Genomic DNA, 57,671 nt, shown 5'->3' with positions numbered 1-57,671 from the left:
GGTCTTTTATCGCGAGCTCGGGGTGGCGAACAGAACGGTCCAGTCCCTCTACAATGTTCCGATGTCGGTGCTTGAGGCTTGTGAGGAATCCAGCAAGAAGCTGTATGACCACTATGTCGGGGGCTCCGCAGAAGAGTTTCTACGTTGGTACGACCATGATTCGATTGTTCGTGCAAGGGCTGACCGACTGCCGAACGTGATGGTTTCCACCATCGGCTTCTATCCGGGCGGTGCCGAAATTCTTCCGATTCGACTGGCAAACGAGTTTAAACGCCAAGGTATTTCCGTCTCCTTGTTTAGCGCCGGGATACCAAAACGTGAAGATGGTGTTCGCAAGATGCTGAGAAACGACGTGCCGGTGATCGAGACGTCGAATATCGAATCAGTGAAAGAGATCATTCATGATTTCGGAATTGAAGCACTTAATAGCCACCAGTGGTACGTTCAGAAGTATCCGGTCGATGTCCCGGATGTTTTTTCCGAGCTTGGCGCCCATGTGGCTGCTCTGCACGGGATGATTGAACATGGCAATGGAGTGACTGATGAACAGTTGCGCATTGCTGACAAAGGTGTCAGTACATGGGTCTACACCGCTGAGAAAAATCTTGTTCCTTTCTCGGACATCTCACTGTACGACAAGTCTTCTCCCCGTTTCGTCAAGGTTCCTAACGGGTTGCAGCCGCCGGAAATCGTTCCAATCTCGCGCGTGCAGATGGGTATACCGGAAGATGCTTTTGTATTGTGTTGTGTCAGTCGGGCAATTCCCGATAAAGGCTGGGGCGAAGCTATCCAGGCGGTAGAACTTGCGCGATCACTTTCCGGTCGGGACATCCGTATTATATTGGTCGGTAATGGCCTGGTGTACGATGAATACTGTCAAGCAGGTGCGCCGGACTTCGTTTACCTGGCTGGCTTTAGTGATAACTCCGTAGGCCATTATGCTGCCGCGGACATGGGCATCATGTTATCGACCTTCAGGTCAGAGAGTTTCCCTCTGACCATTGTCGATTGTCTGTTCGCCGGCAAGCCATATATTGCCACAGACGTAGGCGACATCAAAAACATGTTGACGATAGAGAGCGGCGTTGCCGGGGAGATTATCGGGTTGGAAGATTGGGTCGTCCCAATCGAGAGTGCGGCCCGCGTGATTGCAGCGTTCGCGACAGATGAACGGAAATACAAGGAAGCCGTCGGCCTGGTGAAAGACGTTTCCAGTCGATATCGAATTGACGCCGTTGCCTCTCAATATCTTCGTTTGTTCGAGCGTGACATTCAGCAGCGCAGGGCGGAGCCGGCGAAGGCCGAAGCCGCTGGCCTGACTGTCCAAGACCTGTAGCCGGAGTTGCTGTAAGCAGGACAGCTAGCGTTAAGGGGAGGGCTCACAAGGCAGGTCCGGCTGATTACCAGGCCTGCGCTGAGAGCAAGACGGGCGTCTCCGGCAATTTGGTAAGCCGCCTCTCTTGACGTATCATTAGCCGTCACAGTGTGTTCCGTTAAACAATAAAGTGTAGGTCGTTGCAATGGTTGCCAAGGATGGGGCAGGTCACGCCCGCCTTGTCTGCTGCTGCACAAGGCGGCAGTTTCAACCATATCAAGCGCTGGAGGGCAACGTTGAATAATTCCGAGAACACTTCCCCTAATCCCGTTAAGCGGTCCCTGGTTTTGGGGGGGCGTGGTTTCATAGGCACCCACTTGATAGACGCATTGCTCGATCAGGGCCATTTTGTGCGCTGTTTCGATCGTCCCAATGTGGCGCCGTTGGGTGAATCCCACTTCAATCATCCTAATTTCGAGCTTTGCGAAGGAGACTTCACCAGCGAGGCCGAAGTCGCCAAGGCATTGGAAGGTTGCGATGTTTGCTATCACCTGGTGTCTACGACCCTCCCCAAGTCTTCAAATGCGGATCCCGTCTTCGATGTGGAGAGCAATGTCGTTGCGACCATCCGCCTGCTAAACCTCGCGGTGAAGTCCGGGCTGAGGAAGATTGTTTTTATTTCCTCCGGCGGCACGGTGTATGGAGACCCTACGCAAGTACCTATTCCAGAAACCCATGCTACTGACCCGGCCTGTTCCTATGGAATTGCCAAGTTGGCGATCGAGAAGTATTTGGCGCTTTTCCATCGCTTATACGGCCTTGATTATACTGTTCTACGTCTTGCAAACCCCTTTGGTGAGGGGCAGCGCACCTATGCTAGCCAAGGCGCGGTTGCCGTATTCCTTGGCAAAGTCCTGCGTGGCGAGACGGTTGAGATTTGGGGCGATGGCACGGTTGTACGCGACTACATTCATGTCTCTGATGTGGTGAAAGCGTTGTTAGCATCGTCAGCGCAATCCGGTGAAGAGCATGTGTTCAATATCGGTTCAGGGCGCGGACATAGTCTCAATGAGGTTCTTGACGCGATCGAGAGGGTCACGGGGCGAAATGCCAGTCGTGAGTACTTGTCGGGTCGAGGATTTGATGTGCCTGTCAGTGTCCTGGATATCGAACGCGCCAAACAGTCTTTGGGGTGGGCCCCTTTCGTGAGTTTCGATGAGGGGTTGGAGCGCTTTGCTGCTTGGTTATTGGATAATCCGGAATAAGCACGTTGATTTAACGATGTAAACACTCCATAAGCCCGCTTCTTGGAAGGTGAGCTTATGGGGCGGTTACGATCTCTGGGAAGGCTTCAAAAGCGGGGGGGCATAAGGCGTCAAATCGATCTGTAAAGGGTTGCCATCCGGCCGGGTTGTGATGAAAGAAATGCCCTTCCAGAATATTACGTATAAGAACGCCGATTTGTTGGATATGTTTGCACCCGCGAACATCATCAATCAAATCGGCGTTCTTGTTTCTGTATTTCCTTTCATCCATGAAAGACCAATTGACGCGACTGTAGCTGATTTGTCGGTGATTGGCAGGTGCGTCTTATGGTGTAGAACTCAATGGACTAATTGTTTCTCTTTCAATAGTTTTCGTGTGATGGTGTTAACCTGCTTAACCCACCAGTCATCAAAGCGAGAGAGTGGTACTGCTAATGCAATTGAAGTGGTGGCGGTGACAATAAATACGATAATTAAGCTTTGTGTGTTGCTGATTCCGTGATTTGCAAGTTTGATATATACGTAGCTTGATAGTGAGCAGATCACAAGGGTATGGACAAGATAGAGTGGAAAACTGATTTTTCCAATACCCCTTAAAAATTTCCCGTTCAGGTTTTTAAAAACCTTTTGATTGCTCATGGTTGCGAAAATTATGCAGGCGGAACCAAGTGTGTGGAGCAAGGTTTGGGTGTGAGCTTTCATAATATCTGGGATGACTGAAGCCCAAACGTATGACTTTTCCGGGATCATGTATCCGAGCAAGTATAGCCCGAAAATAATTAATGCTATGGAGGCGAGGAAGGGGATTTCATTTTTGTTTTTGGTCAGATAAACAGAAAGAAATGTACCGGCAACAAAGGGGAATATGAAGTCGTTATAGAACAGTGCTGATATTGAAATAATTATGAAGGCGTAAATAAGGTAGCGGTATTCGAGTATTACTGAAATAAAGCATGCAAGCATAAAGACAATCATGCTGCCGTAAAATTCGGGTTTCATAGTCCAAAGGTTTGTATTGTAGCTAGCTACTCCTGTGAAAAAAGTTGTTATTCCTTGTGTTAGAGCTCCCCAGAAGCTCGGTTCAAACCCTGGCGTCCATCCGTAAGCAAATGTCGCAAGCCATGGGCTCAAGCTAAGTTGTGAAGCGTCGTGGAAATAGTAAAAACCAAGCTTGAATAAGCAGTAACTTGCGACAGTGGTAATCGTTACTGTGGCGGCCAGTCTAGGAAATCTTTTAAGAAATGCCAGAAGCAGTTTTTGTGGGTTTTCATGATTAAAATAGGACCAGCATAAAACAAACCCGGAAAGGGTGAAGAAAAAACCGACAGCTGCTGTGCCGTTAAAAAGAGCAAAATATGGCTGCCCTATTAAACTGTCTTTGTTTCGTGCGTCCCCTAATAATCCAGTTGTATATGGGGAAAACCCTAAAAAAAAATGGTGAACAAGCACAATAAATGCAGCTATTCCCCTATAGGCTTCTAGGGGGAATAGTCTATTGCTTCCAGTTTCCAGTTTTGCTGACATGTCAGGCCTTGAATATTTATCGTTTGATCTATGAGTGCGGGATAATAGGCATATTTATTTGTTTTGGCTAGCCTTGGCCAATAGCTTTGGGGGAGTTGCCCAGCGGTGGCGTCATCTCTCTCCGCGCTGGGGGAGTTTTCACACGGTCGCCGAATTTGTTGACGAGCACGTCAGCGCAGGTAGGTGAATAACGTCACCATAATGACCCGTTCAATCGGAGTTGCGAGGCTATCGATAGTTTTTTTGGGGGGGATTGGATGCAGATAAACATTTTCGGCTGTTGCGTCGGGTTACATCATGAGGTGTAGCTGGCAAGAGGCGTTGTTGCTTTGGCTTCTACGCTGCAATGGCTAAACGGCTACTTTCATAAAAAACCAATGTTCATCCTAACTTGATAAAGTGGTTTTTTATGAGTTCACCGGTTTATTAACTTATTGAGGGTTGCAGGCGCGAACGAAAATATTAGTGGCCAAAATAAGCTCGGGTAACTGTTTCGGGGTCCGAGTCCATTTTTATTTTGCCGTGCTCCAGCCAAATGACCCGATTGCATGTATGCAGCACCAGGTCACGGGAGTGGCTGGCTATCACCAAAATGCTGGTGGCTTGGACCAGTTCGTTCATCCGAGCTTCTGCTTTGTGCTTGAAGCCTTCGTCTCCTACCGACAGCCATTCGTCCATGATCAATATTTCAGGTCTGATGGTCGTCGATACCGCAAAGGCCAGGCGCAAGTGCATGCCGGAAGAGTACGTGCGTACCGGCAGGTCAATGAAGTCACCCAGTTCTGAAAACTCAATGATTTCGTCGAGTTTTTCTGCAATATCGCTTTTTGTCATCCCAAGCAGGATGCCGCGCATGAAGATGTTTTCCCTGCCGGATGCCTCCGGGTCTATCCCTAATGAAATATCAATGAGGGAAGCGACTTCGCCGCTGATACTGGCGGTGCCAGCGGAGGGGGCGTATACACCGCTCAGCAGTCTGAGTAATGTGCTTTTGCCAGCGCCGTTATGACCGAGTAACCCAACCCGGTCTCCGTCATTGAGGGAGAAAGTAAGGTCCTCCAGTGCTCTGACGATCACTCGGCCTTGGTCGTTGGCACTGAGTTTGCCGCCTGTAGCGACTTGAATCAGTTGCTTTTTCAGAGAGCGAGAACTTGCGTTGTAGATAGGGAAATCAACGCATGCGTTATGAAATTCAATACAAGCCATAATAGTTTTCTTCTTAGAGCCAATAAGCAATGCGACGTTTATAGAGGCCATAGATGATGATCGCTATGCACCAGCCAAACAGAGCCATGCCCCCGGCCACGCACCAGCTAACAGTGCTCACATCCTGTCCGAGCAAGGGGGCCCTGACGATTTGTATGAGGTGATAGATGGGGTTCAAATCCAGTAAATAAGTGCCGGCTCGTCCTGGTAGCAGGCTTGGAAGCCACATGATTGGCGTCAAGTAAAAGGCAATTTGCAAGGCGCTCGCAATGATCTGCGGGAGATCGCGATATCGAGCGCATAAAAGGCTCAATATCAAGCAGATCCATGCCAGATTGAGAATAAGCAGTGCAAAGCCCGGGACACTCAACAGTGCTCCAAGACCCAATGGCTTCTGAACAGCCAGCAGTACAAGCGGGAAAATGACGATGTTGTGCGCGAGGATCAAAGTATTGCGCCATATTGTGCGTAAAATATGCACGAATAATGGGATGGGGAGTTGTTTGATAATGCTTTCTGCGGCGATGAGGCTGGTGCAGCCCTCTAACACGCAGGTAGAAATAAAACTCCAGAGAATCATACCTGCTGCAAGAAATGGCAGAAAGTCTTTCATGGGGGAGTTAAATATTTGGCCAAATACGAGGCCAATGGTACCAATCATAACGCCCATGCTGATGGTTAGCCAAAACGGTCCGACAGCAGAGCGTCTATACCGTTGACGTACATCCTGCCATCCGAGCATGCCTACCAGAGAATAGCGCTTTACAGCTGTCGCTATATCTGCCATGGCGGCGGTAATTGAGTTGTTTAGCATTCGAAACACCGGGTTGTCAAAACAGTCAATGATTGTAATCTTGTAGGAGGGGGGGGTGTCACTTTTTCCATCCCGTCTGGTTTCCAGTTTTTTACGATCGCGGGATGTACTCCACGTAGAGTGCCTCCCCCTGTTGCAAGGAGGGAGCATAAAGCCTGCAGCTATTTCGTATGGCGCGCGCTCGCTATCATGCCAAGCTTGAGCTATTCGCTCAAAAAATAAGTGCTTGTGTCGAGCGGGTCAGGTGTGCTAGCGATCATAAATAGAATCTCTGTCAGATGATTCGCACTTTCTCTATCATCCCATCATCCCACGGTCAGATGTGAACTCCCAAGAAATTTCCCTCACTCCAGAAACGCATTTTGGGTTAAGTCACGGCGTCTGATCGTCAGCGCTCCAATAAATCGCCTGCTCGGAAGCGGGCGGAGCGATTAGCCAATGGTTGCCGACGAGCAGTTTCGCGGCAGCAACGTTTCGTGGTTTTCAAGCGAGTTTCGCCTCCGTGCGCTGTCTGTCGGGCAGGCCGGTCAGAGGGGTGAATTATAGCGGCGCTTTCAGTTAAATGCTCCTTCCTGGACCCTGCCATGTGCAAGTATTGGGCGATCTCGTCCTCATTGAGGTTACAATGCTGACCAACGACCGCGTAAAAAGGAGGGGGGCTGCGTGCTCGAAAGTTTGAATGGATAAAGTACGGAGAGTTTTGCTGGGTTTGCCTCGTAGGCAAAAAAGACTGATACAGGTCGCCACCGATGTGGTTTTGGTGTGGGTCGCTTTGTGGCTGGCTTTTATCGTCCGCCTCGGCATCGACGACATGTACAATCCGCTAAAGTCGCATTTCTGGCTGTTCGTCAGTGCCTCGATTATTGCCATTCCCCTTTTCGTACGCTTTGGCATGTACCGCGCCGTCATGCGCTACTTCGGCAATGACGCGCTGATTGCCATCGTCAAGGCAGTCAGTCTGTCCTCGCTGATCCTCGCCGTGGTCGTCTACTGGTACAGCAATCACGAAGTCGTGGTGCCGCGCTCCATCATCTTCAATTATTGGTGGCTAAGCCTGGTAATCATTGGCGGCCTGCGTCTGTGCATGCGTCAGTATTTCATGGGCGATTGGTTCACCGCTGCGCAGCATGTACCGTTTGTCAATCGAGACGATGGTTTGACCAAGGTCGCCATTTACGGTGCTGGCGTCGCGGGCAACCAGTTGGTTGCAGCGTTGCGCATGGGGCGCGTGATGCGTCCTGTGGCGTTTATCGATGACGACTCCTCTATCGCGGATCGTTCGATTGCTGGGTTGCAGGTCTTTAAGCCCAAGCATATTCAGCAGATGATCGACGTGACTGGTGCTCAGGAAATCCTTCTGGCGTTGCCGTCTTCGACTCGTGCGCGGCGTAGGGAGATTCTCAATTTTCTGGAGGACTTCCCGCTTCATGTGCGCAGTGTTCCGAATTTCACTGATCTGGCCAGTGGTCGGGTCAAGGTGGATGACATTCAGGAAGTCGACATTGCTGACCTGTTGGGGCGGGATTCGGTGCCGGCGCAGCCTGATTTGTTGGCTCGATGCGTCAAGGGCAAGACGGTTTTGGTGACGGGGGCGGGCGGTTCGATCGGTTCCGAACTCTGCCGTCAGATTTTCTCCCTGGGGCCAACCACGCTGCTGTTGTTCGATCATAGCGAATTCAATCTCTACAGTATTTTGTCTGAGCTCGAGCATCGCATTGCTCGTGAGTCGTTGTCTGTCCGATTGTTGCCGATACTGGGGTCGATTCGTCATCCACATAAACTTTTGGATGTAATGAAGACCTGGAGCGTGGACACGGTTTATCACGCGGCGGCCTATAAGCACGTGCCGATGGTTGAGCACAACATTGCCGAAGGTGTGCTGAACAATGTGATCGGGACGCTCAATACCGCTCAGGCTGCATTGGAGGCAGGTGTTGCAAACTTTGTGCTGATCTCGACCGATAAGGCTGTACGCCCGACCAATGTCATGGGTAGCACCAAACGGCTGGCCGAGTTGACCTTGCAGGCCCTCAGTCGTGAGTTGGCACCGGTGTTGTTCGGGGACAAGTCCAATGTGTCCCGGGTCAACAAGACCCGTTTCACCATGGTGCGGTTCGGTAATGTGTTGGGCTCGTCTGGCTCGGTAATTCCGCGCTTTCACAGCCAAATCAAATCAGGCGGGCCCTTGACGGTTACCCATCCGAAGATTACCCGTTACTTCATGACCATTCCCGAGGCGGCACAACTGGTAATACAGGCCGGCTCCATGGGGCAGGGGGGGGACGTGTTTGTGCTGGACATGGGCGAGCCGGTCAAGATCATTGAGCTGGCGGAGAAGATGATTCACCTGTCTGGCTTGAGCATTCGCTCGGAGAAAAATCCGCAAGGCGATATTGCCATCGAGTTCACTGGACTGCGTCCTGGGGAAAAGCTTTACGAAGAGTTGCTGATCGGCGACAACGTGTCCGCTACCCGGCACCCGATGATCATGAGTGCCAAAGAGGACCATTTGCCTTGGGAAGTGCTCAAGCGCAACTTGATGGAGTTGCTGTCTGCCGTTGAGCGGGATGATTATTCGCGGGTTCGCCAACTTCTGCGTGACACTGTCAGTGGTTACGCGCCGGACGGTGAAATCGTGGACTTGATTTACCAGCAGCGTCGCCTCGAGCCCTGATCCTTGCGCACTCTGTAGTGGACACATTTTTTGCAAAACTTCCCCATCACCCACGTTTGGGAGGCTGCTTCGGAAAAGCTGTTCTTCTGGCGTTTGGGTGCGCAGCCACATAGGCACCGGATTGTATGGTCGAGAGCAGGGGGGAGGCGGCGTTTCTGTTCGCTACGGTGATATTGGGTCGGCCGTATTGGGGCCGGTTAAGCGCAAGCTTGGGTAATCAATAAGATTTTTACGTCTCAAACGGTAACATATACACTGTTTGCACGTTGAGTGTGGTGGCTTCAACAGCGCCGCCGTTGCCAACGCATCGCGAAACTAGACTGCACTCAAACGGATGTCGGGCAGTTTTTAATCCTGCTGATATCGAGCACCGTCACCGGAAGGATGTTGAGTCTGGCCACTCAGCGATGAGTAAAGTTCGTTGGCGGCGATCCTCACCTACCACTTATGGACGACGGGTGAGAAATACTAGGCGCGCCCCTTCCACTCGGACATCGCAAGCGCGACGGCGTCCGGAAGATATATAGCATCGTTCATTCCGACCTTGTAAAGCGTCGCATGCGCGGGCTATCCAACTATAGGTTGCATGCGTCGTTTGTGGCTCTCATGTAGAGAGGACTGCAAGCTGGCTGCTCAACAATAATGCGCGTCAACAGGAACTGCGAGATGATTTTATCGAGAATCAAGAGGTTGGTGGGGCTGTTTATGCCGGGTGTGGCCAGCAGCCAGAGAACGGTCGATTTCACATTGTTGGAGCTGTCCGGTTTATTTGACCGGGAATGGTATCTAACAACGAACGCTGACATCGCCGCGAGCGTCACTGATCCACTTGCGCATTATTTCGAACACGGATGGAAGGAAGGGCGTCAACCGAGCGCGTTCTTCGACGGAGCCTGGTATCTCGGTCGCAATCCCGATGTTGCGCAGGCGGACATCAATCCATTGCTGCATTACGTCCGTTCTGGGCAGGCTGAAGGACGCGCACCAAACGCCTTTTTTGACTCTGACTGGTATGAAAGATTCATCGTCCGGACTGAAGAGGACGCGGGATGCACGCCATTCGCGTTTTTCTGGTCGCGTGACGCAGCCATGCATCCGCCATTGCCTGAACTCCAGCCGCTTTATGCGTGTCGGAGCAACCTGGTGAAGGACGGCCGTGACCAGTACATGCGACTCGTTGCAGCGGCCCAGCCATGGTGGGCGCGATTTGGTCGCGACAAATTTGCGATTTTAGTGGAGCTGTTCTCGCCTTACGAAGACGATCCTGGAATCTGTACGGAAAGCGACGACGCTATTGAGCGTCTGATCGCCTTTCTGTCGGCCGCGTGGGAAATGGAAATCGCCCCTGGCCCCCTATTCAGCGTGGAGCATTACCGACGTATCATCCAGGACCGCGGTCTAGTGCTGCAGGACGGGGAGACCCTCTTGCAGCATTTCCTTCGCGAGGGTATTGATAAGCAAATCATCCCCACACCCTATTTCGACGAGATTTACTATCGGGCGCAATATCCATCTGTTGCGGCCGACATGTGGGCGTTCGAACATTTCGTCAGTCAGGGTGTATTCGAAGGGTGGCGCGCATCGAGTCAGCCGCGGTTGGTCGTAGTTCAGCCAACCACCTCCTCCATGCAGGATGGCACAGCACGTCTTAACAATTGGAAGTATTTCCTGTCGTCCTGCGGTAATGGCGGCGATCTCGGTGAACTGTATCGCGGTGTGCCCCACTACACGCAGGTCATCGAAGACATCCTTCGTTCCACAGCATTCGCGAAGACGATAAGTCGCGCTTTAGAGATCGAGCCCGCCATCGGTGACGTATCGGACATCTGTAATGTGCAGGTAGCGCCATTCCACGACGCTCGCAACATAGCTCGTCGTGCGCTGCGCGCGCTGTTCGCGCGCGATCACTACGATATGATCGTCTGCGTGCCTTGGATTCGCACGGGAGGCGCTGATCTCGTTGCATGCCAGATTTGCGAAGCAGTGTCCTTGGCGTTTCCTGGCAAGTCGGTTTTATTGCTCCGTACCGATCAATCGCACTTCGACCGCCCGGAATGGGTCTCTGCTGGTGTCGACGTTGTCGACGCATCAGGCATATTCCGAGATATTCCACCCCACCAAGCGCAAACTCTGCTATACGGCCTGTTCATGGGGCTCGCGCCGTCCTGGATCATCAACATCAACAGCCGGTTGTGCTGGGACGTGATGGCACGCTTCGGAGCACGGTTGTCCGAAAGCATCGATCTTTATTCATACCTCTTCTGCTGGGACCAGACGGCAAGCGGCTTTCGCGCCGGCTATCCGAGTATATTTTTCCCGGAAACGATGGGCCATCTGCGAGCAGTGTTCACCGATACGATCTATATGAAGAGCGAACTGGCGAAGATCTACAACCTGCCTGCGTCACTCTCAGAGCGGATTGTTCCACTATTCTCGCCGCCGCGTGGGGATATCGGCGGGCAAACGGCGACCGAAGAAAGTATCAAGACCGAGAGTAAACGCCTACGCCGAAGGGTACTGTGGGCCGGCCGTCTCGATCGGCAGAAGCGATTCGATCTTGTGCAGGAGATCGCGCACAGGATGCCTGAGGTCGAATTCCTGTGCTGGGGAACGCCGCTGCTCAATTCTCCGCCGGATTACAGCCGCTCTCCGGCCAACCTGATTCTGCATGAAGGCTTTTCATCCTACGACGAATTACCGCTGTACGATGCGGATCTCTGGCTGTTCACGTCGGACTGGGAAGGCATGCCGACGATAATCATCGAGCTCGCGCTACGCGGCGTCAGTATAGTCGCGAGCGCTGTGGGCGGGGTTCCCGAGCTGATCGACGAGCAGACTGGGTGGCCGGTTGACGGCGTTCGCAGTGTCGATGATTATGTTGGCGCAATTCATGCTGCGCTTGAAGCACCTCACGAACGAATTGTCCGGGCGCAGCGTCTGCGAGAACGGGCACATAGTCGGCACAGCATGCAGGCCTATGCGAAGCAAGTGTCGGATGTTTTGAATGAAAAGGTGGGTGCGTGATGGAAGTTTCCGCAATTATGACGGCCCATAGAGAAGGAGTGCTTAGCGGCCCGTCGATCTCGAGCTTCCGCGAGGCGATCGATCATGCAAGAGATCAAGGCATTACTGTCGAACCAATCGTTGTGCTCGATCGTCCCGATGCGTTGACATGCACCATGTTCGCCGAAGCGGATCGCTGGGGAGCGAAGGTCGTCGTGACCGATTTTGGCGACCCGGGACTCGCTCGAAATCATGGGATCAGCCTGGCTTCGGGGCGCTACGCGACGTTTCTGGATGCGGACGACCTGTGGAGCTTCAACTGGCTCGTCGCTGCTCACCGTTTCTGTACGGAGATAGGTAGACCAGTTATCGCGCATTCGCAATTGAGCATCATGTTCGGGCGTGAGCGGCTGTTCTGGTTGCATGTCGATTCGGATCACCCGGAGTTCGAACGGGATTATCTACAGATAGGCAATTATTGGGAGGCGTTGTCGTTCGCGCCGCGCGAGATCTATGCGGATTTCCCGTTCCACCAGAACGAACTGGCGTCGGGGTATGGGCACGAGGATTGGCACTGGAACTGTACGACCCTTTCAAAAGGCTTTCCGCATAAGCCCGTACCGGACACAGTGCATATGATACGCCGCCGACTTGGAACACAAGGCGCGCGCGCTTATAACAGCGACGTCGTACCGTGGCCGACCGAACTCGTGCGTTTTTCGCGTTGACGGCGGGTTTGGCGATCCCCACCGGTAAGCCCGCTGCAGCTGTGCAGATGAAAGCTATGCTTGCCGAGATCGATGCTTACTAGCGTTAAATCGATCATGACGATGCCTCCGAAGATAAAACACCCTGCGAAAGCGTAGCTCTCGCAGGGTTTGGGGGTGACCATCTTTAGTCCCCCTTTGTCTCAAGGTATTGGGCTTCCCTAAATCCATCGACGGCTTGGTCGCTCTGGTCGAGCCGGATATCAAGGTCGCAGTGTTCGGTAATCCCCCTTTTTTTAATCTGTTCCGCCTCTGTATCACCACGTGCTGGAGGTGCTGGGACAGTGAATATAGCCAGTTCAGTAGCAGTAACTGGGGGGGGGGGCTGGCGCTCCTGGCATTGTAATCGTATGGGAACACGCATGATGAAACGTACGCAAACATCGCCAATGGTGTCGTGCAATACCTGTTGCCTACGGATGGTGACATCACTGAGATGTTTCATCCGGATATGATCTGGGTGGCCGTTACGGATGCCGCCCCAGTCCCGGCAGTTAGATGGACTGCTGTGGAAGCAGATGGCATATGGAGATTTGCTGCGCCATTTCTTCCCGTACCGACAGACGCCGAGCTGAGAGCCGCCGCACTAGTGCGTGTGATGCTCTGCTGGCGCAGGCCAACGAGGCTGCTGCGGGCATGGCTGACGCCTTTTTGGCTGACCTTATCAGCGGTGCTGATAAAGCCATGTTCAAGGCCTATGCCGCGTACAAACTTGCCCTGAATAAGATTGATCAGCAACCAGGTTACCCAGCCACCGTTGACTGGCCGATAGCCCCAGCAAACTGAATCTAGGATAGACGCGAGACGGAGCGAGTGAGGATAAGGTAGCATCCCGGCCGTCAACAATTTATCGCCAGGATATTAGCCTTAATGGACAGTAAGGGTATGATCGACAGCCTGACTTCGCTCCGTTTTTTCGCGGCGTTTGCCATCGTCTTGCATCACGCAAAAGGATTGGTTTTTTCCAATGAGTTCATGCAAGGAGTTCCTCTTTTTTCTGGTGTGACTTTTTTCTTTGTTTTATCAGGCTTTATCCTAAGCTATGTATACTCCGGGAAAATTGAGTCTATCGGACTTTATAAATTCTATACTTCGCGGTTTTCAAAAATATGGCCTCCACATATTTTTACGTTTATCTTGGCTCTGGTCTTATTCCCTACGTATCATTGGCCGAATGGCTCAAATGAAGGGTGGTTGGTAGCGTTTCTAAACGCAACACTTCTCCAATCTGTTGTTCCTGTCCCGGCATACTATTTTTCATTAAATAGCATCTCTTGGAGTATTTCTGCAGAGCTGTTTTTTTATGCGGCGTTTCCATTTCTGCTATCAGGCCTTAATAAAAATTGGCATTTTAAGCTGGCGGCTTTGCTTCTGCTGGGTGGTGTGTCTCTTTATATTTTTGATTTGAGCGGCAGCAATTATTTTTCTCCTGATAAATGGACGGAATTTTCAGGGCACGGCCTGGCATATATTAGTCCGCTATTCAGGGTTCAAGAGTTTTTCATGGGCATGTTGCTATTTAGAGTGTTTGATTATATTAAAGGGTGGAGGGGGTTCGGATTAGCTCTGTGCACCGCGCTTGAGGTTTTGTCCGTAGCCTGTGTTGTGTTTTTGATACAGCGTATTGTGGATCTTTCATATTCGCTTTCTGGATCTGGGAATGATGCTTCAGGTGAGTTTTGGTCGCACTGTGCAATAGGCCTATTTTTCGGTTTGGTGATTGTGTGCTTTGCCATAAACAAATGCTTGATATCAAAAATTCTAAAACAACGCCTTTTTGTGGTTTTGGGTGAAATAAGTTTTTCCATGTATCTTATTCATCAGGTTGTGTTGAGGTTCTATGATGCGAACAGGGCTATGTTTGAGCCTTTGCCAAGTGATGCGATATTTCCTGTGCTTGTAACTGTTACCTTTGTATTTGCATATGGCATGTGGCGATTTGTTGAGTTGCCGGCGCAGTCGCGACTTAAGAGTCTGTTTTTTGAGCTGGGCCGCAAGCAAGAGAGTCGAAGCCCAACCGCATTAACCTGATCGAATAATTAAAATAAACCCGCTCCGGCGGGTTTTTTATGCCCGGAGAAAAGTATGCCCATCACCGAAAAAGATCGAGACATTCTCGCCCGCACTTTGTGGGGGGGGGGGGCGCGTGGAGAAAGTCTTGCCGGCCAGATCGCAGTGGCTTGGACCGGTCGCGGTAGGAATGGCAGTCACCTGCCATTCCTACCGCGACCTTTGTTTTTAAAGGTGCCCTTCACGTGTGTTAATAGGTGATGCCCGGAACCACGGTGGTGACGATGTCTTTGCCATGGTGGTGGCAGGCTTCAGCCAACAGACGGGCAAGGATCCGCTCCTGCTCCGCGGCAGTAAGCTTCAGGCTCTTTAACGTCGACTTCCAACAGTCGGCATCCGCGAGCAGCTTGCTCAAAATTGTTGGTGCCCCCCAGAATGACCCACTCACCGGGTACGGAAGGTGGTGTGACGCTGGCGCGTCGAATCCAAGAGACTGACATAGGCTTGAAATGATTTCGGCATTGGCGGTAACGTCATGAATGTTAGGGTCTTCAGGGAAAACCAGTCCCAGATCCATATCGGATGATTCGCCGCTCAGACGACCTGCGATGATCCCCAATGCATCATACTTGCCGCCTATCATGTTTTCGATCAGGTACTGCTGATAGGTTTCCCGGTCGCTGAAATCGATGTCGATCGGGTCGGTACTCAGGTTGATGTGCGCGATCGCTGTGTAATCCTGGTAAGGAATGGTCGCCAGGTGTTTGAGAGTCGCAAGTAATGGCTGATCTTCACTCACCAGTATATTCAGTACAGAGTATCGCTCCTTCTGAAGGCGTTCCTTCATGGTGATAGCTGCCAGCTCGTCCGGAGCAAGAATGACGACATTAATCTGGGCTGACTTTTTCACGAGAAGCTTGACGATTTGCTCGATAGAGTCTGCAGAGCGCAGGCTTATAAATATCAACGACTTACTATCGGTGGAGGTGGAGGTGGAGGAATGATCTTTCCACGAAAGGTTCTTCCAATTCCATGGTCCCTCGGGGCGGCCGGCACTCAGAAAGTGCGCCAATGGATCCTGAGCTCCTATCGCCGATGCATTCATATCCTGGTAAACGCGGGGATCAAAGCCTGGGAATAACTTGCGTCGCAACACGCCGCGCGTCCACGAGCGTACGTATCGGCGAATAGCTTCCGTAGCCGTTGATAGCCGCACACCTGCCGGTGGGTAGTAGTCTAAATCAACAACCCCGGCTTGTTGTATCGTGGTTGCGTCAACATGCTCCTGACGGGACAGAGCTGCATTATCCTCTGTAAGGGCAAGTAATTGTTCGACGTAACGGGACATATTGAATTCGCGTGCAGCCAGAGATCGGGCCTGCTCTCCGACCTTGTCCCGAGCTTCTTGCGACGAGGCCAATCGAATGAGTTTGTTGGCCATGCTGTGGGGGTCTAGATAAGGCGCGACACACTCTTCCTGGAGGCCATTGCGCTTAAGGATGTCTGCAATACCTGTTGTCTTGTCGAAACATAAAACCGGTAGGCCCAAGACCATGGCGTCAATGGCAACGTTGGGCAATGGGTCCAAACGGGAGGTCAAAAGCATCATGTCGCTCAGGGCGTAGACATGCTCGATGGCGTCTGTTTCGGAAATGATCTTGAATTGCTCCGTGATTCCGGCACGTTGAATCTGATCCTGAAGGTACATAGAGTAATGAACATCTTGCTCCGGATTGTAGTTATTACCGATCCAGACAAAACGGCACTTATGACCTATAGGTGAATTTATTACGCGGGTCGCGCACTCGATAAATAGGTCCACACCCTTGCGGATTTGTACCCAGCCGGCGCCTAATATAACGATCGTGTCATCTTCAGGTCCACCCGGGCGCATAATTTTTTGCAGCATCGCCTTCTCTGCTTCAATATGATCTGGATCATGTGCGTCGCCCGGAATAATGCTTTTGCCTTGCGCCAATACAGGAAGTTGACACGAAGCTAGTTCTGGCAATACCTGTGTTGCGCTGTCAAGTGTAATATCGGCAGAAAAAACGGTTTGACTTGCCCACAACAATGCATTTTGCATGGCCGTGCGCGGTCGACTATATTCAGCGAACTCGTGGATTAAACTTATTGTTGGGATATAGCGATCAGCCAAGGGCTTGAGTGCTACATAGGATCCCAAACTATTCACAATTGCAAATTGAAATGAGTATGTATCGAGGAATTTGCCTATTACCCAATCGGCGTATGTCTGGTTTTGGTAAAGATTCACCGGGCCGGCAACTATTGCTCCAGTCTCTATAAAAGACTTTTCCAATGGTCCGCCACCCAGCAGCAGGGTTACTACGTTGAATTGCGAGGTGAGGTGTTCAACGATATTCAGGCTAAGAATAGGGGCGCCGGTTCTCGAAGCCTCATGACTGATTAGCAGAATGGTAGGCTTATCATTATGCAGCGACTCGACGGGTCGACTCAAAGTGACAGATGGAATACTGCCAAGCAGGCCTTCGGCCCGCCCGTGATCCAGGAAGTGCCGTTCCGGATCAGCGAGCGAGGCGAGAACTGGATACATGGCTCGATAGAAGTCGGCGTTGAATGGCTCTGTCGGTTCATGGAGCAGTCCGCCATTTTCGCCTGCATAGTCGCGAGAAGCCTGCGATATCGGCTTTGGAGCACCTATGCGGCCTTCCTGGATGCCGTGGCAAAGATAGTGTACGACTGCGGGAATGCCGGTCGCTTTAACATCGGGATAAGTTTCGAGGTAGTAGTTTTCGTCAAAAGCTTCTCCATTGGGAAGAATTATCGACGGAAGCCTTTTTTTTATGTCCGTTAAACTGATCAGGCGCCAGAATCGTGAGTTAAATAAGCGCTCCCACGAGTTGGACAGTGTTTGAATATACTCTTGTTTCAGCCCCGCCTCAGAGGCTTTCCATTTTTCCAGATTAATTTCCAGTTTTTTGTTCTGGGAGCTTAGATCCGCCAGTTCAGATTTGAGGCGGGCATTTTCATCGGAAAGTTTAATGATGGTGGTTTGTTCTTGGTCTACTTGTTCGTTATTTTTCATGGTCGTCTTCGACGGTAAGTTGCTGTGGATGTTGTGGCGCCGTGTGCCACTACATTCTCGGTATTTAGCGCTTTGATCTGCGTTTTTAAAGAAATGCTTTCCAGGTTGGCATTGGCGAGTATTTTTGGTTCAGTCTGGCTGTTGAGCCGTACGCTTTCGAGGTGCTGAGCGTGACGGGAGCTAGAGTCTGGATACTCATTGATGTATTTCGATATCTCATCTTCGGTCGGCGCTGGCAGGTCAAGCGCCGAGGCAGAGTCTAGCCGGCTTAACAGCTTGTTATTGACAGCAGTGACGTCTCTGTCTTTCCAAAAACTGGCCGTATGGTCCATATCCATCGGATGGAGGGGGGCACCAAGCTCAACGCCCATGGTACTGAGTGCACGCGCAAGTGCGATGTTTCCGCTGCGATGCATGCTCAGAACCATGGTTGTTTTCTTGGCAGTCAAATGGCTATCGTCCTTGGAAAAAATTCAGCGCTGGTAAACAGGGTGAATGCAGGAACTGAGTGCAACACGGTCATTGAATGGATGTAGGCGGCATTATGCTGCATGGCATGACGCCTTGCATCACCTCACCCATGACCTGAGTGGGCATTTGAAGTCGAAGCTTTTTAGTGGCCCCCTCGTTCATTGCTAGGCAATGTCGTTCGTGTCTCCCGGTTGCGAACCGACAAGTGCGTGCCTTTGGGTCGGTACTGGAGGATTAGAGCGTTGATACCACCATCGACTTTTGCGATACATGGAAAGCCTAAGGCCTATCTTCTTCTCGTCCTAACTCATTGAATTATAAATGTAAAATTGCATTGTAATAGCTCTCGGACAGTGCGAGCTTGCAATGCCCCGATTGATGCTCAGCGATGAGCACTGGTCGAAGCGGCGGGAAATTCTGCTGCACAAGACCAGCTACAACAAGCGTGATCTACGGATAACGGTCGAAGGCATGTTGTATTGCATGCGCACAGGCTGTCCCTGGAGTGACTTGCCCGAAGCATTCGGCGGCTGGAGCAGGGTCTACAAACAAGCGGCTCAATGTGGTTCAAACGCTTGTGACTGATCCTGATATGGAGTGGGTTTAAATCGATGGCAGCTATGTCAAAGCCCACCAGCACAGTGCAGGAGCTGCAAGCGGTCTGAAGAGGTTGATACGAACGTATTACCCGAAGGCAGGCGGTGGTCGCAAACCCTATCCGTTGGAGAGCATGCTGCGCATTCATCTGTTGCAGAACGGGTTCTCGATCAGCGAGTTACGCGGTCTCGTGGGGCGTCAAGCGCTACCTCTAACACCCCATAGACCAATTCACATTAAAATTGCCCGCTTATGGGCATGCATTGTTGAAGGTGCCATGGGCGCCGCCCAAGGCGGCTAATTGCCGGAGCCCGGGCCGTGTGGTCCGGGCTCCTCTACGTGCGATTTCAGCGAAATGACCAGCGCTTGTGGCCGAAGTAGCTGGTAAACACCGGCACAGCCACGCCGACTGCGTGCGCTATTTCATGCTTGAAGGACTCCATGCCCATTGCAGGCAGGATGTACGATGCCAGGCCAATACTGATGATCCATGTCTGTACGACCGCAACCAGGTTGACCAGTACAAAGAACATTGCCGAGTGATGGATGGGCTGTTGGCTTTCGGTAAAGACAAACATTCGTGCCAGTACAAAGGCGGTGATCATGCCGGTCAGGTAGGCGAGCCCGATCGAGACTGAAAAGCTCAGCCATTGGTTATAAAGAATCCTCGAGAAGAAGTTGACAGCAGCTGCACTACCCCCCGTCACCAGAAAGGCAAGGAACTGTCGATTAAGCAGCTGTTTCACTTAACTGCATCCCTTGCCATGTTTCTACCGAAATCGATGCTCTCGGAAATACCGCGATCCTCGGGATAGTAGTAGGAGGTATCGGCTACCCACAAGCCTTGCACTGGCAGCGAAACCGGCGGCAGCCGGTCCAGATAGCCCGGGTCGCAAATGGGCTGCGCATGCCGATAGCGGCTGGCGCGGATATCGATGAAGTCCTCATCGTTCAGCGTCGGGTTGATCTTCTTTAAGTAGCGACGCACCTTGTCGAGGAAAGCCTGGTCCGGTTCGGCGAACTTAGGATGTTCACCAGGCATGTAGAACGGCACATAGACAATGTGTTCGTTCATTGGGCGCAGGTTGGTGTATTCGACAAGTCCGGGGATATCCATCTCGGGGTCGTTGGTATTGAGCCAGAAGTTCTCGGTCAGAGGCTTGCGCAGCTTGGCGATCACGCAGACCACCGCAACGTTCTTGAGGGCTGCGAAGCGCGCGAGAATATCCTGTGGCAGGTCCGGCATCAGGGAGGGCACATAGGGCAGGGGCACGGTGCTGATGACCTTGTCGAAGCGCTGGATTTCTTCCCCGCAGACCACACCCTGAACCTTGCCGTGTTCGATGATCACGCGGTTGACCGGCGACTTCAGGCAAATGATCCCGCCGTGTTTTTCGATGTCGGCCTTCAGCGCTTGCAGCAGGGTGTCAGAACCGCCATCCAGGTAGCCGAGTTTTTCGCGGAACAGGCTATAGCGCGAGCGGCCGATGCGGCGGATGCGGCTCCAGATCCAGGCTGCCGATAGGTTATCGGTGTAATGGTAAAACTTGTAGTCGAACAGGCGCTTCCATAGCACTTCCCAGGCCTCGGCCCCGACCCAGCGCTTGATCCAGCCCGTGGCTTCGACGTTGTCCAGAGGCTTCCAGTCATTTCTCTTGGTGGACAGGAATGCGTGTAGGCCATAACGGACTTTGGCTGTCAGACTTAGGCCCTTGAACTTGAGCAGAGCAATGGGGTTACCCCAAGGTTGCAAGCGGTTTTGATACCAATAGCCCATTTTGGTTTCGACCCAGCGCATTTTCGAGGCCAAGCCCAACTCGTCCAGTACCTTCAGGAAGGCGTGGTCAGAAATGCAATGGAAGTGGTAGTAGCGCTCGATGGTGGTGCCCGAGAAATCGAACGCCGCGGTCATTCCACCCACACGGTCATCCGCCTCGAATACCACGGGTTTATGCCCGTCCCTGGCCAACTGGTAGGCCACTGCCAGGCCCATGGGGCCAGCGCCCAGCACGGCAACTCTTTGTCCCATCGTCAAAACTCCAGAACCACTTTGCTGTAAGTGGGGTCGTTGAAGGTTTCCTGTATCGCCTTGGCAAACGGCGTGTAGGTCACGCCGAAGGTGCCGGGCCAGTCATTGACCTCGAATTCGTCCTTGGCGCTGAGTGCAGCCAGCTGTTGGGTGGTGAAGGGTGGGTTCTTGTCGAACAGGCTCCATGTCCAGATCAGGCTGTAGAACAGGCCGTAGGGAATGCATGCGATCACGGCCTTGGCGCCGGTGGCACGCTTGATTTCGCGAATGATATCGATGTAGTCGACTTTTTCGTGCCCCGATACGTTATAGATGCCGTCGCGCACACGGTTTTGTATGCAGCTGATGATGACATTGCAAAAATCGCCCACGTACAACGGCTGGCGCATGTAGCGGCCATGACCAGGAATAGGGAAGACCGGAACCTTCTTCATGAAGCGCGACAGCCAGCCCAGGTGTTTGCGGTCAAACCAGCCAAACATGAGCGTCGGGCGCAGCACCGGGCAGGGGATGCCACTTTCCAGCACCATCTTTTCCTGGTCTATTTTGCTTTTTGTGTAGAAGTCGTCGGCCACCGATTCGACCACCGAAGAGCTGATGTGCACCAGATAGTCGATGCTGTGCAGTTTGATCTGTTCAAGAATCAGGCGGGTGGCATCAACGTTGTTCTTGACGAATTCCTGATAGTCAATACCGCCGATCTGTGCCTGCAGCATGACGACCACATTGGCACCGGCGAAGGCCTGTTGCCATTCGCCGGGCATGGACAGGTCACCAAAAATAGTGATCACGTCAGGCTGCACGCGCTTGAGGATCTCCAGGTTTTCGCGGTGCTTGTCGATGACCACGATATTGCTGTAGCCCTTGGCTTTGAGGCGAGCTACCAGATTCTGTCCGACCAGCCCGGCACCGCCGGGCAGGATGATACGTTCATCAAGATTAATAGCGGTCATTGCGGGTTAACCTGAATGTCTTTGCGAAATTGGCACAACTGCAGTTCCTTGCCTACCACGCGGGCCACGCCAACGGCATAGCTGCCCTTGAGGTCGCGGGTGTCTATAACGCGGCCGAAGCCGGCGTTGCCGAGGTCGGATTTTTTGAAGAAGTCGTTTACATCAGGGCGTGCGTACTGGGTCGCATCATAGTAACGCACGTTCTGGTGGGCATCGGTGAGGGTGATGTAGACCTGTGACGGCAGCTGGTTGCGGGCCGCATCCACGACGGTCCAGCCCTTGGCTTCAATGGCGCCTGCGAGCTTCTGCGTGGTCGGGTTCGCGAAGTCAAGGCTACCAATGCATTGCGCTGGGGCCTTCGGTAGGTCCAGGCCCACGTTCGTCTGTGGCAGGCTGATGTAGCAGCCTGATACTTCGGCGACCTTCCACTGACCGTCTTTGTGTTGCTGGTTAACCAATTGGCCAAGGCTGGGCTTCTCAACCGGCGGGCACGCGACTACCGCGCCCAGGGGCGCGCCACCCAGGAAGGTCTCGGGGGATTCGATGGTCTTGTCCAGATCCTTGAAGCTGTTGGCAATGGTGAATGACTTGTGTTGTGCGTAGTAGACGATCGACGAACTCCAGTCGTTGCCGTACAGGGTAAATGCCTCGCCTTCCTTCATGTTGTGCTTCAGCGTGTCAGCCACCAGCAGGTCTCTGGAGTTGCTCAGGTCAATCTTCTGCCGCAGGTTTTCGCCGTACCCTTGTGCGAAGGTGCTGTAGTTATTGGCCAGCAAGGCTACGAACAGCCCCAATATCCACAGGCGAGACTGCGGATGAGCGAGGCCTTCGGACAGCGCCACAGCCAGTGCGAAGATGATGAAAATGACGCTGGCCGACTGGTAGTAGCTATGGACTAGATGAAGATTGGTGAATAGGAACAGGGGCAACAATGCCAGGACGCAGCTCATCAGCACCACTAGGCGAGTTCTGGTGTCGCGAGCCATCAACAGGGCGCAAAGGATGATTGCGATACCGAAGACGCCCGACAGGTTGCCCTTGACGATGCGTGACCAGATGACCTCGCCATACAACAGCTTGGAAAAGCGTTGAGGCAAAGTACCCCAGTTCCATGTCGAGAGTGCGCTGGACGTCAGGGCGCTGCCGAATTCATTCTGGTTCTTGAGCACGTCAGTGTAGTGGGTCCAGGCAACCCCGAACACGATGGGCAGTGCGAACAGCAGAATGCCCAGCGTGATGTTGCGTGCACTGATGGCCTTGAACAGGCCCCCATTGCGCTGGATTTCGTGGACCAGGAATACCAGTGCCATTACCGCCAGCACCGGCAGGCCGGTGGTGGCTTTTTGCAGGATCGAAAGCGAAATCAGAGTGGTGAAATAAATCGCGTCCCGGTGGCGACCTGCGGCCAGGAAATCGAGGAAATACTTAATCGCGGCAACGGCGAAGAACACCGCCACCGTCTCGATCATGAAGGTGCGACCCCAGAACAGGTAAAGAGGGCTGGAGAACAGCAGACCGGCGAAAATATAGAAGCTGCGCGGGGCTAGCTTCAACGACTGGCAGATTGAGCGAGCCGGCAGCAGGCACAGCACCAAGAACACGAAAGAAACGATCCTGCCGACCTTGCCCAGATCGATGCCCGTGAACTTGCTGATCAGCGCCACCAGCGCCTGATAGAGCGGGAATTCAAACGGGATTGACCAGGGGGCGCCGGAGACGGGTGTTTCGTAGGCGAACTTGAAACCCTCCTTGATGAACCAGAAGGAGGTCAGCGCTGTTTGGGTCTGGCGAAAGCCGAACAATTCGAGCAATGGCTGCCCCGAAAAGCGAAACGCCAAATAGGTCGCGTAAAGCACCGTCAATACGGCAATGCATTTGATACTGCGCTCGATCAGCAGCTCATTATCTGCCAACTTGAATAGCTTCAAGGATCCACCCCAGCCCGTCTAAAAGTTTGAATATCAGAATTTTTTTTTTTTGAATATGAATTGCGGCAACTTCCGGATGACCATCATGATCAATGACCAGAAGCGCGGTACATTGTTATTGCGCAACAATTTGCGCCTGTAGCATAACTACAACATTCGCACTGCCCACCCGTCTGGAAGTGAGTGATTTCACATATTCATTTTTTTGAAGAGTGCGCCAGGAATTAACTTAATTATCATCATGATTAATACCCAGAATCCCGGGGCGTACAGGACGTCAACTTTTCGGTCGGTACCTTTTACAATGCGTTGGGCCACCTGCTCAGGCTTGGCCAGCAGTGCAGCAGGTAATGATAGACCTTGAGTCATCGGTGTATCGACAAACCCGGGCCTGATGTCGATGACATGTACACCGACTTTGTACAGCCGTGCTCGTAGACCTTCGCAAAAGGTGGAAACCGCAGCCTTGGCGGTACCGTATAAGTAGTTGGACGGACGACCGCGGTCGCCAGCTACCGAGGAAATCACAGCCAAGGTGCCACAACGCTGGGTTTCAAATTGGTTGGCCAGCAGCGTTAGCAGGGCGATCACCGACGTACCATTGTTGGCAAATTCCTGGAGCGCTACGCCGACGTCCTGCTCGCAGACTTTTTGATTGGGCAATGTGCCGTGCGCAATGAGCGCAATATCGATTTGCTGTAAGGTCGCTAGGCAACTGTCGAGCATTGCGCCGTGTGCTACAAAGTCGGTGGCATCCATGCAGTGAAGTGTTACTGATTTGGCGCCTCGACCTTTCAGGTCGGCTGCGGTTTGTTCTAGTTTTTCGAGGTTACGGGCCACGAGAAAAAATTCGCTGCCTTGTTCGGCCCATAGACGTGCACAGGCAGCGGCAATGGCCGATGTTGCACCAATAATTAGAATTCGTTTCATGCAGTAACTCGTTTCCAGAAGTGGGAATTCAGAGAGGGATCACGCAGTGCTTCCAGTCGTTCCCATGCGGGGTATGCTTTGCGGAAATCGCCGCCGGTCATGTGGGCATCCTTGGCCGGATACAGGCGACCACCACTCTCGCGAACGATGGCATCCAGCCTTGCAAACAGCCGCACCAAGTCAGCCTTCTGCGGAAAGTCCAAGGCTAGAGAGGTGCCGGGGAGAGGGAAGGACAGCAGGCCTGGCGAGGCGATGTTGCCACAGCGTTTGAGCACGGCGAGAAACGAGCCTTGGCCAGAGTCTGCAATGGCTTCCAGCAACTCGTGCATGACTACCTCGGCCACTGCGTCGGGTATCACGCACTGGTATTGCTGGAAACCTCGGCGCCCGTAGATACGGTTCCAGTGCAGTATGCGATCCAGCGGATAAAAGAAGGGCTCGTAATCACCGCGTTTGCGTGTGCTCTGGGCAGGATGCACCCTCCAATACATATCATTGAAGGCTCGCAATGACAGGTTGTTGATTAGAGACACTGGCGGTGTCAGCGGCATGCTCAACTTCGCTCGCTCGTCCACTTCCAGTGAACCATAACGTGCGTGGTCACCTACGATGAATACGCCCCGCCCGGTCTGAGTGCCTTTTGCCAGGCAGTCGATCCAGGCGACACTGTATTCATGCTGGTGATCGAGTTCGGCGGACAGGCTGAAGAATTCGCCCAGATTGCCGAAACGCACTACGGTGCTGTCGATCTGGCTGGTGCGAATGGGGATAAGCTGAATTTCTGCCCACACGATAATCCCAGTCAGACCTAAACCTCCAATAGTAGAGGTGTAAAATTCGGGATGCTCGGTAGGAGAGCAGGTCAGCACTCCTTCATTATGGCGCAATAAACCCAAACGCCGCACATGGTTGCCAAAGGTGCCGCGCAGGTGATGGTTCTTGCCATGGACATCGTTAGCGATTGCCCCGCCGAGGGTGGCAAACTGGGTGCCAGGTGTGACTGACAGGAACCAGCCCTGCGGGATGGAAATTGCCAGGATCTCGGCGAGGGTTACACCGGCCTCTGCTTGTACGGTTCCCTGCTGCCAATCAACCTGGATGAAGCGATTAAGAGCTCGCATGTGCAACACTTGATCGCTCGCGGCTAGGCAGCTGTCTCCATAACTACGTCCGTTGCCATACGGCAGGGTGCTCCCGTGCGTGGCGGCCACCGCATCGCGCAGAGACTCGACTTCGCTACGCCAGCTACAAGCGTGTGCAGTCTGCGGGGCATAGGGATAGCATCCCCAAGAGTGCAGCGGACGACTCATGCTGCTACCCAGAACACCAGCCCAAACAAAGCGCCAACGACCAGACTGCTGCGGTCGCGGATGGCGAACACTACAGGGTCATCATGCATTTGCCCGCGATGAGTGAGCATCCACACTCGAGTGATCCAGAACAAGAGCAGCGGGCAGGCTAGCCAGATCACCTGTGGGTGGGCATAAAGCCCGGTTGTAGCCTGATCATGGATGTATAGAGCCAAGACCATTACGGCTAGATAACCGGAAGACGCGCCCAGCGAGGAAATCATTTCCAGGTCGGCGGGATAGTAGCCTCGCCCACGGGTTTTCCCGGTATCGCCCTTGCGCCTTGCTTCGCGCAGCTCCGCGTAGCGCTTAACTAGTGCGAGGCTCAGGAACATGAACATCGAAAACGCCAAAATCCAGAATGTCAGTTCCAAGCCGAATGCTGCCGCGCCAGCTATGATGCGCAGGGTATAAAGCGCAGCCAGGGCGATCACATCGATAGCCATCTGTCGTTTCAATGACAGCGAATAGGCGAGAGTTAATATGTAATATGCAATGAGGGTTCCGGAAAACTCCCAAGGCAGAAGCCATGCAGCCCCGGAAAAAGCGCCAACCAATAATACGGGAAAGAGCTGTAGCCCGGACTTGATCGACAATCGTCCAGCGGCAAATGGACGATGTCGTTTGGAGTGATGATGCCGGTCATCGGCGAGATCCAACAAGTCATTAAGTAGATAGACGCTAGAGGCACATAGTCCAAAAAACAGAAAGGCCAATACTCCCTGCCATAGGAGCATGGGGTTGGTCAGTTGATGCGCCGCCATTAGAGGCACGAAAATCAGCGCATTCTTCATCCACTGGTGCAGCCGCAACGCCTTCAACCAGTCCTTCGCCCTGGAAGGATTGGAGTGAATCACCTGTTCGACATTGCCCTGTGCCCGAGCGCCACGCTCAACACCGGATTCCGGATTGACCACATAAGCCTTCCGGGCAACCGCCCAAACTGGGACGTCGTCATGAGAGTTACCCACGTAATCAAAGCCCTGCTCACTATAGTGCTCGACCAACAGATCGCGTTTACGATGGGCCGACAGGTTTCGCTTGCTGTCAGAGGCTAGCACCAGGTCAAACAATTGAAGATGTTCAGCAATGCGTTCGGCCAGGCTGTAATGGCTGGCTGTCGCCAGCACTACGGTCCGACCGGTACGCCGCTCGACTTCAATTAGTTCAATGACTGCAGGATCGAAAGGCAGGACACTGACGTCAATATGGGTGGCATGGGCGAGGCCTTCCTTTAAAGCCTCCTTGCCTTTGGTCAACCAAATAAAGGGTTTAAACAGGCTCAATGGCTTATGCCGAACAAAAGCCATACCTGTTTCCAGCAGCAGATCGGAGCGCAGCAGGGTACCGTCGAGATCGACAATAAGCGGAATAGTGGGAGATGTAATTTGGACAGTCACAAGAGCTCTTCCTGAATATTGGCGACTCAAACAAAAACAAAATAAGATCAGGAAAGCAATGGAGATCTTAGCAAGGGCTACTAAAAGGCCATCAGGCTTTAATTTGCGCGAAATGGTACCACGGTTGACACATGGATTCACGGGAAGTGGCTAATAAATTGACTGACAGGGCATGCGGTGATGAGGGTGATCACAGAGTCGTAACGCAGCCGATCCCTGACCTGGTCAACTTGATTCGATCCCCGCACAAAGAGTGAGGTGCGTCAGTAACCCCCGAGAATCATCCATTTTTCACCGTTCTCTCCGTAGATCACTCCGCTCGCCTTGGAGTCGATTCCGGGCACCGATCCGCTTCTCGCAATTGCTGAATTTGATCTTTCCGCCCCGCCGCGCAAGGTCAGTGGCATTCGCTCGCAACTCCGGTTTACGACAGGAAGGCGAACGCTCGGCGCGGTTGGACGATTACACCCGCGCTCGACAGGTCCTACGCGAAGCCGTCAGTGGCAACATCCCCCGATGGCGATATCGTTGACTGAATCTACCAGCAACTTCGACTCGAGCCCTGATTGTTTCATATCCTGTAGCGGACACATTTTTGACAGGTATTTGACCCCGTACTTTTCGTCTTTCTGAATCGCCCTCGTAATCTAGTGAAAATCCTTTATTGGGAGCGCAACGGGTTTTGCCTTTGGCTTAAGCGCCTGGAGTCTGAATGGTTCAAAACCTCGCCCGACATCACGGATGAGGTGATCGTGCTGACCGTACAAGAGCTGAACGTATCGTAAGCGCTCCATTAACCCCATATTTTAAAGGTGGGGATCTATGGCTATCTTGGAATTTTCGGCGTGTAGTTCCGCGGCAGCAAGGCCTCGAAGTCTTTGTCACGGTAAACGGGAAGCACATCTGGCGGTAGGTGTACTTCGTGGATTGCATACGAATAAACGACGGCGTCTCTCAGCAGCGCCGGGCGCGACCTGTGCCACGATAGTGTGAGCTCCTCGAAGCTCGCAATACCGAGACCTGCCGGATCCGAAGCGACAGGCGACGAGCGATCCAAGGCTCAGGAACTCCTACGCTCCTGACCTCCCCGACACGCTTTATCGCAACGACGTCTTGGCAGAGCAGCACAAGCGCCTTCAAAAGCGGCGCGCTCCAGTTAGCATCTGGAAGGTGCAAAGGCTGATTGAGCTGCAAGAGGACCAAGTAGCGTTGTATCATCCTCACCGCGTCATCAATGATGGCACGGGAATACGTGTGATCCAGTCCTCCAGCGAAGACATTTGCCCAGGGCCTGACGAAGCGCTGGGTATTACCCTGCGCGACCAATGAGCTGTTGCAAGAATAGAAATTTCTTATCATCTGTAATTAAAATCAGGGCGGAAATACATGCTGCACAAGGATAATAACTTGAACTTGTTACGGTTGGTTGCCGCGCTGATGGTTCTATATGCACATTCATTCGATATTTACGGTAATACTCCGGAGATTTTTATCGGTATTGATTCCTATGGTGGGCTCGGGATCGCAATATTTTTTATAATTAGTGGTTATTTGATTTCGAAAAGTTGGAGTTTTGATCCTTCGGTCATTAGCTTTTTAGTTAAACGATCGCTGCGAATATTTCCAGCCCTGATTGTTGTTGTGGTGCTAACTTCGTTTCTTCTTGGTCCGGTTTTTTCGACGTTGACAGTCAAGCAGTACTTCTCGGATCTGGCATTTATTATGTACTTGAAGAACATAATTTTAAGTCCGGTATTTTATTTGCCGGGCGTGCTGGAGCACTCCAGAGTTGCCAATGTGATCAATGGTCCTCTATGGAGTTTGCCTATTGAATTTTTCATGTATTTGGTCGTGGTGGCGCTTGGGCTTCTATTCAAAGGCGGTCGTCTTGCATACACAGTTACCGCAGCATTGTTTGCGCTGATTGTAGTTTTTTGGTGCTGGCGAGATGCGCCTTTGCTGGTGGTTCACGGTACTGATGTAAGAAATATTCCGTTAATAGGCATCTATTTCATGATTGGGGCATGTTATGCGAAGTGGGGGCTCGAACGGTGGTTCAGTCTCTCCGGCGTAACTGTCATGGTGATGATTACCCTTCTTCTGGCTCCGTATTTATCGTTTTCGAAAGCCCTGTTATGGCTTACGTTACCGTATGTTGTTTTGGCATATGGACTTTCCAAAAGTTGGTTGGGGAGTTTGGTTAATAAAGTGGGTGACTGCTCTTACGGTGTTTATATCTATGCTTTTCCGGTTCAGCAGTTTGTTTTGCTAAAATTCCCTGGTATTGCCTATTCAACCTATCTTGTTGTTACAGTGGTCATTACTCTGATTTTGGGATACAGCTCTTGGCATTTGGTAGAGAAAAGGGTTCTCAAATTCAAGCCAAAAAATAAAGTCAGGTCTGTATCGAATGGTGTTGATGCCTATTCGGCATTCAATCCTGTTGTGGGTGAAAAGCTCAATTCAGGGGCTTGAGCAAGTGTATGTATTTATGATGTAACAGTCACTCAGGTCACCTATGAAGAGCTAAAGGGGGCTGCCGCGACAGCGCAGACGCCTGACGATCCTACCCCCCCCCAGGGTTTCATAATGCCCGGTTTATGGATCAGCTACTTCGTAACAGATCCATAAACTCCGCCCACCGCAAGGTGAGGCCTTGGTTTACCTTGGCATTTCCGGTGAGCAGTTCCACGGCAACAACGCTTCGTAGTCTTCTACCGTGGATGCATGCGGCAACCGCTCAAGTACGTGGCGCTGCCACGTATAGGGCTCTTGGCCGTTGACCTTGGCGGTCTCGACCAAGTTGTAAATCTGAGCAATGGCGGTGGCGGTGACGCCTTTGGGCGTATCGCTGAACCGCAATGCCTTGCGCCCTATGACAAACAGTTTTATTGCGCGCTCGGCTCTGTTGTAGTCGATCGGTAAAAAAACTGCCTCCACGTAACGCTCCAGCCGGCTCCAGATGCTTGCCAGATAATTAACGGCCTTGCCCAGTGCGCTTTGCGAAGTGACCTGCCAATCCCATTGGTCCTGCGCCTAATACGGCGATTCGCTGTCCCATCATTAAAATTCCAGCACAATATTGCTATAAGTTGGATTATTAAATGTTTCGTCTATGGCGATGGCAAAGGGGGTGTAGGGAACCCCAAAGATTGAAGGCCAGTCGATGACTTCAAACTCATCTCTTGTACTCAGGGCCGCTAACTGTTGCGTTGTAAAGGGCGGGTTTTTATCAACGAGTGCCCACATCCAAAGCAAGGCATAAAAAAGAGTATAGGGTATTTTCACGATTTTTGTTTTCGAGTGAGTCACTCGTTTTATTTCGCGGATGATATCAATGTAATCAATTTTTTCATGTCCGGAAATATTGAAAATACCTTGTTTTTCTTGCTGCTCGATACAATTGATAATGATGTTGGAGAAGTCACCGGCGTAAAGAGGCTGGCGCATAAACTTACCGTCGCCGGGGATTGGGTACACTGGCGTTTTTTTCATGAAGCGGGCAAGCCAGCCGAGGTGCTTGCGGTCAAACCAGCCATACATAAGGGTGGGTCGAAGAATCGGGCAGGAAATATTGCTGGCTAATACCAATTCTTCTTGTTCACGCTTTGTTTGCGTATAGAAGTCGTCGGCTTTAGATTCCAGTACAGACGAGCTAATGTGAACAAGGTGCATGTTCGGATTGGCTTTTATCAAGTCCAGTATTAGGCGTGTTGAAATCACATTGTTTTGTACGAATTCTTGATAGATATTGCCACCGATTTGAGCTTGTAGCATGACGACCACTGCCGAGCCAACAAAGTGTTCGCTCCAACTACCTTTTTTTGAAAGGTCCGCATACTCAATAGTCAGTTCTGGGTGAACAGACTTTAATATGGCGAGGTTCGTTCGGTGTTTGTCGAGCACCACGATGTCAGTGTATCCGCGGCTTTTTAAACGTGCCACCAAATTTTGCCCGACCAAACCTGCTCCGCCTGGAAGAATTATTTTCATTTTGGCTCTCCATTTAAGCCCAGCATGCTTAAGTTGGATCTTCGTTTCAGGCAGTAATTGATGCAGCTAGAAAAGCCAAAACTGAGAAAGATACTTACTATGGGCAACAGTGCAAGCATTTCCTTGGATCGAACAGACAGTAGCATCAACGAAGAACTAACCAGTAATGCTGTAGACAATACTAACAAGCTTGCCTGAAAGGCTTTTCTGATGTTTTGTGTTTTAGATATAGCGATACATGAGACGAACGCCAGCAAGGCATAGACCCAAGGTGGCGGAGTCAGGAAATTCATCCAACCAAAAAACACCATGCCTTGGTATTGTGCTTTCTCGGCAGGATTCCAGTACGGCATGTGTTGAGGTATAGCGTCCGGAGGAGGGGTCAGTTTAACGCTGCCATCCGCTTGAATATTGTCACCAATAATCAGATACAAGCTATTTGATTTTAAAGGTGTGAGTTGGAACGGTTTTTCGATGAAAAAAGCTAACCAACCCTTGATCAATTTCGCGATGTAGGCCGCGGGTATCGCCAGCACCGATTCTTTATACACGGCTATACTTAGGGCGTCCGTTTGCGGAAGCCCGATATAGTAATAGCCGGGAATGGCCGAAACATGAATATTAAATGTTTCAGGCAGTGGGTGCTTGGTCGTGAAATCAATCAACTCCGAGCGCGATGCGTTCATCAGATAATTATATTGTGCGAGGTAGGGCGCTCTTACTTCTTTTGGTGCGCCCCAATCAACATCTTGATAGGCTGCAGCCCTGAAATATTCCGGTGGTAAAATTGCGCCAAGGGCCCGCCACCTCAAACTGTTGATTCCCAGCTTATTTGGTTCCTGAGTGATGTAGTCGTTTGGTATTGCGTCAATTAGAACCCAAGCATGATCGTAACTCAGTTGCCGTGAATTGGTCGTCGGGTAGTGAAAGGTTTCGACAAATACAAATATAATTATGGTGCTCGCCGATAGGCTGACGATGGCTGTCGCGATTTTCCAAGTCCAGTCCTTGCTGTCAAAAATTACTAACATCGCAATGACAGGGGCGATTACCAAGGAGTTGAACTTTACAAGGTAGGCAACCGTAAGAATAACTGCGGACAGTATATACAAAATTATTTTTGCATTATTTTTTACATCGAACGCCCAGAGAGCAGTCAGCAGTGCGATGGCAAGAAAGTCTCCTTGTAGCCAGTCCGGTCCGATGGAATTGACCCCACCCATGAAAAACAGACTGCCACCCCACGCTAGGCACATAAGTGTGGCTGAGATTTTACCAAATACTTTATTGCACATGAATGTGCTAATTGCGATGGCGAACACGTGGAAGTAAAAATGAATGTGCTGTAAGTGTCGCAGCCATTTAACATTATAGATGTCTATTCCGTTGGGTACGCCAGCAAAATCGAGTGCGAAACGTGCGGCCAAAGTATATCCACTGGCGTGGATAAGATTGGATACGCTGGAGAAAATCATCTGAGCATAATTTGGATAGTCAAAGGCAGCAATGTTGATAGGGTACGTCTTCAGGTAGTACAGGTTCAACAGAATGACAATGGCTAGGGCAATTAGTAATAAATGCCTTTGAAGCAGATTTCCTAGGGTATTTAAAGCTGACATTGAAGAGCCCTGTTGTCGATGAGGCTGGATGTATAAAGTTTTATCACTTGCAGTAAATCTGACTATAGATTTATCCGCTTGAATATAAAATTTGGTAAATGTTTGATAATAAGCATTATCAGTGCCCAGAATGTTGGGGTGTACAGCGTGTTGGTTTTATTTGCACCGCTTTGACAATACTAAGTGCTACCTTTTCAGGTTGTGCTATCAGCAGGGGAGGCAGGTTGAGCCCCTTGGTCATAGGTGTTTGAACAAAACCGAGTTTGATGGTAGTCACCGAAACGCCGACTTTGAAAAGTCTTGCGCGCAAACCCTCGCAGAATGTGGAAACGGCAGCTTTTGCTGTGCCGTATAAACAGTTGGAGGGTCTGCCCCTGTCGCCAGCTACCGAAGAAATGACCGCCAATGAGCCATGTCTTTGAATTTCAAATTGATTGCCCAGCAACGTGAGTAACGCGACGACAGAAACAGCGCTGTAAAGTAAAACATTAACATATATATCGGTTGCAGAAGCCAGTTGCGACTCAAGCATAGTTTTACCTTGCGCCAGCCAACCTACCGTTTTATAGAGCTGAAATGGATGGCGACGGATAAATGCCATGCCGGTTTCTACTAATAGGTCCGAACGCAACAACGTTCCGTCGAGGTCAACCACGAGGGGGAGGGGCACGAGAACTGTCCTTGAATGCTGGACTAACAAATCAGTTTGTTAGGTCGATGGAAGCCGCAGGAGGCGATATAGTTGCTCCTGTGATGGCTAGCCAACCATCCACACTAAGTTTTGCGGGGCACGTTACCATAGAGAGGGCTTGTCGTCATGGATCCAGTGCCAATGAAACGCACCCGGATAGACCTTATGGCATAACCATAGACGGTGAGTATTTTTCATTGCGGAGTCCTTTATTCCGCTCAATAGTCTTTAACTACTGGTGCTAAGCCTCGTCATCATCGGCGGTCTGCGCCTGTGCATGCGTCAATATTTCATGGGAGACTGGTTCGCCGCCGCGCAGCATGTACCGTTCGCCAACCGGATGATCGCCTCACCAAAGTCGCCATCTACGGTGCAGGCGTAGCCGGCAATCAGCTGGTTGCAGCACTTCGCATGGGCCGAGTCTTGCGTCCCGTGGCTTTTATCGATGATGATCCGAGCATCGCGGATCGTTCGATTGCCTGGTTGCAAGTCTACAAACCCGCTGGCGGATCGATCGGCGTAGAGCGTTGTCGGCAGATCTTCTCGCTTGGCCCAACGACGCTTCTGTTGTTCGAACATAGCGAATTCAATCTATACAGCATCCTCTCGGAACTGGAGCAGCGCGCTTGTCGTAAGTCGGTTTCGGTCAAATTGTTGCCGATTCTCGGTTCCATCCGCCACCGGGACAAACTTCTGGATGTGATGAAAACCTGGGGTGTGGAGGCCGTCTACCACGCTGCCGCTTATAAACACGTCCCGATGGTCGAGCGCGACAACGTGGCAGCGACCCAACATCCGATGATCATGACGATTACGCTCGCGTCCGCCAGATCCTGCGCGAAACCGTCAGCGGCTACGCCCCTGATGGCGATATCGTTGACTGAAGCTACCAGCAGCGCCGCCTCGATCCCTGATTATTTCACATCCTGTAACTGACACATTTTTGACAGGCTCCAGACAGCGCCTAAGTTTGGGAGGCAGCTTCGGAAAAGCTGCTTTCTCAATCGATGTCATGGAGCTTCATTTATGCGTACTGGCTATTTCTACTCCCTGGTTTTTGCCCTGCTCACCAGCGCCTCTATTGCTGCAATAGCCGCGCCTGCGGTGAAGCCTGAGACAGGCAATGCACCTTTGGTGCAGGAAGTTTCCCCTAAAGCGCAAACAGGAAAAGTCGATCTTAATGGCGCTGATGCACCCACCCTGCAGCGTGAGCTGTCCGGTATCGGGGAAGCCAAGGCCAAGGCGATTGTTGCTTATCGTGACAGTAATGGTCCATTTTCGTCCGTTGACGAATTGCTGGAAGTGAAAGGCATCGGTAAAGCGATCCTGGATAAGAATCGCGAGAAGCTGGAAGTGAACTAAGCTTCAAGATCAACGCTGAGAGGCCGGTCATTGACCGGCTTTTTTGCATTGTGGCGTAAAGCGAGGTGGCGTGCCTTTCATCGGAGTCAGAAAAATTACGGCTATCATATCGTCTTAAGATTATGCCTATAATAATTCTCCTATTTGCCGATGCGCCCAGGCGCTCATCTCTCTATCGCATCCTCAGGAGCTCGCTCATGAACACTCCCCAGACCCAAGGTACAGCCCTCGTCACCGGAGCATCCTCCGGTATCGGTGCAATTTACGCTGAGCGTTTGGCAGCTCGTGGTTTTGATTTGTTGCTGGTTGCTCGTGACGAGCAGCGGCTGGAAGCTGCGGCGAGCACGTTGCGCGCCGAGCATGGCATTAAGGTGGAGGTGCTCAAGGCAGATCTCACACAACGGGATGATGTGCTGAAGGTGGAGCAACGGCTTCGCAGTGATTCGAGTATCAGCCTGTTGCTCAACAACGCGGGCGTAGCTGCCGATGGTTTGTTGGCAAACGCAGACATGGAGCAACTGGAACGGCTGATCCAGCTGAACGTTACAACAGTCACACGTCTGGCATCGGCTGCAGCTGCCAGTTTTGCCAAGGCTGGGCGCGGCTCGATCATCAATATTGCCTCGGTGGTGGCGTTGTTTCCTGAGCGGTTCAATGCGACGTACAGCGCGAGCAAGGCTTATGTATTGAGCCTGACTCAGTCGTTGAACGCTGAGCTGCAAGGCACCGGGGTCCAAGTGCAAGCGGTATTGCCGGGAGTGACACGCACCGAGATTTTGGAGCGCTCAGGTATTGATGCGTCCCAGATTCCGGAGGACATGATCATGGACGCAGGGGAGATGGTCGACGCGGCGCTGTCGGGTCTGGATCAGGGTGAACTGATCACCATTCCTTCGTTACCGAATGTCTCCGAGTGGGAAGCTTTTATGGCGGCGCGTCATGCGATGGCGCCGAATCTGTCCAGAAGCATGGCAGCGGCGCGTTACAAGTGAGGCGCCATGAATCGACTGAGGTATTTGCGCTATGAGTAATCGTCGGGTGGTAGTCACGGGCATGGGCCTGGTGTGTCCGTTGGGGAGCGGCGTCGAAGCGGTTTGGGCGCGTATGTTGGCTGGACGCTCCGGGGTGCGGGCGTTGCCGGACGAGGTGGTTGCCGATCTGCCGGCCAAGGTCGGTGGCGTGGTGCCGACTCTGGAGGAAGATGCCGAGGCGGGTTTTGACCCGGATCGGGCGACGCCGCCCAAAGAGCAGAAGAAGATGGACCGCTTCATTGTGTTCGCCATGGAAGCGGCGCGTCAGGCCGTGGAGCAGGCCGGTTGGCAAGCGCTCGACGCCAATGCCCAGGAGCGCACGGCTACTATTATCGGCTCGGGCGTGGGTGGTTTCGGCGCGATTGCCGATGCGGTGCGCACCACCGACAGCCGTGGTCCGCGACGGTTATCGCCGTTCACCATTCCTTCGTTTCTGGTCAATCTCGCCGCGGGCCATGTGTCGATCCAGCACGGTTTCAAGGGGCCTTTGGGGGCTCCGGTAACAGCGTGCGCGGCCGGGGTCCAGGCGATTGGCGACGCGGCGCGGCTGATTCGTTGCGGTGAGGCGGACATTGCGGTGTGTGGCGGCGCGGAAGCAGCGATCGATCGGGTCAGTCTCGCCGGATTTGCGGCGGCTCGGGCCCTGTCCAGCGGCTACAACGATACCCCGGAGCGCGCCTCGCGGCCGTTCGACAGTGGGCGCGATGGCTTCGTGATGGGCGAGGGTTCGGGCCTGCTGGTGATCGAATCCCTGGAACATGCCTTGGCACGCGGGGCTCAACCATTGGCCGAGCTGGTTGGTTACGGCACCAGCGCCGATGCCTATCATCTGACTGCGGGGCCGGAGGATGGCAGCGGTGCGCGTCGGGCGATGTCGCTGGCGCTGGCGCAGGCGGGCATTTCGCCGGCACAGGTGCAGCATCTCAACGCGCACGCCACCTCGACACCGGTTGGCGATTTGGGAGAGCTGGCGGCCATCAAGTCGTTGTTCGGCTCGGACAACAAGATCGCGGTGACGTCGACCAAGTCCGCCACCGGGCATCTGCTCGGCGCCGCAGGCGGAGTCGAGGCGATCTTTACCCTGTTGGCACTGCGAGATCAGGTGGTGCCGCCCACGCTCAACTTCGATAACCCGGATCCGGCCACCGAAGGCGTGGACATCGTCCACGGTCAGGCGCGACCAATGAACATCGACTACGCGATGTCCAACGGTTTCGGATTCGGCGGTGTGAACGCCAGCGTATTGTTCAAATACTGGGAGGATTAGTTCACGACAGGCAGGTGATGGCACGAATAGTGATTACTCATTCGCAGACGATTGTTGAACAATCACGAGGCGTTGAGTATGAGCAGCGGACTGTCCCTGGCCGACCACATCACATTGGAATTGCGCGCTGACATCATCGGCGGTCGTTTGCTGCCCGGCATGGCGCTGGTGGAAAACGATCTGGTGTCGGCCTACAACGCCTCGCGCAACACCATTCGCGAGGCGTTGCACCGTCTGGGGCAGGAAGGCCTGACCCGTTACGTGCGTAACAAGGGCGTGATGGTGCGCAGGCTGGGTGTCGATGATGTGCGCGATCTGTTCAAGGTTCGGCGCACCCTGGAACTGCAAGCCATCAGCGCCAGCCAGCCATTGCGTGAGTATCAGTCCGACCGGATGCTCGAAGCCCTGGAGGCCACAGAACTGGCCCGGGAGCGTGAGGACTGGCGCGCCGTCGGCACCCACAGCCTGGCCTTTCATCAACACATCGTCGGATTGCTGCGCAGTCCGTTGTTCGATGAGTTCTTCACCAACGTCGTCGCGCAACTGCGCCTGGTGTTTTGCACCGCTCCCGATGAATCACGTTTTCAGGCGCCCTGGCTGGCGCGTGACCGGCAGATACATGAGTTGCTGGCCGACGGCGACAAACGCGCGGCTGCGGACGCCATGAGCCGTTATCTCGACGATTCCGAACACCTCCTGTTGCAGATGCTTGCCCCTTCTTCCCATCACTGATCGAGGATTTTGTGCCATGTACAAAGACTATCCGGCGGCCTATCAAGTCAGCAAAGGCTCGGCCTTGCAGGTGGACACAGCCTTCTATGAACGGATCCGCGACCAGAAAGAGGGGCGCACGCTGATCGAGCAGTTCGAAGTGCCGATCCGCACCGGTCGCGCCTGGAATGTGCCGGCCGGGCATGTGTTCAGAGTCACGACCCCGGTCGGCCCGCAAGTCGGGGATTTCAACGTCTGGAATGCCCACGATCCGCGCGAGCGCTTGTGGGCGGCGCGGACCCGGCAGTTGCAGGGCGCCCATGTCAGCACCCATGACCGGCTCTGGTCGAACCTGCCATTTTTACGGCCGCTGGTGACCATTACCGACGACAGCCTGGCCGGTTATGGCATCGACGAACACGGCGGGCGTCTGCACGATCTGCTGGGAACGCGCTGCGATCCTTACGTGAACAAAATGCTTACCGGCGAAGACTTCCATCATCACTGCCACTCCAACCTGACTCGCGCCGTATTGCCCCATGGCCTGACCGAGTTCGATGTGCATGACGTGTTGAACATTTTCCAGTGCACCGGCCTGAACCACGACGATCTGTATTTCATGAAAGCCTGCCCGGCGCAGAAGGGCGACTATCTGGAGTTCTTTGCCGAGATTGATCTTTTGTGTGCGCTATCGACCTGCCCGGGTGGCGATCTGTCGCTGGCCATGTGGGGGCCGGATGCGCAGGATCCGTTGAGCGTCTGTCGCCCGCTGGGAGTAGAAATTTACCGGTTGGAGGATTCGTTGCTTGAAGGCTGGAGCCAGCCGGAGCGTGCGGCTTACAAGGGATTGCATGGCTTGCATATCGCCAAGGCTGATTGGGAAAAATAAAGGGGTTTGAGCGACAAAAATCCTGTAGGAGCGTGGCTTGCCCGCGAAGAATGCGCCGTGGTTTTTCAGGTATTACGCGTCATCGTTCTTCGCGGGCAAGCCACGCTCCTACAGGTGCTGCGCGGTCAGCGGTCCTGCGCATCCTTGGCATCCGCTTCCGCGTTGCGTTCGGCGACGCGCTTACGTTGCTCTTCAGTCAATTCGACCTTGTTGGCGGTGTCACGCAGCATCATCAAACCGCCAACGATCGAGCCGATGGCAACGATCAGAATCAACCAGGCATACCAGGGCATAGGAGTTCTCCTTAAGGGCAGACTGGTGGACAAGGGTTTTGCCAACCGATCCTGCATACCACTTTTGAGCGATGGAATTTCGCAGTGGTTCCATTCTATGCCTGATCCGACAGCAGCACTGCGGCTGTTTAGAGCCCGGTCAACATCGCATCCGCCGGCGCATCGGCACGCAGTTGCGCGGTCAGCATGAAGTACACGAAACCCACTGCCATGAAGCCGAGGAAGATCAAGCCGATCAAGGTGTTGAACCAGGCCATCGCCACCAGGCAAACCACCGCCAGCACCAATGCAATGAATGGCAGCAACGGGTAGCAAGGCGCGCGGAAAGTGCGTTCCAGGTTCGGTTCGGTTTTGCGCAGTTTGAACAGGCTGAGCATGCTCATGATGTACATCACGATCGCACCGAATACCGCCATGGTGATCATTGCCGCCGTCAGCGTCATGCCGCCGAGGTTGATCAAGCCGTCACTGTAGATCGCCGCGATGCCGATCACGCCACCGGCGATGATTGCCCGGTGCGGGGTCTGGAAGCGCGACAGTTTGGCCAGCGATGCCGGCAAGTAACCGGCCCGGGCGAGGGCGAAGAACTGCCGCGAGTAGCCGAGGATGATCCCGTGGAAACTCGCCACCAGGCCGAACAGGCCGATCCACACCAGCATGTGCAACCAGCTGGAGCTTTCGCCAACCACGGCTTTCATCGCTTGCGGCAGCGGATCGTTGATGTTCGACAGGGTGCGCCAGTCGCCGACACCCCCGGCAAAGAACATCACGCCCATCGCCAGCAGCACCAGGGTCAGGATGCCGCTGATGTAGGCCTTGGGAATCGTGCGTTTCGGGTCCTTGGCTTCTTCGGCGGCCATGGCCGCGCCTTCGATGGCCAGGAAGAACCAGATGGCGAACGGGATCGCCGCGAACATCCCGGCGATCGCCGGCGCACCGAACACATCAGAGCCGGCCCAGCCGTTGAGGGCGAAGTTGCTGAAACTGAAGGCCGGGGCGACCACGCCCATGAACACGATGTACGCCCCGACCGCTGCGTGTTTCGGGTCCAGGGCGGGAAACTGCACGTTCAGATAGGCGCCGATCGCCAAGGCAATCGTCGGTGGCGCGAAGACGAATTCGATCAGCGTCGCCAACCCGGCAATCAACCCACCTTTCTCGCCAAAGGCACGGCGGCTGTAGGCAAAGGGACCGCCGGCATGGGGAATCGGGGTGGTCAGCTCGGTGAAACTGAAGATGAATGCTATTCACCTAAGAGTCTTGAGTCAGTGAGTAACCCGTGGCGAGGGAGCTTGCTCCCGCTTGAATGCGTAGCGCTCACAAAAATCGTCGATTGTTATCAGGTTTTTGGGGCCGCTGCGCAGCCCAACGCGAGCAAGCTCGCTCGCCACAAAGGTAGGCATGACTGAAGAATCGCGCTTAAGTGAACAGCGTTACTCTTTACACATTCTTTATGCCCCGCCGCACCCCTCGATCTCGCGCCTTTACAGCCTCCCTGCAGACAATCACTCCACACGCGGCAATACGCCGTAACACGGAGAACTTCCATGAGCGTTCTGGACGGAGTGTCACTGCTATTGGCAGTGGGGCTGTTCATTTATCTGTTGGTTGCGCTGTTGCGCGCGGACCGGAACTAGGAGCGGCTATGCACAGTTATGACTATTGGCTGATCCTCGCCTTCTTCGCCGTGGTGCTGATTCCGGCACCGTTTCTGGGGCGCTTCTACTACAAGGTGATGGAAGGGCAGCGTACCTGGCTTTCGCCGATTCTCGGCCCGGTGGAGCGTGGCTGCTATCGGGTGGCCGGTGTCGATCCGCAGGCCGAACAGAGTTGGCAGAAATACACCCTGGCCTTGCTCGCCTTCAACCTCGCGGGCTTTTTGCTGTTGTTCGCGATCCTGATGTTCCAGGATCACTTGCCACTGAACCCGCAAAACCTGCCCGGCCAGGAGTGGACGCTGGCGTTCAATACCGCTGTCAGCTTCATGACCAATACCAATTGGCAGTCCTACAGTGGCGAAGCATCCCTGAGCTACTTGAGCCAGATGGTTGGCCTCACCGTGCAGAACTTCGTCAGCGCCGCCACCGGCCTGGCGGTTCTGGTTGCACTGTGTCGCGGCATCGGTCGCAAGTCGACCAAGACCTTGGGCAACTTCTGGGTCGACATGACCCGCGCCACCCTCTACGGCCTGCTGCCTCTGTGCTTGCTGCTGGCGCTGTATCTGGTGTGGCAGGGTGTGCCGCAAACCTTCGCGCAGTATGTGAATGCCGTGACGATGCAGGGCGTCGATCAGGTGATCCCGCTCGGCCCGGCCGCCAGCCAGATTGCGATCAAACAACTGGGCACTAACGGCGGTGGCTTCTTCGGCGTCAACTCGGCGCATCCGTTCGAGAACCCGACGGCGTGGAGCAACCTGTTCGAAGTCGCCTCGATCATTCTGATCCCGGTGGCGCTGGTGTTCACCTTCGGCCATTACGTCAAAGACCTGCGTCAGAGCCGCGCGATCATCGCTTGCATGCTGGCGCTGTTTTTGATCGGCGGCGCGACTTCGCTGTGGGCTGAATACCAACCCAATCCGACCCTGGCCAACGTCGCCGTCGAACAGACCGCGCCGCTGGAAGGCAAGGAAGCGCGTTTCGGCACCACCGCCACCGTGCTGTGGTCGGTGACCACTACCGCAGCGTCCAACGGTTCGGTCAACGGCATGCACGACAGCCTCAACCCGCTGAGTGGCATGGTCGCGATGGTCAACATGATGGTCGGCGAAGTGATCTTCGGCGGCGTCGGTGCCGGGCTCTACGGCATGTTGCTCAACGTATTGATCGCGGTGTTCCTCGCCGGCCTGATGATCGGCCGTACGCCGGAATACCTCGGCAAGAAACTGCAAGCCCGGGAAGTTCAGCTGCTGGTGGTGACCTTGCTGGTGATGCCGGTGGGCGTGCTGGTGCTCGGCGCGATTGCCGCCAGCCTGCCAGGCCCGGTGGCGGCGGTGAGCAACCCCGGTGCTCATGGTTTCAGTCAGTTGCTCTACGCCTACACCTCGGCCAGTGCCAACAACGGCTCTGCCTTCGGCGGCTTCGGTGCCAACACTGCGTTCCACAACCTGATGCTGGGGCTGGGCATGTTGATCGGGCGCTTCGGTTACATCCTTCCGGTGCTGGCCCTGGCCGGCAGCCTGGCGATGAAGAAAACCGCGCCGATTGGCCAGAACAGCTTCCCCACCCATGGCCCGCTGTTCGTGACCTTGCTGACCGTGACCATTTTGCTGGTGGGTGGTTTGACCTTCTTGCCGACACTGGCGCTGGGTCCGATTGCTGAACACTTGAGCATGGGCTTCTGAGGATCTAATGATGAATATGCCCGTTACCAAAACCGTCGCCGCCAAAGCGCCGGAACAACCGAAAACTGCGATCTCGGCCCTCTGGCGCCCGGCGCTGGTGCAAGCGTTCGTCAAGCTCGACCCACGGCAATTGCAGCGTGCGCCGGTGATGCTGGTGGTGGAACTGACCGCCGTCCTCACCACCGTGCTGTGTTTCATTCCCGACAGCGCCGTGCCGACCTTCGTTGCCGCGCAAATCGCGTTGTGGCTGTGGTTCACCGTACTGTTCGCCAACTTCGCCGAAGCGTTGGCCGAAGGTCGCGGCAAGGCCCGCGCCGACAGTCTCAAGGCCGGCAGCGTTGGCTTGAGCGCCCGGCGCAAAAGCGCCAATGGCAGCTTTCAGGTAGTGCCCGCCAGTAGCCTGCGCAAGGGCGACGTGGTGCGCGTCGAAGCGGGGGAGATGATTCCCGGCGACGGCGAGGTGATCGAAGGCATCGCGGCGGTCAACGAAGCGGCGATTACCGGTGAATCGGCGCCCGTGATTCGCGAGTCCGGCGGCGACCGTTCGGCCGTCACCGGCAACACTCGACTGGTGTCGGACTGGCTGCTGGTGCGCATCACCGCCAACCCCGGCGAGTCGACCCTGGACCGCATGATCGCGCTGGTCGAAGGTGCCAAACGCCAGAAAACCCCGAACGAAGTCGCGCTGGATATCCTGCTGATCGGCCTGACCCTGATCTTCCTGCTGGTGGTGGTGACCCTGCAACCGTTCGCCCACTTCGCCAACGGCAACCTGCCGCTGGTGTTCCTGGTGGCGCTGTTGGTCACGCTGATTCCGACCACCATTGGTGGCTTGCTGTCGGCCATCGGTATCGCCGGGATGGACCGTCTGGTGCGCCTGAACGTGATCGCCAAATCCGGTCGTGCCGTGGAAGCGGCGGGGGACGTGCACGTCCTGCTGCTGGACAAGACCGGCACCATCACCTTCGGCAACCGTCGCTGCAGCGCGGTTTATGCCGCACCAGGCGTCAGCGCCAAGGAACTGGCCGAAGGCGCGTTGTTCGCCTCTCTGGCCGATGACACCGCTGAAGGCAAATCCATCGTTGAGTACCTGCGTGGTCTTCACTCGCACCCCGAACCGTCCCCCGCAGTACTGACCGCCGTGCCGTTCAGCGCTGAAACCCGCCTGTCCGGTGTCGACTATCAGGGCCGGGTCTATCGCAAGGGCGCGGTGGATTCGCTGCTGAATTTCGTCGGTCTGAAACGCGCTGATCTGGCTCCCGCCCTGTCCCGGGAAATCGACAAGATCGCCCAGAGCGGTGGTACGCCTCTGCTGGTGTGCGCCGACGGCAAATTGCTCGGTGTGATTCATCTGAAGGACGTGGTCAAACCCGGCATCCGCGAACGTTTCGCCGAACTGCGCAAGCTGGGGATTCGCACGGTCATGGTTACCGGCGACAACCCGCTGACCGCCGCCGCGATTGCTGCCGAAGCGGGCGTGGATGACGTACTGGCCGAAGCCACGCCGGAGAAGAAACTGGCGCGCATTCGCCATGAGCAGAACGACGGTCGGCTGGTTGCCATGTGCGGCGACGGCGCCAACGACGCCCCGGCCCTGGCTCAGGCGGACGTGGGCATGGCGATGAACGATGGCACGCAGGCGGCGCGGGAGGCGGCGAACATGGTCGACCTCGACAGCGACCCGACCAAGCTGTTGGACGTGGTGCAGATCGGCAAGGAATTGCTGGTGACCCGTGGTGCGCTGACTACCTTTTCCATCGCCAACGACGTGGCCAAATACTTCGCGATCCTGCCGGCGCTGTTCGCCTCGATCTACCCGCAATTGGGTGTGCTCAACGTCATGCACCTGAGCAGTCCGCAGAGCGCGATTCTGTCGGCGATCGTGTTCAACGCCCTGATCATTGTGGTGCTGATTCCATTGGCGCTGCGCGGTGTGCGGGTGCAGGCGGCGAGTGCGGCGGCGTTGTTGCGACGCAATCTGCTGATCTATGGACTGGGCGGGATTCTGGTGCCGTTCGTGGGCATCAAGGCGATCGACATGCTGTTGACGGCGTTGCATCTGGTTTAGCGGTTGTTGTTTGAGGCAGGGGCTTTTTGTGGCGAGGGAGCTTGCTCCCGCTGGGCTGCGAAGCGGCCCCACCTCAGGCCCAATGTTTATTCAGGGCACCGCGTTCACCGGGTTTACGACTGCTGCGCAGCCGAGCGGGAGCAAGCTCCCTCGCCACAGGTGATGTGTGTGCCTTCTAAGTGATGAGTATTCTTCGAATCGAGGATTTTGAAATGTCCACACTGATACGTCCGGCCCTGAGCCTGCTGGTGCTGATGACCCTGATCACCGGCGTCGCTTACCCCTTGGTGGTGACCGGCGTTGCCCAGGTTGCCTTCCCGGACCAGGCCAATGGCAGCCTGGTGCGCGACGCCGACGGCAAGGTCCGTGGCTCGTCGCTGATTGCCCAGGATTTTGTCGGCGACGCCTGGTTCCACCCACGGCCATCGGCCGGTGCCTTTGCCACTGTGTCGAGCAGCGCCAGCAACCTTTCGCCGAGTAATCCGGCGCTGGCCACTCGGGTGATCGAGGAGGCCAATAAGCTGCAGGTGGCCGGGCAGGGACCGGTGCCGTTGGCCATGCTGACCACCTCCGGCAGCGGCCTCGATCCGCACTTGCCACCAGAGTCGATTACCTATCAACTGGCGCGTGTCGCGGCAGCGCGCAATCTGCCGGTGTCTACGCTTGAACAACTGCTGGATGCGCACATCGAGCGGCCGTTGGTGGGGCCGCCGGTGGTGAATGTGTTTGAGTTGAATGCGGCGCTGGAAAAGTTGTAAAGGTTGGAAGGTTGGAAGGATCGTTCCCTCGCTCTGCGTGGGAATGCATCTATGGACGCTCTGCGTCCGCTTCGACTGGGACGCGGAGCGTCCCTGGCTGCATTCCCACGCAGAGCGTGGGAACGATCAACAAAGTGAACAAGGCAATGACAGATGAGTGACTCCGGCCGCGCCGACGCGCTGTTAGCAGACCTGCCCCGCGATGGCCGCGGCCGGCTCAAGGTGTTCCTGGGCGCCGCTCCGGGGGTCGGCAAGACCTACGCCATGCTCCAGGCCGCCCACACTCAACTGCGCCAGGGCGTGAAAGTCCTGGCCGGGGTGGTCGAAACCCATGGCCGCGCCGAAACCGAAGCACTCCTCGCCGGTTTACCGCAGCAGCCGTTGGTGCGCTCGGAATACCGTGGCGTGATGCTCGAAGAAATGGACCTCGATGGCTTGCTCGCCGCCAAACCGAAACTGGTGCTGGTCGACGAACTGGCCCACACCAATGCCCCCGGCAGCCGTCACACCAAACGCTGGCAAGACATCCAGGAATTGCTGGCTGCCGGCATCGACGTGTTCACCACGGTCAACGTCCAGCATCTGGAAAGCCTCAACGATCAGGTGCGCGGTATCACCGGCGTACAGGTGCGTGAAACCCTGCCGGACTGGGTGTTGCAAGAAGCCTACGAACTGCTGCTGATCGACCTGCCGCCGCGCGAGTTGCTGGAGCGTCTGCGCGACGGCAAAGTCTACGTGCCGGAGCAGGCGCGGGCGGCCATCGATGCGTTCTTCACCCAGACCAACCTCACCGCCCTGCGCGAACTGGCGATGCAAACCGCCGCCGCTCAGGTCGATAACGATCTGGCGCAGGGTTATCGCCAGTTGGGGCAAGCGGCGCCAGCGGTGCGTGGTCGCTTGCTGGTGGGCGTCGATGGCGATGCGCAGGCCGAGCGTCTGGTGCGTCACGCCAGTCGCGTCGCCCAGCGGCGGCATCTGCCATGGAGCCTGGTGCATGTGGACAACGGCCGGGTGCGTGACGAACAGTCGCGCCTGCGCCTGCAAAGTGCCCAGCAACTGGCCGAGCGCCTCGGTGGCGAAGTGGTGTTGCTGCGCGCCGGTGAGGTGGCGAAAACCCTGATCCAGCACGCCGCCGAACGTCGCGCCAGCCTGGTGCTGGTGGGCCAGTCACGCCAGCGTTTGCGTCGACGGTTGTTCGGCGGCGGTCTGGCGTCGCGCTTGCTGCGCGATGCTCGCGGGCTGGAAATCAACGTGCTCGACAGCGATCACGAACAGCATCAGCCACGTCAGCGTTCGGTGCAGTCGCTGGTGTGGTTCGACTACGCCTTGGCGCTGGTGGCGACGGTGCTCGCCAGTGCCCTGGCCTGGGCGGTTTCGAGCGTCTTGCCGCTGCCCAACATTTCGTTGGTGTTCCTTGCGGCGGTGTTGCTGGTGGCGGTGCGCAGCAGTCTTGGCCCGGCGCTGGCCTGTGCGGCGCTGTCGTTTCTGACTTATGACTTTCTGTTCATTCCACCGAAATTTTCATTTGCCATCCAGCGCGAAGAAGACGTGCTGACCTTGCTGTTCTTCCTGCTGATGGCGGCCCTGACCGGTAACCTTGCCGCGCGGCAACGGCGGCAACTGGAAGCCTTGCGCGACACTCAGGAAGAGACCAGCGAACTGCTCGACCTGTCGCGCAAACTCACCGCCGCCACCGACCGTCAGGCCGTGGTCAGCGCTGCGGCCCAGCATCTGAACGGCTGGAGCGACCTGAAACTGTGCCTGCTCAATCGCGATGGCCAGAGCGGCTGGAAAGTCGAAACCGGTGGGCCGCTGGAGTTTTCCGAGGCCGAGCGCGCCGCCGCCGATTGGGCCTGGCAACACGATCAACCGGCAGGCGCGGGCACCGGCACCTTACCGTTCGGACGCTGGTGGTGGTGGCCATTGTCGGTGGACGACGGGCCGCTGGCATTGCTCGGCGTGTGTGCCAAAGAAGGCCAGACCCTGAGTGGCCAGCGTCGGCGCTTGCTGACCGCGCTGAGCCAACCGTTGGCCCAGGCGTTGGCCCGGGCGCAACTGGCCGATGACCTTGAGGCCGCGCGCTTGCATGGCGAAACCGAACAGTTGCGCAGCGCGCTGCTGGCGTCGGTGTCCCACGATTTGCGCACGCCGTTGACCTCCATGCGCGGCAGCATCGACAGCCTGTTGGCACTGGGCGAGGCGATTCCGCTTGCGGACCGTCGCGAACTGCTCGAAGGCACCCGCGATGAAGCCGAACGGCTGGATCGCTACATCCAAAACCTGCTGGACATGACTCGCCTCGGTCACGGCGCCCTGAAGCTGGCGCGGGACTGGGTATCGCCAGCAGACATCGTCGGCAGTGCACTCAATCGTCTGCGCGCGGTGCTGGCGTCGTTGCACGTCGTGACCGAAGTGCCGGCCGAACTGCCGCTGCTCTATGTGCATGCCGCGTTGATCGAGCAAGCACTGGTCAATGTGCTGGAAAACGCCGCGCGTTTCTCACCGCCCCACGGACGTCTTGAATTGCGCGCCGGCGCCACTGACAGCGAGCTGTTTTTTTCGGTGAGCGATGAGGGGCCGGGGATTCCGGAAGAGGAACGGGCGAAGGTTTTCGACATGTTCTACACCGCTGCTCGTGGCGATCGTGGCGGGCAGGGTACGGGGTTGGGGCTGGCAATCTGTCAGGGTATGGTCGGTGCCCATGGCGGGCGGATCAGCGTCGCCGACGGCATCGAAGGGCGCGGCACCTGCATCACGCTGCACTTGCCGTTGCAGACTCAGCCGGGATTGGACAGTGAAGCCTGATCCCGCCTGCGCTACTCTCTTGCCACCTCTTTGTGTTGATGTGAATTCATGAGCCAGACCGCGACCATTTTGGTCATTGACGACGAACCGCAGATCCGTAAATTCCTGCGCATCAGCCTCGCCTCCCAAGGCTACAAAGTGCTGGAGGCCGGCACCGGCTCGGAAGGCCTGGCCCAGGCCGCATTGAACAAACCCGACCTGCTGGTGCTCGACCTCGGCCTGCCGGACATGGACGGCCAGCAGGTATTGCGCGAGTTTCGCGAGTGGTCGACGGTGCCGGTACTGGTGCTCTCGGTGCGCGCGAGTGAAGGACAGAAAGTCCAGGCGCTGGATGGCGGCGCCAACGACTACGTGACCAAGCCGTTCGGCATCCAGGAGTTTCTCGCCAGGGTGCGCGCCTTGCTGCGTCAGGCGCCAACGGGTGAGGCCCAGGAAGCGGCGCTCAATTTCGGTCCGCTCACTGTCGACCTGGCTTATCGCCGGGTGCTATTGGACGGCGCCGAAGTGGCGCTGACGCGCAAGGAGTATTCGGTGCTGGCGCAACTGGCGCGGCATCCGGGGCGGGTGATCACCCAGCAGCAATTGCTCAAGGACATCTGGGGCCCGACCCACACCGAGGACAGCCACTATCTGCGGATCGTAGTCGGGCATTTGCGGCAGAAACTGGCGGATGATCCGACTCAGCCGCGGTTCATCGTCACCGAGGCGGGGGTGGGGTATCGGTTGTTGAGTGAAGTCAGCCTTTAGTTCTGTTGATCGCTCCCATGCTCTGCGTGGGAACGATCGTCAGTATGCTTTACCGCCAATCTTCATTGCGCTCACTCTCATACCGATCCAGCGTATCCCGGGCAATCTCCCGCCCCAGCGCGATCAACTCCGGCGCCTTGTAGAACTCGAAAAAACGGCACACCCGCTTGGGCACGTTGATCAGGATATCCGGTGGATACCCGGCAATCTTGTACTGCGCCAATGAGGTCTGCATTACCTCGAAACTCTGGTTGATCAGGTCCAGCAAAGATGCCGGCCCGACGTTGTCGATGATGAACGACCCGGTGGCGGATTTCGGTGCGCCGTCGCTTTCCGGGGCCGCCGCCGGTTGCTGGGCTTCGGGCTGGGCGGATTCGATCCACGGGTTGATCTCGGCCGCTTCTGCCATCAGCGCTTCCTTTTCGAGAAGCAGCAATTGCTCCGCCTGTTTGCGGCGGAAAGGCAATTTCGAGCCCAGCGAGCTGATCAGGCTGTCGAAGCGAGTCTTGAATGCCGCCGGGCGCTGGATCACCGGCAGTTGATAGTGACGCTGGTTGGTGGAGTTGAGGTTGACCGCGATGATCAGGTCGCAATGGCTCGACACCACCGGCACGATCGGCAACGGGTTGAGGATGCCGCCGTCCACCAGCATTCGATTGCCCTGCATCACGGGGGTGAACAGGCTGGGGATCGCCGCCGACGCACGCATGGCCTGGTGCAGACAACCTTCCTGGAACCAGATTTCCTGCTGGTTTGTGAGGTCCGTGGCCACGGCTGTGTAGGGGATGCGCAGGTCTTCGATATTGATCTCGCCGACGATCTTGCGGATCTGCCCGAAGACCTTCTCCCCGCGAATCGCGCCCAGGCGGAAGCTGACATCCACCAGACGCAACACGTCGAGGTAATCCAGGCTCTCGATCCAGTCGCGATAATCATCGAGTTTGCCGGCGGCATAGATCCCGCCAACCACCGCGCCCATGGAGCAACCGGCGATGCAGGCAATGTCGTAGCCACGCCGTTCGATCTCTTCAATGACGCCGATATGGGCGTAGCCCCGGGCACCGCCCGAGCCCAACACCAGTGCGACACGCTTTTTCATGAATCGACCTCTTTGACAAGGTTCAACAATGCACCCAATGAGGGGCTCGCTTCAATCGCTATGGTCGTTCGACGGGAGCTGGCGTCGTTTTTTGACACTCAACGAAGGCGAGTCGGTATCCTCGCGAGCGCTATAGTTTCCAGTGCGGGTCCAAGGCACTTTTCGCGCGCCAGAGCGGTCTTACCTGCACGACTGTCTACTATCTTTGAGGTGTGAGTGATGAAAGCCTGGATTTGTGTGCCTTTGATTGCGTTGGCGCTTGCCGGTTGTGCCGGTAAAACCGCTTACCGTGACAGCTGCGGTAGCCAGATCGACGCTGCCTGGCACGAACTGGATCTGGCCAAGGCCGAGGGTTTCGCCGGGACTGTCAGCTACTCCAAGGCGCTGTCGTTGCTGACTGGTGCCAAGACCCAGCAACAATTCGAAGCGTACGAGGGTTGTACCAGAAAGGCCGAGAAGGCACGTTTCTACATTCGTGAGTCCCGCGCCGGCCGTTGAGGCATGATGGAGCGTACTCAGGGTAATTCGATTCAGGGAGTACGCGATGTCTGCCGTGGTTGATCGGTTGGTGGCTCAAGTACTGGGCCTGGAAGTCCGTTTGCTGGCCTGTCAGGCTCGCTTGAGTGCCCGCACCGATCCCGAAGCGCTGCACGATCTGCGCACCACCGTGCGCAGATTGCGCAGCCTGCTGCGACCCTTGCGCGGTTTGCCCGGGGTAGAACAACTGGAAGCAGCGTCGTCCCGGGTCGGCCAACTGACCACACCGTTGCGTGATCGTGAAGTGCTGGCAGCGTACTTGCTCCAGCACAATCAACCCGAGGCCGCGCACCGGCGCATGGCGCGGATGGCTGAGGCTTATCCCGCCGTGGCGATGAGCCCGGAGCTGACCCAGTTGTTGATGATCCTCGACGCCTTTCCGCGGTTCCTGCGGGCCTCCCAACGCCAGGGTTTGCTCAAGGGCTTGCGCCAGCGCATCGAAAAACGCCTGGCCAAACAATGGAAGAAACTCGACCAGGCCCTGCACGATCCCGCCCATGACCGCCATCGTCTGCGCCTGCTGATCAAGCGTGCGCGTTATGGCATCGAAGCTTATCCCGAACTGGATCGTTTGCCGGAAGCGGCCATGCCCAGGCTGAAGTCGGCTCAGGCTGCCTTGGGGGATTGGCACGACAGCTGGCAATGGCTGGCCCGCGCCAAGGAAGAGCCTGATTTGCAGCCATGTGTCGAAGTCTGGAAAACTACCATGGCCCAGGCCGAAGAGCGCGCCGACCGTGTTCTCGACAAACTCAGCAGAGCCTGCTTCAAATCCTGAAACCATCACGAATCCAATGTGGGTTCCAGCCGAGCACGGCCCATCTGTCAGTAATTTTGGCCGGAATAAGCGCTGTGCCGGCCTTGCGGGCTGGTTAAGATCGCTCCATCCATTTTCCAGTCTCTGAGGTTCCCATGCGCTTTTCCGATCTGCTCGACGCTGTTCGCAGCCAGCCGCAGGAAGTGTCTATTCCACCTGAGTGGGGCCAGGGGCGGGCGAGTTTTGGTGGTCTGATCGCCGCCTTGCAATACGAAGCCATGCGCGCAAAAGTCCCGGCGGATCGTCCGGTGCGCTCGCTGGCAATCACCTTTGTCGGCCCGGTCGAGCCCGATGTACCGGTCAGTTTTGAAGTCGACGTATTGCGCGAAGGCAAAGCCGTCAGCCAGGTGCTGGGCCGGGCGATGCAGAAGGGGCAGGTGGTGACGCTGGTCCAGGGCAGCTTCGGCGCTTCGCGAACCTCCGAAGTGGTGGTCGCGGCCAACCCGGCTCCTGAGATGAAGCATTGGGAGGACTGTCAGGAACTGCCGTACATCAAAGGCGTGACCCCGGAATTCATGCGTTACCTGGCCATGCGCTGGAGTGTCGGTGGCATGCCGTTTACCGGTAACAAATCGCGGGACATGGGTGGTTGGGTACGCTTGCGCGGGGATGGGGAGGGCGAGTCGGTCAGCGAAGCCCATATCCTGGCGCTGGTCGACGCCTGGCCGCCGTCCTTGTTGTCGCATCTGAAGAAACCGGCGGCAGGCAGCACGCTCACCTGGACCATCGAATTCGTCCAGCCGTTGCTGGCGTTGAGTACGCTGGACTGGTGCAAGTACCTGGTGGACATCGAACATGCCGCTGACGGCTATGGGCACGCCGCCGCCAATCTCTGGAGCGAAGACGGTCAGTTGATCGCCATGAGTCGGCAGACCGTCACGATTTTCGCCTGATCAGCGATGGCGACGGTGGCGTTCGCGCCAGGCGCGCCACCAGCCGCCACTGAAGAAAAACCGGGGGAAGGTCAGGAACTGCTCGACCAGCAAGCGTGATACTGCGTCTTTGCGATCACTGAACGGCTCGGAGGCTTGCGCCTCCAGGCTATGACCGTGACGCTGCAGGCCCAGGGCGGCAATCAGGCCGATGACGCCAATCGCGAAGCTTGCCAGATCCAGGCTGAACACCCCCGACACCATCAGCAAAAACGCCACGATGAACAGCGGCACGGCAATCAGGTGCAACACCAGATTGGTCGGGTGCTGGTGATTGTGCGGGTACAGGCGCCATTGCCAGGCGGGAAGGTTGGGATGACGTTTGCCCATGATGCTTATCCTTGGTTCGTTGAGGCTCATGAACAAAGAATAGGTCGGGCGAAAGCCGTCGGCGAATCAAGGCTGGCTATCGGCGCGATAGGGGTCATGGTCGATATTCATGTTGACCGCCTTCGCGGGCCCTTAAAGCTTGAGCTGCCCGATGGCCTTGCTCAATTCCCCGGCCAACATCGCCAATTCATTGCTGGTAATCGCCGAGTTCACGGTCTGCTTCACGGTGTTCTCGGTCACGTCGCGAATGCTCACCACGGCCCGATTCATCTCCTCCGCCACATGACTCTGCTGCTGGGCCGCCACCGCGATCTGCGTATTGCTTTCACGCATTTGCGCCACCGCACCGGTGATTTCAGCCAGGGCCACACTGGCTTCCTGGGCCTGTTGCATGCAGTCGTCCGCCTTGTACGAACTTTCCTGCATGAAATCCACCGCGTCCCGAGTCCCGGCCTGCAGCGCTGAAACCATGGTGGTGATCTCGTCGGTGGACGTCTGGACCCGTTTGGCCAGGTTGCGCACTTCATCGGCGACTACCGCAAACCCTCGGCCCATTTCACCGGCCCGGGCCGCTTCGATGGCCGCGTTCAGGGCCAGCAGGTTGGTTTGTTCAGCGATGCTGTGAATCACGTTGACCACGCCGTTGATCTTCTGGCTGTCCTCGGCCAGGCGCTGAATCATCTCGGCGGTTTGCTGCACGCCGGTGGACAATCCGCCAATCGATTTTTGCACCCGAGTCACCACTTCCTGACCGCTGCCAGCCAGGGTGTCGGCGGTTTGCGAGAGGTCGCGGGTGGCGCCGGCATGTTGGGCAATGTGATGGACCGTGGCGGTCATTTCGTTGATCGCCGTGGCGGCCTGATCGGTTTCGCTTTGCTGGCCGAGCATGCCGTGACGCACTTCATTCATGCTCGCGGCCAGTCGCGCGGCGCCGACGTCCAGTTGCCGGGCGGTGCTGGCGACAGTGTTGACCACCCGCTGGTAGCCGGCCTGCATGGCATTGAAGGCGTTGGCCATCTGCCCGACTTCGTCCTTGCAGGCCAGGGGCACACGGGCCGACAGGTCACCGCTTTTCTCGACGTGGAGCATCACGTCTTTCAAGGTGTTGAGCTGGCTGAGCAGGAAGCGGATCAACAGTTGCGACGCGCCGAGCATCGCCAGCATCAGGATGAACACCGCTACCGCGTAGTGAGTGAAGCGCTCGCCGAACACCTGGCTCAGGCTCGGGCTGTAGGCAACGACCGCGACCTGTTGACCGTCGGGACGAGCGAACACCTCGGCACCCATCAACGGATTTTCCCCGAACAGCGGCATGGCATTGATCTGGACCCAACCGAGGGTATCGGTCAGTTCCAGAAGTGGTTGCCCGTTCAGTAAAGGCGCCTGCCCACGATTGAAGGTCAGCAGGTTGTCGGCCTTGGGCAGCGGCTGCCCGGCAGGCCAGGCATTGAGCAATCGTGCCTGGGCCTGGGCCGATACTTGCGCGGCGTGACTGCGGGCCTGTTGTTCGAGCTGCACGGCGTACAGCACCAGCAACAGGGTGGTGACAAAGGCGACGGCGTTGACTGCCCAGAATTTGTATTTCAGCGAGATATTGCTAAGCCAGGCACCCATGGAGGTCTTCTCTGATAGCGGAAACAGTTTTGGCAAGGTGCCATTATTGTGCCGCTACTCAGTGCGTCGAATCTTGATATGGGTCAATGACCGCCACGGTTCTCAAGTGGTTACTGGGGGATCGAGGGCAACCCGAAAAACGCCCGGGCGCTGGCGGTGCTGTGGGCGGCGAGATCTTCCATGCTTTCCCCGCGATGCAACGCCACTTCACGCAACACTTCAGTCAGATACGCCGGCTCGTTGCGACCGTTCTTCGGCTTGGGGCGCAAGCTGCGGGGCAGCAGATACGGCGCGTCGCTCTCCAGCATCAAGCGCCCGCGTTTAATTTCCTTGACCAACGGATGCAGGTGCGTGCCCCGGCGTTCGTCGCAGATCCAACCCGTGATGCCGATGTGCAAATCCAGATCGAGATAGCTGAACAGCGCCTTCTTTTCTCCGGTGAAGCAGTGCACCACGGCGGCCGGCAATTGATCGCGGTAATCGTGCAGGATCTCCAGCAATCGTTGGCTGGCGTCACGTTCATGCAGGAACACCGGTAGTTGCAGTTCAACCGCCATTGCCAGATGTTCTTCGAGGACTTTTTCCTGCTGCGGGCGGGGTGAGAAGTCACGATTGAAATCGAGGCCGCATTCACCCACGGCCACTACGTTCGGCTCCTTGAGCAAACTGCGCAGACGCTGGGCGCTGTCGGCGTTCCAGTCGCTGGCTGAATGCGGGTGAATGCCGGCGGTAGCGAACAGTCGTTGAGCGCTTTCGTCCAGTTGCCGGCACAGTTCCAGCGCCTGTTCGCTGCCCTCGACGCTGGTCCCGGTAAGCACCAGTTGGCAGACCCCGGCAGCGTAGGCTCGGTCGAGTACAGCCTGGTGTTTGTCGGCAAAACTGGGGTTGGTCAGGTTGACGCCGATATCGATGAGTTGCATGGTGCTACCTCGGACCAAAGGCCGGAAAGCATATCAGAGCTGTAGATTTATAAGAAAAACCAAGAACTACAACGAGTTAAAGCTGTCTGTTGAGGCCGCGAGGCAGGTCGGGGTTGGTAGATTTGCCATCACTGTGCCACTCTCTCGCACTTTATCAGCGCTTCAAGCGCTCTGTTTCTGTTGCCCGATGTCATGAAATCTCTCATGAGGTTGGCCAGTATTCTTTCCGGAGAGTGGATGACACGTCCCTCGGTTTTGTTACTGCTGTGTTGTTCGTTGCTGCTGCCGATGCCGGCGGTTGCGCGTCTGGCCGGGCCGTTGCAAGCCGTACCGGCAGCCAAGGTCCGCGACCTGGCGGAGATTCGCAGTAGCCGTGTGCTGCGGGTGCTGGTCAACCAGAGCCGCAACAGCTCCGGCGAAGTTCAGGGCCAGGCCATCGGCGTCGAATACCACCGCCTGCGGGCTTTCGAGCAATACCTTAATGGCCACGCCCGTGACGGCCAGGAAATCACCCTCAAGATCATTCCCAAAGCCAAGGATCAACTGCTCGGCGCGTTGCAGCGCGGGGAGGGCGATCTGGTCGCGCCGGGGGAATTGCTTGATCCGCAATCGGGGCACGCGGTCAGCACCAGTGAGCCGATTGCCAGCGACGTGCCGTTACTGCTGGTGGGGATCAAAGGCGAACGGCGTTACACCCACCTTGAACAACTCTCGGGTAAAACCCTCGCGCTGCCCACCGGTAGTGCTGCCGGGGATGCGGTCAGCCAGATCAATCAGAAGCTCGCGCTGCACAAACTGCCCCCGGTGAAGATCGAGTGGGTCGACCCAAGCCTGGCCGTCGAGGACGTACTGGAAATGGTCCAGGGCGGGATCTTCCATCTGACCATCGTCGAGCAACCGATCGCCGAGCGCTGGGGCAAGATCCTGCCCAAGTTGCGCTTCGATCGACAGGTCCTCATCCGTGAGCCGGGCGGGGAATACTGGTTCGTACGCCGCGACGCCTCGATGCTGCGGGCGAGCATCGACCGTTTCCTGACCACCTACAAGCAACCGTCGGACCAGGATGCGGCGTTCCTGCGGATCTACCGGCGCCTGTATCAAGTGCACTATCCCTTGGCCAAGGCCGATCGTCAGCGCCTGGAAAAACTTCGACCGGTGCTGCAAAAACACGCTCAAGCCCAAGACATGGACTGGCTGAACCTGGCAGCGCTGGCCTTCAAGGAATCGGCGTTGCAACCCTCCGCCAGAAATGGCGGTGGCCCCACCGGCCTGATGCAAATAACACCTTCGGCCGCCCAACGGGTTGGCGTCAGTGACATTCAGAATCTCGATGCCAATGTGCAGGCCAGCGCCAAGTACCTGGCGATGATCCGCCGCAAATTCTTTGCCAGCCCCAAACTCAACGAGCGCGAACGGATGGCGTTCGTGCTGGCGGCCTACAACATGGGACCGGAGCGGGTCCAGGGCATGCGGGCCGAGGCTCGGCGGCGCGGCCTGAATCCTAATCAGTGGTTTTTCCAGGTTGAGCGCATCGCCATGGAGCAGGTGGGAATGGGGGCTGTCAGCTATGTTAATAGCGTGAACAAGTATTACCTGGCGTTCGATCGGGAGCGGGAATCGTTGGAGCCTCAGGGGCAGAAAGTTGCCTTACGTAAATGATCGACTAATCTGATTGTTATGGTGCGTTTTTTGCGCTTTTAACATGAGATTAACCGATTAATATGGCGACCAACCAACACACTCTCACAATGGATGACACAGCATGAGCACACTGATCAACAAGGTACTGTCTACCCGCGCTGGCTACGGCCTGACGATTCTGCGGATTTTCGTCGGCATCATCTTCGCGGCCCACGGCTCACAGAAACTCTTCGGGGCATTCGGTGGCTACGGCATTGCCGGCACCGCGCAGTACATGGAAAGCATTGGATTGGCGCCCGGTCACCTGATGGCAATCCTGGCTGGTGGTACTGAATTCTTCGGCGGTCTGGCGCTGATCATCGGCCTGCTGGCACGTCCGGCGGCGTTGGGGCTGACCTTCCTCTCGCTGGTTGCGATTTTCTCGGTGCACATCAGCAACGGTCTGTTCATGGCCAACAACGGTTATGAATTCGCCCTGGCCTTGCTCGGTGGCAGCCTCGCAGTGCTGATCGAAGGCGCAGGCAAGCTCTCGGTCGACCGCGCGATCTCCGACTGATCGCTCTGACGCAACAAAAAGGCCCGCGCAGTGTGATGCACTGTGCGGGCCTTTTTTTGTTGCTGTGTCTCGTCCTGAATAAGGTTTACACCTTCTGACTTATCTTCAGGAGGAACCAATGGATACGGGGAAAAGGCGCAGCCAGCGAGATTACACGCTGGGCTTTAAATTGGCAGTCGTCGATCAGGTCGAAAAAGGCGAGTTGAGTTATAAAGAGGCTCAACGGCGCTACGGGATTCAGGGGCGGTCGACTGTGCTGGTGTGGTTACGCAAGCATGGGCGGCAGGACTGGAGCCAAGGCGCCTCTATTCGCGCCCAGAGGAGCCGACCGATGGACGAACAAAGTTTGCCG

45 protein-coding genes and 7 pseudogenes (1 of these 52 running past the window's edge) are annotated in these 57,671 nt (G+C 55.5%); 30 read left to right on the top strand and 22 right to left on the bottom strand.

The window, feature by feature from the left end; genetic code table 11:
- Together F475_RS24305 and F475_RS24300 are read left to right on the top strand one after the other, a co-directional pair.
- On the top strand, positions 1–1,336 hold the end of the coding sequence (locus F475_RS24305; protein ID WP_158538469.1) for a glycosyltransferase. It extends 3,614 nt beyond the left edge of the window; the window shows 1,336 of its 4,950 coding nt (coding positions 3,615–4,950); the start codon falls outside the window, past its left edge; the stop codon is at positions 1,334–1,336.
- Positions 1,337–1,533: 197 nt separating this feature from the next.
- Positions 1,534–2,580 carry an NAD-dependent epimerase/dehydratase family protein gene (locus tag F475_RS24300; protein ID WP_225609238.1) on the top strand — a complete coding sequence of 349 codons (1,047 nt, stop codon included), beginning with the start codon at positions 1,534–1,536 and terminating at the stop codon, positions 2,578–2,580.
- A 339-nt stretch (positions 2,581–2,919) separates the two neighbouring features.
- On the opposite strand, the gene F475_RS24295 is transcribed toward F475_RS24300, so the two are convergent.
- The 3 genes from F475_RS24295 to F475_RS24285 all read right to left on the bottom strand — a co-directional run bounded on the left by F475_RS24295 (position 2,920) and on the right by F475_RS24285 (position 6,124).
- Positions 2,920–4,104 carry an acyltransferase gene (locus tag F475_RS24295; RefSeq protein ID WP_111454893.1) on the bottom strand — a complete coding sequence of 395 codons (1,185 nt, stop codon included), beginning with the start codon at positions 4,102–4,104 and terminating at the stop codon, positions 2,920–2,922.
- Between the two features lie 462 nt (positions 4,105–4,566).
- Positions 4,567–5,310 carry an ABC transporter ATP-binding protein gene (locus F475_RS24290; protein WP_064616677.1) on the bottom strand — a complete coding sequence of 248 codons (744 nt, stop codon included), beginning with the start codon at positions 5,308–5,310 and terminating at the stop codon, positions 4,567–4,569.
- 13 nt (positions 5,311–5,323) lie between these two features.
- The gene (locus F475_RS24285) at positions 5,324–6,124 is read right to left on the bottom strand and encodes an ABC transporter permease (RefSeq protein WP_256597240.1); all 801 of its coding nucleotides are present in this window, start codon (positions 6,122–6,124) and stop codon (positions 5,324–5,326) included.
- 679 nt (positions 6,125–6,803) lie between these two features.
- On the opposite strand from F475_RS24285, the gene F475_RS24280 reads away from it, so the two are divergent.
- From F475_RS24280 to F475_RS30845, 6 genes and pseudogenes are all read left to right on the top strand, one after another.
- Positions 6,804–8,798: a nucleoside-diphosphate sugar epimerase/dehydratase gene (locus F475_RS24280; protein WP_111454892.1), complete on the top strand. Its 1,995-nt coding sequence runs from the start codon at positions 6,804–6,806 to the stop codon at positions 8,796–8,798.
- Between the two features lie 666 nt (positions 8,799–9,464).
- Positions 9,465–11,822: a glycosyltransferase family 4 protein gene (locus tag F475_RS24275; protein ID WP_158538468.1), complete on the top strand. Its 2,358-nt coding sequence runs from the start codon at positions 9,465–9,467 to the stop codon at positions 11,820–11,822.
- The gene (locus F475_RS24270; protein ID WP_086944637.1) at positions 11,822–12,529 is read left to right on the top strand and encodes a glycosyltransferase family A protein; all 708 of its coding nucleotides are present in this window, start codon (positions 11,822–11,824) and stop codon (positions 12,527–12,529) included. The genes F475_RS24275 and F475_RS24270 overlap by 1 nt, the downstream gene beginning before the upstream one ends.
- Before the next feature lie 537 nt (positions 12,530–13,066).
- On the top strand, positions 13,067–13,354 hold the full coding sequence (locus tag F475_RS24260) for a tail fiber assembly protein (RefSeq protein WP_111454889.1): 288 nt from the start codon (positions 13,067–13,069) through the stop codon (positions 13,352–13,354).
- Between the two features lie 99 nt (positions 13,355–13,453).
- On the top strand, positions 13,454–14,599 hold the full coding sequence (locus tag F475_RS24255) for an acyltransferase (RefSeq protein WP_158538466.1): 1,146 nt from the start codon (positions 13,454–13,456) through the stop codon (positions 14,597–14,599).
- A 54-nt stretch (positions 14,600–14,653) separates the two neighbouring features.
- Positions 14,654–14,767 (top strand): annotated as a pseudogene (locus tag F475_RS30845) (cell wall hydrolase); the annotation flags it as partial.
- Positions 14,768–14,828: 61 nt separating this feature from the next.
- On the opposite strand, the gene F475_RS24245 reads toward F475_RS30845, so the two are convergent.
- The gene (locus tag F475_RS24245; protein WP_111454887.1) at positions 14,829–17,645 is read right to left on the bottom strand and encodes a glycosyltransferase family 4 protein; all 2,817 of its coding nucleotides are present in this window, start codon (positions 17,643–17,645) and stop codon (positions 14,829–14,831) included.
- Complete coding sequence (locus tag F475_RS24240) at positions 17,642–18,094, bottom strand: hypothetical protein (protein WP_146602954.1); 453 nt, start codon at positions 18,092–18,094, stop codon at positions 17,642–17,644. The genes F475_RS24245 and F475_RS24240 overlap by 4 nt, the downstream gene beginning before the upstream one ends.
- A 388-nt stretch (positions 18,095–18,482) precedes the next feature.
- On the opposite strand from F475_RS24240, the pseudogene F475_RS24235 reads away from it, so the two are divergent.
- Together F475_RS24235 and F475_RS24230 are read left to right on the top strand one after the other, a co-directional pair.
- Positions 18,483–18,720, top strand: a pseudogene (locus F475_RS24235) (transposase); the annotation flags it as partial.
- A gap of 51 nt (positions 18,721–18,771) precedes the next feature.
- Positions 18,772–18,891 (top strand): annotated as a pseudogene (locus F475_RS24230) (IS5/IS1182 family transposase); the annotation flags it as partial.
- Positions 18,892–19,060: 169 nt separating this feature from the next.
- Here the strand turns inward: F475_RS24230 and F475_RS24225 are convergent.
- The 7 genes from F475_RS24225 to F475_RS24195 form a co-directional block, all read right to left on the bottom strand.
- Positions 19,061–19,459 (bottom strand): GtrA family protein, encoded by a 399-nt coding sequence (locus tag F475_RS24225; protein WP_111454885.1) that lies wholly within the window; start codon positions 19,457–19,459, stop codon positions 19,061–19,063.
- Positions 19,456–20,742 (bottom strand): NAD(P)/FAD-dependent oxidoreductase, encoded by a 1,287-nt coding sequence (locus F475_RS24220; RefSeq protein WP_111454884.1) that lies wholly within the window; start codon positions 20,740–20,742, stop codon positions 19,456–19,458. Before F475_RS24220 ends, F475_RS24225 begins: the two co-directional genes overlap by 4 nt.
- Positions 20,743–20,744: 2 nt before the next feature.
- Entirely contained in the window at positions 20,745–21,695 is a 951-nt protein-coding gene (locus F475_RS24215) for an NAD(P)-dependent oxidoreductase (protein ID WP_086944644.1), read from the bottom strand.
- On the bottom strand, positions 21,692–23,623 hold the full coding sequence (locus tag F475_RS24210) for a glycosyltransferase family 39 protein (RefSeq protein WP_111454883.1): 1,932 nt from the start codon (positions 23,621–23,623) through the stop codon (positions 21,692–21,694). The genes F475_RS24215 and F475_RS24210 overlap by 4 nt, the downstream gene beginning before the upstream one ends.
- A gap of 189 nt (positions 23,624–23,812) precedes the next feature.
- Positions 23,813–24,553, bottom strand: coding sequence for an SDR family oxidoreductase (locus F475_RS24205; protein WP_086944646.1), 741 nt, complete (start codon positions 24,551–24,553; stop codon positions 23,813–23,815).
- A complete protein-coding gene (locus F475_RS24200) occupies positions 24,550–25,863 on the bottom strand; it encodes an FAD-binding oxidoreductase (RefSeq protein WP_111454882.1) in 1,314 nt (437 codons plus the stop codon). Before F475_RS24200 ends, F475_RS24205 begins: the two co-directional genes overlap by 4 nt.
- Positions 25,860–27,302: a UbiA family prenyltransferase gene (locus tag F475_RS24195; RefSeq protein WP_256597239.1), complete on the bottom strand. Its 1,443-nt coding sequence runs from the start codon at positions 27,300–27,302 to the stop codon at positions 25,860–25,862. Before F475_RS24195 ends, F475_RS24200 begins: the two co-directional genes overlap by 4 nt.
- Positions 27,303–27,916: 614 nt before the next feature.
- Between F475_RS24195 and tnpB the strand changes: the two are divergent.
- Together tnpB and F475_RS24185 are read left to right on the top strand one after the other, a co-directional pair.
- Positions 27,917–28,087, top strand: a pseudogene (gene tnpB / locus F475_RS24190) (IS66 family insertion sequence element accessory protein TnpB); the annotation flags it as partial.
- 601 nt (positions 28,088–28,688) lie between these two features.
- Positions 28,689–29,777, top strand: coding sequence for an acyltransferase (locus F475_RS24185; RefSeq protein WP_086944648.1), 1,089 nt, complete (start codon positions 28,689–28,691; stop codon positions 29,775–29,777).
- Between the two features lie 186 nt (positions 29,778–29,963).
- On the opposite strand, the pseudogene F475_RS24180 reads toward F475_RS24185, so the two are convergent.
- The 4 genes and pseudogenes from F475_RS24180 to F475_RS31185 all read right to left on the bottom strand — a co-directional run.
- Positions 29,964–30,317: pseudogene (locus tag F475_RS24180) on the bottom strand (transposase domain-containing protein); the annotation flags it as partial.
- Positions 30,318–30,365: 48 nt separating this feature from the next.
- Positions 30,366–31,295 (bottom strand): NAD(P)-dependent oxidoreductase, encoded by a 930-nt coding sequence (locus F475_RS24175; RefSeq protein ID WP_111454881.1) that lies wholly within the window; start codon positions 31,293–31,295, stop codon positions 30,366–30,368.
- On the bottom strand, positions 31,292–32,914 hold the full coding sequence (locus F475_RS24170) for a hypothetical protein (RefSeq protein WP_111454880.1): 1,623 nt from the start codon (positions 32,912–32,914) through the stop codon (positions 31,292–31,294). Before F475_RS24170 ends, F475_RS24175 begins: the two co-directional genes overlap by 4 nt.
- Positions 32,915–33,032: 118 nt before the next feature.
- Positions 33,033–33,584: an SDR family NAD(P)-dependent oxidoreductase gene (locus F475_RS31185; protein ID WP_371924416.1), complete on the bottom strand. Its 552-nt coding sequence runs from the start codon at positions 33,582–33,584 to the stop codon at positions 33,033–33,035.
- Between the two features lie 236 nt (positions 33,585–33,820).
- Between F475_RS31185 and F475_RS24160 the strand changes: the two are divergent.
- The 6 genes and pseudogenes from F475_RS24160 to F475_RS24135 form a co-directional block, all read left to right on the top strand.
- A pseudogene (locus tag F475_RS24160) lies at positions 33,821–34,433 on the top strand (polysaccharide biosynthesis protein); the annotation flags it as partial.
- A 198-nt stretch (positions 34,434–34,631) separates the two neighbouring features.
- Complete coding sequence (locus tag F475_RS24155) at positions 34,632–34,967, top strand: helix-hairpin-helix domain-containing protein (protein ID WP_064616688.1); 336 nt, start codon at positions 34,632–34,634, stop codon at positions 34,965–34,967.
- Positions 34,968–35,164: 197 nt separating this feature from the next.
- A complete protein-coding gene (locus F475_RS24150; protein ID WP_064616690.1) occupies positions 35,165–35,959 on the top strand; it encodes an SDR family oxidoreductase in 795 nt (264 codons plus the stop codon).
- A gap of 31 nt (positions 35,960–35,990) precedes the next feature.
- Complete coding sequence (gene fabF, locus F475_RS24145) at positions 35,991–37,265, top strand: beta-ketoacyl-ACP synthase II (RefSeq protein WP_111454879.1); 1,275 nt, start codon at positions 35,991–35,993, stop codon at positions 37,263–37,265.
- 78 nt (positions 37,266–37,343) lie between these two features.
- Complete coding sequence (locus tag F475_RS24140) at positions 37,344–37,997, top strand: GntR family transcriptional regulator (protein WP_018929820.1); 654 nt, start codon at positions 37,344–37,346, stop codon at positions 37,995–37,997.
- Positions 37,998–38,013: 16 nt separating this feature from the next.
- Entirely contained in the window at positions 38,014–38,865 is an 852-nt protein-coding gene (locus tag F475_RS24135) for a DUF1989 domain-containing protein (RefSeq protein WP_018929819.1), read from the top strand.
- A 125-nt stretch (positions 38,866–38,990) separates the two neighbouring features.
- Here F475_RS24135 and F475_RS24130 read toward each other — a convergent pair whose 3' ends face one another.
- Positions 38,991–39,158: a DUF2897 family protein gene (locus tag F475_RS24130; RefSeq protein WP_008006000.1), complete on the bottom strand. Its 168-nt coding sequence runs from the start codon at positions 39,156–39,158 to the stop codon at positions 38,991–38,993.
- 128 nt (positions 39,159–39,286) lie between these two features.
- Positions 39,287–40,399 (bottom strand): annotated as a pseudogene (locus F475_RS24125) (amino acid permease); the annotation flags it as partial.
- A gap of 306 nt (positions 40,400–40,705) precedes the next feature.
- Here F475_RS24125 and kdpF point away from each other — a divergent pair.
- From kdpF to F475_RS24095, 6 genes are all read left to right on the top strand, one after another.
- Positions 40,706–40,795, top strand: coding sequence for a K(+)-transporting ATPase subunit F (kdpF, locus tag F475_RS24120; RefSeq protein WP_007899818.1), 90 nt, complete (start codon positions 40,706–40,708; stop codon positions 40,793–40,795).
- Positions 40,796–40,803: 8 nt separating this feature from the next.
- Positions 40,804–42,498 (top strand): potassium-transporting ATPase subunit KdpA, encoded by a 1,695-nt coding sequence (kdpA, locus tag F475_RS24115; protein WP_018929817.1) that lies wholly within the window; start codon positions 40,804–40,806, stop codon positions 42,496–42,498.
- Positions 42,499–42,508: 10 nt separating this feature from the next.
- Positions 42,509–44,566, top strand: a complete 2,058-nt coding sequence (gene kdpB / locus F475_RS24110) for a potassium-transporting ATPase subunit KdpB (RefSeq protein ID WP_111454878.1) — start codon at positions 42,509–42,511, stop codon at positions 44,564–44,566.
- A 212-nt stretch (positions 44,567–44,778) separates the two neighbouring features.
- Entirely contained in the window at positions 44,779–45,324 is a 546-nt protein-coding gene (kdpC, locus tag F475_RS24105; RefSeq protein ID WP_064616700.1) for a potassium-transporting ATPase subunit KdpC, read from the top strand.
- Positions 45,325–45,477: 153 nt separating this feature from the next.
- Positions 45,478–48,129, top strand: coding sequence for a sensor histidine kinase KdpD (locus F475_RS24100; RefSeq protein WP_064616702.1), 2,652 nt, complete (start codon positions 45,478–45,480; stop codon positions 48,127–48,129).
- Positions 48,130–48,177: 48 nt separating this feature from the next.
- Entirely contained in the window at positions 48,178–48,876 is a 699-nt protein-coding gene (locus F475_RS24095) for a response regulator (protein ID WP_111454877.1), read from the top strand.
- Positions 48,877–48,925: 49 nt separating this feature from the next.
- Here F475_RS24095 and F475_RS24090 read toward each other — a convergent pair whose 3' ends face one another.
- On the bottom strand, positions 48,926–49,975 hold the full coding sequence (locus F475_RS24090; protein WP_018929812.1) for a patatin-like phospholipase family protein: 1,050 nt from the start codon (positions 49,973–49,975) through the stop codon (positions 48,926–48,928).
- Positions 49,976–50,194: 219 nt separating this feature from the next.
- Here F475_RS24090 and F475_RS24085 point away from each other — a divergent pair, with 219 nt between their 5' ends.
- From F475_RS24085 to F475_RS24075, 3 genes are all read left to right on the top strand, one after another.
- Positions 50,195–50,473, top strand: coding sequence for a hypothetical protein (locus F475_RS24085; RefSeq protein ID WP_111454876.1), 279 nt, complete (start codon positions 50,195–50,197; stop codon positions 50,471–50,473).
- Positions 50,474–50,519: 46 nt separating this feature from the next.
- On the top strand, positions 50,520–51,287 hold the full coding sequence (locus tag F475_RS24080) for a CHAD domain-containing protein (protein ID WP_064616708.1): 768 nt from the start codon (positions 50,520–50,522) through the stop codon (positions 51,285–51,287).
- A 134-nt stretch (positions 51,288–51,421) separates the two neighbouring features.
- Positions 51,422–52,219 (top strand): acyl-CoA thioesterase II, encoded by a 798-nt coding sequence (locus tag F475_RS24075; protein WP_111454875.1) that lies wholly within the window; start codon positions 51,422–51,424, stop codon positions 52,217–52,219.
- Here F475_RS24075 and F475_RS24070 read toward each other — a convergent pair whose 3' ends face one another.
- From F475_RS24070 to F475_RS24060, 3 genes are all read right to left on the bottom strand, one after another.
- Positions 52,220–52,588 (bottom strand): Mpo1-like protein, encoded by a 369-nt coding sequence (locus F475_RS24070; protein WP_019582554.1) that lies wholly within the window; start codon positions 52,586–52,588, stop codon positions 52,220–52,222. It abuts the gene before it with no gap.
- A gap of 132 nt (positions 52,589–52,720) precedes the next feature.
- Positions 52,721–54,202 (bottom strand): methyl-accepting chemotaxis protein, encoded by a 1,482-nt coding sequence (locus F475_RS24065; RefSeq protein ID WP_111454874.1) that lies wholly within the window; start codon positions 54,200–54,202, stop codon positions 52,721–52,723.
- Between the two features lie 110 nt (positions 54,203–54,312).
- A complete protein-coding gene (locus F475_RS24060) occupies positions 54,313–55,122 on the bottom strand; it encodes a TatD family hydrolase (RefSeq protein ID WP_018929806.1) in 810 nt (269 codons plus the stop codon).
- Positions 55,123–55,359: 237 nt separating this feature from the next.
- Here F475_RS24060 and F475_RS24055 point away from each other — a divergent pair, with 237 nt between their 5' ends.
- From F475_RS24055 to F475_RS24045, 3 genes are all read left to right on the top strand, one after another.
- The gene (locus F475_RS24055; protein ID WP_111454873.1) at positions 55,360–56,781 is read left to right on the top strand and encodes a transglycosylase SLT domain-containing protein; all 1,422 of its coding nucleotides are present in this window, start codon (positions 55,360–55,362) and stop codon (positions 56,779–56,781) included.
- A gap of 103 nt (positions 56,782–56,884) precedes the next feature.
- Positions 56,885–57,319 (top strand): DoxX family protein, encoded by a 435-nt coding sequence (locus tag F475_RS24050; RefSeq protein WP_086944660.1) that lies wholly within the window; start codon positions 56,885–56,887, stop codon positions 57,317–57,319.
- A 118-nt stretch (positions 57,320–57,437) separates the two neighbouring features.
- Positions 57,438–57,671 (top strand): helix-turn-helix domain-containing protein (locus F475_RS24045; protein ID WP_146602926.1); only part of this gene is annotated, 234 nt, incomplete at its 3' end.

It is taken from the genome of Pseudomonas sp. URMO17WK12:I6 (assembly GCF_003253625.1).
Classification (GTDB): Bacteria; Pseudomonadota; Gammaproteobacteria; order Pseudomonadales; family Pseudomonadaceae; genus Aquipseudomonas.
This window is presented reverse-complemented; position numbering and strand designations above follow the sequence as displayed.

Excerpts from the sequence above, each read along its gene's own strand:
- F475_RS24300 (WP_225609238.1), top strand. The coding sequence starts at position 1,534 with ATGGGGCAGGTCACGCCCGCCTTGTCTGCTGCTGCACAAGGCGGCAGT.
- F475_RS24295 (WP_111454893.1), bottom strand. The coding sequence starts at position 4,104 with ATGTCAGCAAAACTGGAAACTGGAAGCAATAGACTATTCCCCCTAGAA.
- F475_RS24290 (WP_064616677.1), bottom strand. The coding sequence starts at position 5,310 with ATGGCTTGTATTGAATTTCATAACGCATGCGTTGATTTCCCTATCTAC.
- F475_RS24285 (WP_256597240.1), bottom strand. The coding sequence starts at position 6,124 with ATGCTAAACAACTCAATTACCGCCGCCATGGCAGATATAGCGACAGCT.
- F475_RS24280 (WP_111454892.1), top strand. The coding sequence starts at position 6,804 with ATGGATAAAGTACGGAGAGTTTTGCTGGGTTTGCCTCGTAGGCAAAAA.
- F475_RS24275 (WP_158538468.1), top strand. The coding sequence starts at position 9,465 with ATGATTTTATCGAGAATCAAGAGGTTGGTGGGGCTGTTTATGCCGGGT.
- F475_RS24270 (WP_086944637.1), top strand. The coding sequence starts at position 11,822 with ATGGAAGTTTCCGCAATTATGACGGCCCATAGAGAAGGAGTGCTTAGC.
- F475_RS24260 (WP_111454889.1), top strand. The coding sequence starts at position 13,067 with ATGGACTGCTGTGGAAGCAGATGGCATATGGAGATTTGCTGCGCCATT.
- F475_RS24255 (WP_158538466.1), top strand. The coding sequence starts at position 13,454 with ATGATCGACAGCCTGACTTCGCTCCGTTTTTTCGCGGCGTTTGCCATC.
- F475_RS24245 (WP_111454887.1), bottom strand. The coding sequence starts at position 17,645 with ATGAAAAATAACGAACAAGTAGACCAAGAACAAACCACCATCATTAAA.
- F475_RS24220 (WP_111454884.1), bottom strand. The coding sequence starts at position 20,742 with ATGGGACAAAGAGTTGCCGTGCTGGGCGCTGGCCCCATGGGCCTGGCA.
- F475_RS24215 (WP_086944644.1), bottom strand. The coding sequence starts at position 21,695 with ATGACCGCTATTAATCTTGATGAACGTATCATCCTGCCCGGCGGTGCC.
- F475_RS24205 (WP_086944646.1), bottom strand. The coding sequence starts at position 24,553 with ATGAAACGAATTCTAATTATTGGTGCAACATCGGCCATTGCCGCTGCC.
- F475_RS24200 (WP_111454882.1), bottom strand. The coding sequence starts at position 25,863 with ATGAGTCGTCCGCTGCACTCTTGGGGATGCTATCCCTATGCCCCGCAG.
- F475_RS24185 (WP_086944648.1), top strand. The coding sequence starts at position 28,689 with ATGCTGCACAAGGATAATAACTTGAACTTGTTACGGTTGGTTGCCGCG.
- F475_RS24175 (WP_111454881.1), bottom strand. The coding sequence starts at position 31,295 with ATGAAAATAATTCTTCCAGGCGGAGCAGGTTTGGTCGGGCAAAATTTG.
- F475_RS24170 (WP_111454880.1), bottom strand. The coding sequence starts at position 32,914 with ATGTCAGCTTTAAATACCCTAGGAAATCTGCTTCAAAGGCATTTATTA.
- F475_RS24155 (WP_064616688.1), top strand. The coding sequence starts at position 34,632 with ATGCGTACTGGCTATTTCTACTCCCTGGTTTTTGCCCTGCTCACCAGC.
- F475_RS24150 (WP_064616690.1), top strand. The coding sequence starts at position 35,165 with ATGAACACTCCCCAGACCCAAGGTACAGCCCTCGTCACCGGAGCATCC.
- fabF (WP_111454879.1), top strand. The coding sequence starts at position 35,991 with ATGAGTAATCGTCGGGTGGTAGTCACGGGCATGGGCCTGGTGTGTCCG.
- F475_RS24140 (WP_018929820.1), top strand. The coding sequence starts at position 37,344 with ATGAGCAGCGGACTGTCCCTGGCCGACCACATCACATTGGAATTGCGC.
- F475_RS24135 (WP_018929819.1), top strand. The coding sequence starts at position 38,014 with ATGTACAAAGACTATCCGGCGGCCTATCAAGTCAGCAAAGGCTCGGCC.
- F475_RS24130 (WP_008006000.1), bottom strand. The coding sequence starts at position 39,158 with ATGCCCTGGTATGCCTGGTTGATTCTGATCGTTGCCATCGGCTCGATC.
- kdpF (WP_007899818.1), top strand. The coding sequence starts at position 40,706 with ATGAGCGTTCTGGACGGAGTGTCACTGCTATTGGCAGTGGGGCTGTTC.
- kdpA (WP_018929817.1), top strand. The coding sequence starts at position 40,804 with ATGCACAGTTATGACTATTGGCTGATCCTCGCCTTCTTCGCCGTGGTG.
- kdpB (WP_111454878.1), top strand. The coding sequence starts at position 42,509 with ATGAATATGCCCGTTACCAAAACCGTCGCCGCCAAAGCGCCGGAACAA.
- kdpC (WP_064616700.1), top strand. The coding sequence starts at position 44,779 with ATGTCCACACTGATACGTCCGGCCCTGAGCCTGCTGGTGCTGATGACC.
- F475_RS24100 (WP_064616702.1), top strand. The coding sequence starts at position 45,478 with ATGAGTGACTCCGGCCGCGCCGACGCGCTGTTAGCAGACCTGCCCCGC.
- F475_RS24095 (WP_111454877.1), top strand. The coding sequence starts at position 48,178 with ATGAGCCAGACCGCGACCATTTTGGTCATTGACGACGAACCGCAGATC.
- F475_RS24090 (WP_018929812.1), bottom strand. The coding sequence starts at position 49,975 with ATGAAAAAGCGTGTCGCACTGGTGTTGGGCTCGGGCGGTGCCCGGGGC.
- F475_RS24085 (WP_111454876.1), top strand. The coding sequence starts at position 50,195 with ATGAAAGCCTGGATTTGTGTGCCTTTGATTGCGTTGGCGCTTGCCGGT.
- F475_RS24080 (WP_064616708.1), top strand. The coding sequence starts at position 50,520 with ATGTCTGCCGTGGTTGATCGGTTGGTGGCTCAAGTACTGGGCCTGGAA.
- F475_RS24075 (WP_111454875.1), top strand. The coding sequence starts at position 51,422 with ATGCGCTTTTCCGATCTGCTCGACGCTGTTCGCAGCCAGCCGCAGGAA.
- F475_RS24070 (WP_019582554.1), bottom strand. The coding sequence starts at position 52,588 with ATGGGCAAACGTCATCCCAACCTTCCCGCCTGGCAATGGCGCCTGTAC.
- F475_RS24065 (WP_111454874.1), bottom strand. The coding sequence starts at position 54,202 with ATGGGTGCCTGGCTTAGCAATATCTCGCTGAAATACAAATTCTGGGCA.
- F475_RS24060 (WP_018929806.1), bottom strand. The coding sequence starts at position 55,122 with ATGCAACTCATCGATATCGGCGTCAACCTGACCAACCCCAGTTTTGCC.
- F475_RS24055 (WP_111454873.1), top strand. The coding sequence starts at position 55,360 with ATGACACGTCCCTCGGTTTTGTTACTGCTGTGTTGTTCGTTGCTGCTG.
- F475_RS24050 (WP_086944660.1), top strand. The coding sequence starts at position 56,885 with ATGAGCACACTGATCAACAAGGTACTGTCTACCCGCGCTGGCTACGGC.